Genomic DNA, 49,873 nt, shown 5'->3' on the forward strand with positions numbered 1-49,873 from the left:
CCCCAAGGCCGGACAAGGCATGGCCAAGAGCGGCATCCGGCCCTCGTACGAGCGCTGGACCGGCCGCGACGCCCCCGCCACGGCGGCGAGGCCGAATGGGAGCTGGGCTTCGCCTTGCGGCTCAAGCGCGGCGATGCGGGCAGATCCATCTCGTGACCTGGCCGGGCGTGAAGGCCGCCCGTCGGCTGCGGCTGGGAGATCCCCGACGACCGCGCAGTTGCCCCGGAGACCAGCCGCGCCGTTATCATGATCTCAGGGGCGCCTACATCACCGACATCGATCGCGTCGCCGACACGGCGACCACCCCCGTGCTGGCGCGCCGCGCCACGCCAGCATGTCGACGCAGAAGTACATCGAGTTCGACACCCCAGGACCTGGCCGGCGCGGCCAACCGGCCGGCGAAGCGCCGGGCCCGCCTGAAGATCGTCAAATAGCTTTGGAGGCTTCGTTGGGACTCGCCGGGAAATTCGGGCATTCCGGGGAATCTTCCGAAAACTATTCCAGTGAATTCAATGACTTGGACAAAGACCAGTGCATTAGAAGGCAATTGTTCTATTCACCGAGCTACAGGCACTTGCCATTTATCTCAATCACCTAACGGCCGCTCACTCCTGCTCCCTGGCGCAATTCGCGCCTTGGCGCGATCCCTGGCCGTCGCCGGCCGCCGTTGGACACTCGCCGACATGATCGTCCCGCCCAGCAAACGCAGATCGGGAGATGCACCCCACTACCGGTACGCAACTAGTGCGGGTAACATCGTGAATATATCACCGAAAGTGCCCTGCGGCCCCAGGTAGGCTTCTGATAGGTTTTAGCCCTCTCGGCAGAGGCTCGACCATTCAAGCAAATGTAAAGAGCGCAGTTACCGAAATATCTTTTTGACATCTCCATTATAGGTTAGACGCATAGGTAATGAGATACGCTCGAGCGCTGATCGCGCAACTCCGCACCCGCCTCTCACAGGACAGAATGGCGGAAGCCGAATTCACCATGGCCCTGGCCGAGATCCTAGCTGCGACCACGGAACGGCTCAGCGGCGCGGACTGCCTGTTGTTATCTCAGGAGATCCGCGAACTTGAACAAGCTTGGCGGGAAAGCAGCCGGCGGCCCGTTAACTGAGCGAGTTCATGAACGACAGGCTCCCTTACGGCGTGCACGTTATTGCGCGGCAAAGCCGATCTTGAATCCGCTGATGTCAAACAAACCTAACAATTAGTCAGCATTCGAGATGTAGTATTCAACACTCGCGACGTATGTTTAGGGAAGATGCAACTGCGCCGTGCCTCGGGATCCAGGCGGCGATGTAAGCTCGCAGACGGCGATCCTTCGTCTCCGGCTGCAGCACGACCGCGCCATCCCGGCATCGCGTTGTCACGAATCGTGCCGCCGGTTTCCCCGGTCCTCGCCAGCGATCCGGTCGCCGGCGGCTCGTTGCTCGGATAGGCCTTCTGCCGCCCGTTGCGGCTGCACACCGCGTCGAAGTGGGTGGTACCGACCAGCGGAAGACGGGACCTTCAACTGCATCACCTCTCGCGACTTGTCGCATTCGTATATTTATGCGCAGCGACGGCCCACTGGCGATTTTGCGGCGCTCATAGCGGAGAGCCCCCGAGATTTCAGCCCTTGTGATTCCGGCAGCGTGCCAAGCTAAGGTGGCCCAATTGGGCAGCCGCGGCGGCGGCAATCACTGGCATTCTGTCGGTATGCCATCGGGGCAATCAGGCTTGACGGGCACCCGCTCGTCCACGGCATGTAGGCCTTGTGTGACTGAAGGGGCTGGCCAAAGCGCTTGCAGAGTTCAAAGCGGATGTCGAATACCAAAACACTCTTCGGCAATCGCTCTCGGCCCTTCGGACTGCTTGGGGTTAGCCTTCGTGCAGCCGAGAATCTGTTGGCCGCAGGCTTCGTCGGTCAGGCCCTGTCGCCCACTCCCCAGTGGCGACGGGGCCGCTCCCTTACTTAGCCTTCGACTTGCTGAAGAGATCGCGCCCTTGGTGTGCGCGGCACGATGGTTCACCGCTACCACGCATATCAAAACATCTCAGTTGATCACTTCGTCATGACCGAACAAAAAAAGCTCGGGACACTCCGAAGGCGGCGACTGTTTCGGGTTGGCGAGGCCGTTGTGCGTGACCAGAACCACCCCGTACTGGGCTGGGTTCTCCGGAGTCAGGGTCGCCATGCACCCCATCCTGCGGATCCCGGCGACCGGCATTTCAAAATAGTAGGCCTTGGCGCGCATGACCGGCAACGGCAGGCCCGCGGCTGCCAGCTCGGCATAGAGAGCGTCGGCTCCCCTGCCCCCGCGCAGCACCTGCTGCAGGCGAGCAGCGATACCGGCGCGCACCCTGGCCTGGCTGGCATGGTACGCGATTTCACCCAGCAAGAGGCGCTTGGCCTCCAGCGGTGTGTATTCGTTCAAGAGGTCGGGCCAGACCGGCAGGCGTCCCTGGCTTGCGTTGCTGCAGATGTTCGCGGCGCGTTCGGCCAGAGTCACCCGCGGAAGTTTCAGTGCGACCGGGCAGATCCCCAGTTCCACGAATTCGCCAGCAGTCTCGATGTAGGTCATTTCCTCAGGCGGGCGTACGAGGGCGCGAAGGATGGGCTCGGGATCGACCCCCATTTCGAGCACGTAGGTGACGACGACGGCGGAGGTCGCCCGCCCTTCCGTCACACCTCGAGCGCGACTCGTCGCAGCATCGCGCGCCTCCCCGTCTCGCGGCGCATAGAAGGCGTGGAAACCGAGGCGGCCTCCGACTTCCAAGTGCCGGTCGGCCTCGGGGCCGGCCGGGCCCGGAGCCGTGCCGCCGAGGAAGGCGATCGCGCAGGACGACAGACACCGCTTGCCGCTTCTCACGATCGTGGAAACACCGAACTGCCTGAGGAGTCGGCCTATGCGCATCCCCTCCTCGAGGGCGCCGCCCTTACTGTCGAGGGCAACGACTGCCAGGGACTCCCCGGGCTGGGTCCCTCCACGCGCCTTGAGGTCCTCCAGAACGACTTTGAGTTGATCCGAGTCTCCAGGCTCGAATGGGCCGGTAAGGCGGATTTCGTGGCTGAGAAAGGCGCTCGGCCCTGCCGTGACGCGCTCCGTCACGACAGCCAGTGTCATCGCATGGCCTACCGACGCGACGAGCAAGATCGCAAGGACCGTCAACAGGAAGGCAACGTTGCGGATCCAGGGGCCCGATGCCGCTGTCTTTCCTTCAGCGGCCACGAAGGTTCGCACGATTTGCTCCGGCAAGAGACGTCACCCGACCGTCTCATTTTACTAGACTGATCCGAATAATAGAAACCCAAGCCGCCTTCCCTGGGGGAGCTTCAATAAAAGTATCGTGAGCCGGGGCCTCGCTTTAATGAATCCCGCGCTCGCGACCAGGCCGCAGCCGTAGTCCGATGGCCACGCCCCCGGCGGCGAACGCTGTCACCAGGAGCATGATATCCATGCCGGCGACGGGCCAAAGACGTGGCTGCGTAAGACTGCGCCACAGGGCGTCGCCGGATGTGAAGCCGCTGAGGACTACTGCTCCAGCCGACAGGACTGCGATTGCGATGCATTGCTCCCGCCACGCCGTGCGTGGTCGCAACCAAGCGTGCACGAACGATCCCAGCCAGGTCAGATAGAAGGCCCAGATTTCCAGATCGGCACGCTCGAACCCCAACGCCGACGCTGACATCGGCAACAGCCGGTTGGCGACGAAAAACGCCAGCGTCGCGCCCACGATGCCGCTGATCGAACCGACAACGAGACCCTCGACCAGACGCACCCCGGCAAGGCCGAGCTGCTCGTGGCGTTTGCGCCTCGACTCCAGCCAGAACAGGAAGCCGGTTGCGATCAGCATGCACCCGGTGAGACCCAGGGCGAAGTAGAGCCAGCGCAGTGGCCAGTGATCGAACTGGACAAAGTGGAAACCGGTGATGAAGCGGTGTGCCGCCATGACCGGCTGCGCCGTGTGTCTAGACAGCACGGCGCCGGTCCCTGCGTCAAAATAGAGAGCATCGACCGGCATGGTCACGCGATCGCCGACGAAGGAGCGTCGCACCTCGACATAGGCGTTCGCATCCCCCCGGTGAAATACCCGAAGCAGCTGAGGTGTGCCCCCGTTCCACTCGCGGGAGGCCTGTTCAACCATGGCATCCAGCGACGCCATGGGAGGCCCCGGCCGATTGAGTCTCGGTCGCGCGTAGATTCCGTACGACTCCTGTACGAAGGCCTGCCGATCGCCGCGATAGGACATCTCCCAGGCGCCCGAAACGTACACCGTGAAGAAGATCAGCACGCCCGACAGGGTGATGAAGAAATGGAAGGGCAGCCCGAGCACCCCCGTGACATTGTGCAGATCGAGAACCAGCCGCCGCGCTTTCCGATCGGATCGGAAGGTGAAGAAATCGGCAAATATCTTGCGATGTATCACGACCCCGGAGACGCAAAGCGCCAGCATCGCCATTCCCGCAAGACCGACGATCCAGAGGCCCAGCGACCAAGCCTTGATGTGCAGATTGACGTGAAACGGGTAGATGAATCCCGTGCCGCCCCACGTCCCGGCGTCCGGAAGGAGCATCGAGGTCGACGGATCGGCCTGGCGATATCGGATCTTGCCTCCCGCCAGATACCCCATTCGCACGACGGGCTCACGGTCGCTGGGAAAGAGAACCAACCAGAGCGGCGACGCGCCGATCAAGTGCTGCATCTGGCCGGCGATCGCGTCCACTGACGTCAACTCTGCCGGCGCCAACCGGGTCGCGGGCATCATCCAACGATCGATCTCGCGGTCGAACACCGACAAGGTGCCCATCCAGAAGACGGCGAACAGGACGGTGCCGAGGCACAGCCCTGCCCACGTGTGCAGCCATTGCATGGAGTCGCGGAAGCTCTTCCCCATCTCAGTCGGCCCCGCGGATCGCCAGCATTCGACGGACTAGAAATCGGCGGTCAGGGAGAGACGGAAGGTACGCGGTGCACCCAGGAACATGAACGTCGAGGTCTGGTTGCTGCCCGCCCAGTAGTTGGCATCGAACAGGTTGTCGACGTCGAAGCGGGCCACCAGCATCTTTCCCTTCGCGCCCGGATTTTCGAAAGCATAGCGTGCGCCGAGATCGAAGCGGGTCCATTGCGGCATCATGCGCCGCGGATAGGTCGTGTCGATGTATTGCGCACCGGTATAGATCGCCCGCCCCGTCAGGGTGAGGCCCGGTACGAACGGCAGATCGACCTCACCCGACAGGTTCAGCGTGAACTGCGGCGTAAAGGGTGCGATCCAGCCATCGGTCGTTCCCCCCGCCGTCTTTGCGAGCACCGGGTTCAGGAACATCGCTCCACCGAGGAGGCGAAAGCCCTTCATCGGCTCGCCGAACACGTTCAGTTCCAGGCCCTGATTGACCTGCTGGCCATTTACGCCCTGGGTATTCGTCGTCGTATTGGTGATGACGCTCGGCTGGGTGATCTGGAACAGCGCCGCGGTGGTGGTGAACTTGCCCCAGTCGACCTTCACGCCGACCTCGATCTGATTGGACACGTAGGGCGGCAGGATCGTGCCGGCATTGGCGAACGGCACCTGCACCACGGTGCCCTGCTGCAGACCCTGGATGTAGTTGCCGTAGAGCGAGACGTTCTCGAGCGGCTTCACGATCAGCGCCACGGCGGGGCTGACGACCGTCTGGTCGTAGCTGCCGGTCAGCGCACCGGTCACCGCATTGTAGTTGGCGGACTGCACGTTCTGCGCCCGCAGACCGGCGGTGAGCTGCACCCTGTTGTTGAGCGAGGAGATCGTGTCGGCGATGCCGATGCTGTTGAAGCCGGAACTCGACGTCTTGTTGGCCGCCGGCGTCGGAATGTTCGGCCGCGCGATCAACGTCGGACTGTAGATGTTGGTCGCGAAAGCGCCGCCCTGCGAGAGGTTCACCTGACCGTTGTCCTGCTGCAGCGTCGAGGCCGTGATCGCGAGCTCATGGTTGACGTCGGCTGTGGTGAACAGGGCGCGCAGGCCGCCCTGGGCCGTCAGGCTCGTCGTGTACTGGCTGAAATTGAGCGGCGCGAGCGCCGTACCCGCGCCGTTGAAATTCGTGATGGTCGTTGCCGCGGAATAGAGACCACCCATGCGGTAGTCGTGCGCGCCGGCCGAGGCGTAGAGCGTCACATTGTCGGTAATGTCCATCTCCAGCCGGAGGACGCCGAACGCATCCTTGCGGCCCTGGAAGCCCCAGGGCTGCGCGGTGGGATTGGAGCGGGCGCTCGGCGCATAGGGAAGCTGCACGCCCGGCGCCAGGGTCAGGTAGGGGCTGATACCGGAAATGTACTGGTTCTGGTATCCGAGATCGGCCGAGAGCCGCACGCGGTCCCCGCGAACATCGAACCCGAGGACGGCCAGCGCCCTCTGGTCCGCATTGTACTGGATGTTCGTCTGGCCGCCCCGGAACACGCCGTTGAAGCGCACGCCGAATTCCTTGTCCTCGCCGAAGCGGCGTCCGAAATCGATGTGCCCCCCGAACTGGCTGCCGGAAATGTAGCTCGCGGTCGCCTGGGTCAGGTCTTCGTTGGGCGCACGCTTGGGCACGACGTTGATGTTGCCACCGATCGAACCGAAGGGCGGGATGCCGTTCAGCAGTGCACTCGGCCCCTTCAGCACTTCGACCCGCTCGGCCATCTCCGCCATGATCGAGGAGTTGGGCAGCATTCCATAAAGGCCGCCATACGAGGTGTCGGAATTGTCGACGGGAAAGCCGCGGATCTTGACCTGATCGGTGCCGGGACTGTTGTCGCCACGAGTGATTCGAACCGACGGGTCGTCGATCAGCACGTCGCGGACGGTCTTGGCCTGCTGGTCCTGCGCCTTCTTCGCCGTGTAATTGCTCTGGTTGAACGGCGTGTCCATGACGGCACGATTGCCCAGTAGTCCGAGCTGGCCGCCGGTCGCGACCTGCCCGCCTGCATAGGCCGGCGGCGCGTTGTCGATCATGCCCTGTGGAGGGACCATGAAGGCGCCCTGCACCTGAACCGGATCGAGCACCAGCGCGCCACTTGAATCCGGCGCCGCCGTGATCGTCACCGAGGTCGGCGACGTGAAGCGATAGCTGATGCCCGTGCCTGAGAGCATGAGCCGCAGCGCCTGCTCGGCCGTCATCGCGCCGGCGACGGGCGTACTGGTCTTGCCGGCGACGACGGAGGCGCTCACGGCAAACTGCAGGCCGCCCTGTTGTCCGAGCGTCGTCAGCGCCTGGGCGAGTGACTGTGCGGGAATGTCGAAGGTTCTGGCCGGCGCGGCCTGCGCCTGCTCCGTGATACGCGGGGATTGGGCCAGGGCCGGCACCTGGAAAGCCGCGAGCGAGCCCGCGGCAACGACGGCCGCCGCGAGGCCATTGGCGGCCTGCGCCGTCGAGCGCTTGAATGACACGAGAATACTCTCCCCAGAGTCCGTTGCCGGCGGGTCACGGATTGTTGCGCGTGCGGACCGCGATCGGTCGCGCTCTCAACTCCATGACTGAGCGGGCCGGGCGAATTTGTAGGGGCGTGGCGAAAAAAAGACGGGACTCGGTCAGCGTCGTGAGACGATGAGCAGGTATGGCGTGACTTCGGTGACCACGGCCTTCTGGGATTCGGCCAGCGTTCGCAGCGCGTCGACCGGCTGCGTGAGATCGAAGACTCCGGCGATCGTTTGCCGATTCAGCGAGCGATCGGCCACTAACAGAACCCCCGGCAGGTGGCGGCCCAGAGTTTCGACGATATTGCCGAACGAGTCGTCGACGACGACGAGGCGGCGCGAGCGCCAGGAGGCGACGGAGTCCGGCGCCGTCCGCTCACGGCGGACGGAATGATCGAGGCGGTCGACCACAAGCCGATCGCCCACGGTGAGTGCCTCGCTCAGCGGCTTTCCGCTGCGCTGCACCTCCACGCTTCCGGATTGGACGGCCACATCGACCGTGGTCGCCGTCTTGCTCACTCCGAAGGACGTACCGGTGACGACGACGGAAACATCTCCTGCGAGCACCGAGAACGGCCGTTGGGTATCGCGCGTGACCCGGAAGAACGCCTGCCCCGAAAGCAGCGCGATCCGGCGGTCGCCGTCCCGGTAGTCCACGGCAATCGCGCTCCCGGCATCGAGGTCGACGACGCTGCCGTCCGGCAGCACCACTTCGCGCAGTTCGGCGACACCGGTCGTGTAGTCGGCCATGAGGTGCCTCTGCAGCATCGGGAATGCCACGAACAGGATGCAGGCCGCCGCGACCGCCGCGGCCATGGTGAACCAACGCCCCCTGCGAGGCGTCCGCACCGGCAGATGAACGACATTGCTCGCTGTCTCGACCGCCGCCGGCGTCCGTCCCGGGAGTCTTCCGAGATCGCCCCACGTCGATTGAACCGAGGCGTAGGCTTGGCGATGGGTCTCCGATTGCTCCAGCCATGTCTGGAAATCGCGTTCGAGAGTCGCGTTGCCGGGCTCGGTCTCGCGGCGGAGCAGCCACTCCATCGCCCGCTCGATCTCGTCGCCCAGCTCTCTTGTGGAAGCGCCCACGAAAGTTTCCATCCCCGCTGCGGTCCCCCTGCAACGAGGTCCCACCCTATAGAACGAATCCGATGCACCATTTTGAATGGCGCCATCCAGTTTATTTTTGCCCCCTGGCCTCTTTCTGCTGATCGAGTAGGCGTCGCGTCGCATGGGCACCGGCATCGCGAACGATCTGGAACGTGCGGGCGACGGAAATGTCGAGGTGATCGGCGATCTGCTGGAGCGTCTTGCCTTCCAGCCGATACATCCGGAAGGCGATCTGGGTCCGCTCCGGCAATTCGGAGATCGCATCGGCGAGAAGGCGCAGCCTGTCGCGATGGATCACGACGTCCTCGGCGGAGGGAGCCTCGTGAGGAATAGTGTCGTACGGCGCCGCCGCCGTATCGGCTACCGTCTCGCGTGTGGACCGAGTCAGGATGTCGAACGCAAGATTGCGCACGATCGAGTACATGTAGTGAAGCGGATTGACGATCTCGGCGCCCTGCCCGTGCCGGGCCGAAAGCCGGATCCAGGCTTCCTGAACGACATCCTCGGCCTTCGAGCGGTCCTGATTCAGGAGCCTGCTCGCATACTCCACGAGATCGTCCCGATGCGCGACGTAGAGGCCGAGAGAAGGATCTGAGGGTGACACGAAGAATGCCTGCGAATGGTTCGCATTCTTATATCCCCATGCCAGCCGAAATCAATCCGGCTGGCTGCCGCGGCTGACCCTGTTCCGTTGCGGCGCTCAGTGCGTCCAGCGGCCGACGCGGTTGTAGGCGAAATTGTCGGCGTAGGCCTTGGCCCGGACCGGCCGGCTGTGCGGTTGTTCCACTGTGTATTGCCAGCCGTTCTTCTCGGCATGGGCCTTGGCTTCCTCGAGCGTCGGGAAGAACAGACGGACCTGCTGCATCGTGTTGCGCGAGCTGGTCCAGCCCATCAGCGGGTCGATCTCCTTGCGCGACGGTTCGGGCTCGAGCACCCACTCGTGGGTATTGCCCGTTCCAGACTGCATGGCCGTCTTGGCCGGCTTGAAGATGCGAACCTGCATGGCTTCCGCTTACTCCGTTTCGGGCGTGGTCGGGGCGGCCGGATTCGAACCGACGACCTTCTGCGCCCAAGGCAGACGCGCTACCAGACTGCGCTACGCCCCGCCCATACCGCTTTGACGCGAGGGTTTCTACCAGCGGCCCCGCCGCCTCGAAAGCTCAATTTCCAGATGCTACTGTGGCGGCATGTTCGATCAGACGCCCGAGCAGGGCCGCCCCGACCGTCGCGCCCCGTCCATCAACGTACTGGGCGGCGTGCTGGAGCCCTGTTCCACCCAGCCCGTCACCGGATTTTATCGCGATGGCTGCTGCAATACCGGCGCCGAGGATATGGGGCTGCACACGGTTTGCGTCGTCCTGACCGCCGAATTCCTCGTGTTTTCCCGGTCGCGCGGCAACGATCTCAGCACGCCGATGCCACAATATGGCTTCCCCGGCCTCAAGCCCGGCGATCGCTGGTGCCTGTGCGCCAGCCGTTGGAAAGAGGCTTTCGACGCCAGGGTAACTCCCCAGGTGGTGCTCGAGGCGACCCATGCCGTCACCCTGCACGTCGTGACGCTGGCCGACCTGAAGCAGCACGCTTTCCGACCGCACTGACCTAGAGCTGGGCCTCGCCGCGCAGCACCGGCACGCACTGGCCGGCAATCGTGGCCCGAATCCCGTCGGCGCCCCGCCGCGCCACCACACGGAGCAGGCTAGACCGTCCCACCGCGACGCCCTGGTGGATGTCGAGACGGAGCTCAGGCGCGTCTGACAGCGACAGAAGCAGCGCGCCCAGTGGCCCCGCGGCGCTGCCGGTCGCGGGGTCTTCGATCGTGCCGCCCAGGGGCGCGAACATGCGGGCCTGAACGCTCCCCTGCCCGGCATGGGCATAGAGATACAATCCGAGGCGGCCGTTCAGGGCGGGCGTCTGTTCCACGGTCTGGCGAAATGACGGGAAATCCGGTGTCGCGCGCGACAGGGCCGACGGCTCGACTTCGGCGATGACGAACGGATTGCCCAGCGACGCGCCAACCGGCTTGTGGGCGCCCGTGCGAATGTCCGAAGGCGTCAGAGACGCGCAGGCGGCAATGCTCTCGACCGCCAACTCCGGCCCCAACGACAGCGGCTGCGGGGCCGCGATAGTCGCCCCGATCGGCGCCCCCGATTCATCACGCTCGACATCGATTGCGACGAGGCCGGCGAGTTCCTCGAACAGGAGCTTCCCATCCTTGTCCCTGCCCTGCTGGGCCAGCACATAGGCGGTGCCGACATTGGGATGGCCGGCGAACGGCATCTCGCGCGTGCGCGTGAAGATGCGGACCCGTGCCGTGTGCGCCGGATCTTCCGGCGGCAGCACGAAGGTCGTCTCGCTCAGGTTGAACTCGGCGGCGAGCGATTGCATCTCCGCGTCGCTCATCCCACGCGCATCGGGAAAGACCGCGAGCGGATTGCCGCCGAACCGCGTGGTCGTGAAGACGTCGACCGTGACAAAGGAATAGGTGCGCATGGTTCAGAAGATCCCGTCCACCTGGCCGTCCACCGTAAGCCGGATATTCTGCGCGGCCGGCACGCGCGGCAGCCCCGGCATGCTCATGATCTCGCCGGCCATCGCCACGACGAAGCCTGCCCCTGCGGACAGGCGTACCTCGCGGATCGGCAGCGTATGGCCCGTCGGCGCGCCGCGCAGTTCGGGATCGGCGGCGAAGCTGTACTGGGTCTTGGCGATACAGACCGGCAACTTGCCGTAGCCCGCCGCCTCCAGCGCCTTGAGGCGCCGCTGCGCCGGGCCGGCGATCGCCACGCCCGAGGCCCGGTAGATTTCGCGCGCGATGGTCTCGATCTTCTGGGCGAGCGGCAGGTCGTCGGCATAGAGAGGCCTGAACGCCGCCTTGCCCTCATCGATGGTCGCGACAGCCGCCCGCGCCAGCGCTTCCGCGCCGGCGCCGCCCTTTGCCCAGTGCTCGCAGAGATAGGCCTTGGCGCCGGCTGCCGCACACTTGGCTTCGATCAGTTCCAGTTCGGCCGGCGTATCGGTCAGGAAGCGGTTGATGCCGACCAGGACCGGCAGATCGAACTTCCGCAGATTCTCGACATGGCGCAGCAGGTTCGGCAATCCCCGCTCGACCGCGCTGACATCCTCCTTCTCCAGTGCCTTCTCATCGCCGCCGCCATGGAGCTTGAGCGCCCGCACGGTCGCGACGACGACGGCAAGCTCGGGCTTCAGCCCAGCCTGCCGGCACTTGATGTCGAGGAATTTCTCCGCGCCCAGATCGGCACCGAAACCCGCTTCCGTGACGACGTAGTCGCCGAGCGCAAGGGCGGCGCGGGTGGCGATCACCGAGTTGCAGCCGTGCGCGATGTTCGCGAACGGGCCGCCGTGGATCAGCACGGGATTGTTCTCGAGCGTCTGCACGAGGTTTGGCTTCGCCGCATCCTTCAGCACCGCGGCCATCGCGCCGGCCGCCTTGAGGTCACCCGCCGTCACCGGTTTGCCCTCTCGCGTCTCTGCCACGACGATCCGCGCGAGCCGCTGCTCGAGATCCTCGAGATCGGCGGCCAGGCAGAGGATCGCCATGACCTCGGAGGCCGTCGTGATGTCGAAGCGCGTCTGCCGCGGAAAGCCGTTGGCCACGCCGCCCAGGCTCGCGACCATGTCGCGCAGCGCCCGGTCGTTCATGTCGAGGACGCGCGGCCAGAACACGCGTCGGGCATCGATGCCCAGCGCATTGCCCCAGTAGATGTGATTGTCGAGCATGGCGGCCAGCAGGTTGTGCGCCGTCGTGATCGCGTGGAAGTCGCCGGTGAAATGCAGGTTGATGTCGGCCATCGGCACGATCTGGGCCTGGCCGCCGCCGGTGGCTCCGCCCTTCTGACCGAAGCACGGGCCGAGGCTGGGCTCGCGCAGTGCGATGGCGGTCTTCTTGCCGAGCCGGCTGAGCGCGTCGCCGAGCCCGATCGTCGTGGTGGTCTTTCCCTCGCCGGCCTTGGTGGGATTGATCGCCGTCACCAGGATCAGGTGCCCCTGCTTGTGGTCCGAAAGCGACTTCACATAGTCGCCGTCGAGCTTCGCCTTGTCGCGACCATAGGGTTCCAGCGCGTCTTCCGGGATGCCGAGCCGTGCGGCGACATCGTTCATGGGCTTCTTGATTGCGCGCCGTGCGATCTCGATATCCGACATACAAACTCCCAAAGGTCCGCATTCCGTGGCGCGCGACCCTAGCGAGGCGGGCGGACCGAGCCAACAGGAGAGAACATGAAGAGCTGGCCGAAAATCGACGGTGCGATCGTCGACTATGTCGACGCCAACTGGCTGCGCGAACCGCCGCTGCGCCGCAAGCTTCGTGAGGAGACCGCGTCCCTGCCGCGCGCGGGCATGCAGATCTCCGCCCATCAGGGCCAGCAGATCGAACTGCTGGCGCGGGCGATCGGCGCCCGCCGTGCCGTGGAGGTCGGTACGTTCACCGGCTATTCCTCCCTGTGCATCGCTGCGGCACTGCCCGAGGACGGCAAGCTGTGGTGCTGCGATGTCAGCGCCGACTACACCAGGGTCGCCCGCCGCTACTGGAGGGATGCCCGCCTCGAAGGCCGCATCGAGCTGACGATCGGCCCCGCTCTCGGCACGCTCGACTGGCTGCTGGCGCAGGGACTGACGGGCCAGCTCGACCTTGCCTTCATCGACGCCAACAAGGACGACTACGATTCCTACTACGAGCGCTGCCTCAAGCTGGTCCGGCGCGGCGGCCTCGTGCTGATCGACAATGTCTTGTGGGGTGGTGCGGTCGCCGATCCAGCCGAGGTCGATCGCGACACCCAGGCGCTTCGCGCCCTCAATGCCAAGCTCAAGGGCGACCGGCGAATCGACCTCGCTCTCTTCGCCGTCGGCGACGGCATGACCTGCGCGCTGAAGCGATAGGCGCGCTGCTAGGCGTTGCCGAAGATCGGATGGATGACCTTATCGCCGGGCTTGATGCCGAGCAGCTTGGCGCTGCCGCCGTTGATCTCGAGGACCGCCCGCACCGGAAACTGGCTGGGAATCGTCTCGGTCGAATGAGGCACGGCATTGGCGTGGATCGACTTGATCGTGCCGTCGCCGGCGATGAAGACCATGTCGAGCGGGATCAGTGTGTTCTTCATCCAGAAGCTGACCGGCGCGTCCTTGTAGAAATCGAACAGCATGCCTTCGTACGGGCCGAGCTTCTCTCGGAACATCAGGCCGCGCGCCCGCTGGGTATCGTTCAACGCCAGCTCGACGTCGAACTTGATCTCGCGACCGCCGGATACCACCACCAGCGACGAGCGCGTGAAGTGAAAATCGTTGGCGCCCTGCTGTGCCCACGCGGCACCGCCGGCCAGGACGAGGGGCGCTGCGAGGAAGAGGCGCCGGCCGAGCGGCGGCTTCGTGAGTGCTTGAACCATGGCCATGGCATAGAGCGTGGACGGCGATTTCGTCAAACCGATGACGCTTGCATGACGAGTGACACCTACCCATAGTGACGGTCGCTCATCGGGGGGAGCCGCCTGGCGGCTGAGAGGTCCGGAAGGACGACCCCGAACCTGATCCGGTTAATGCCGGCGTAGGGACTGGTGGCTCGTTGACGTCTTCGCCTGCTCTTTCCGTGCGTTCGGCACATATCGTCCTCGACGGCCATGTCGTGGCCGAGGACCTGTCCCTCGATTTTCCCGGCGGGCGGACGACCTGCCTGCTGGGCCGCAGCGGTGTCGGCAAGACGTCCCTGTTGCGCCATCTGGCGGGCCTGCTGCCGGGCAGCCGGGCAGCAGGCCCTGTCGCCTACATGGCACAGCGAGACCTGCTGCTGCCCTGGCTCAGCGTGCTCGAGAACGTCCTGCTGGGATACCGGCTGCGCCGCGACGGGGCAGCGCGCCGTGCGGCCGAGCCGCGGGCTCGCGCCCTGCTGACCGAGGTCGGCTTGACCGACTGTCTCCACGATCTGCCCCAGGCGCTGTCGGGTGGCATGCGACAGCGGGCGGCACTGGCTCGCACGCTCTGCGAGGACCGGCAGATCGTCCTGATGGACGAGCCGTTCGGCCATCTCGACGCTGTGACGCGCCTCGACCTTCAGGACCTGGCCGCGCGCCTGCTGCAGGACCGGACGGTCGTGCTGGTCACCCACGACCCGCTGGAGGCGCTGCGTCTCGCCCACGAAATCCGCATCCTGTCGGGCCGACCTTTCACCGTGGGCCCCGTCATCGCGCCGCCCGGCGGCCTACCGCGCGACCCGGGCGACGCGGCACTGCTCGCGCTGCAGGGCCGCCTCATTGCCGAACTGCGGGGCCAAACGTGAGGCCGCTCGTCACCGCGCTCGGCCTGATCGCCGCCTGGGAAGCGCTCGTATGGCTGACTGGCCTGCCACCCTACATCCTGCCGCCGCCGTCGCGCGTCGCAGTGGTGCTGATCCAACGATTAGACCTCCTCGTCGAACAAGCCGCATGGACGGGTGGCGAAATGGTCCTGGGACTTGCGCTGGGACTCGCGCTCGGCGCGGCGCTTGCCGTTGTCTTCGCGGCCTCCGCCGCCTGGCGCCGTTGGGCCTTGCCGCTGGTGATCGTCTCGCAGGCCATCCCGGTGATTGCGATCGCGCCGTTGCTCGTTCTCTGGCTCGGCTATGGCATGGCTTCAAAGGTCGCCATGGCGGCGCTCATCATCTTCTTCCCCGTGGTCAGCAGCCTCTATGACGGTCTGCGCCGCACAGATCCGGGCTGGCTGGAACTCGCCCGCACGATGGACGCGCCGCCACGCGCCATACTGCTGCAGATCAGACTGCCGGCGGCCCTGCCCGCCTTTGCCTCGGGCATGCGCATCGCCGCCGCCGTCGCGCCGATCGGGGCAGTGATCGGGGAATGGGTCGGCGCCAGCGCCGGGCTCGGCTTCCTGATGACCCAGTCGCTCGCCCGCGGTCAGACACCCCTCGCCTTCGCGGCCCTCACCATCCTCTGCCTGCTCGGCCTCGCGCTCTATACCGCGGCGGACCGGCTCGCGCGGCGCCTCGTGCCCTGGCAACCCCCTCAAGGAGACTGACGATGCAAATGACCACCCGGTTGATCGCCGTGCTGGCGCTCTGTTGCCTGGCCCTTCCTGCGGCCGCGCAGGACAAAGTACGCATCCTGCTCGACTGGTTCGTCAATCCGGACCATGCCGCGCTGGTCATCGCCAAGCAGCGCGGCTTGTTCGAAAAGCAGGGTCTGGATGTCGAGCTGATCGCGCCCGCCGATCCCAACGCTCCGCCCAAGCTGGTCGCGGCCGGTCAGGCCGACTACGCGTTGTCCTATCAGCCGACGCTTCAGATGTTGGCCGCCGAAGGCCTGCCGCTGGTGCGGGTCGGCGTGCTCGTGGCGCAGCCGCTCAACTCCCTGGTGGCGCTGGAAGACTCACCCGTGAAGACCATCGCCGACTTCAAGGGCCGCAAGATCGGCTTCTCGGTCTCGGGCTTCGAGGAGGCGGTGCTGGGCGCGATGCTGGAAAGCGCCGGCCTCACCCTGAAGGACGTCACCCTGGTGAACATCAACTTCGCGCTCACCACCGCGCTCATGAGCAGACAGGTCGATGGAGTGATCGGCGCCTTCCGGAACTTCGAGCTGAACGACCTCGAATTGAACAAGGCGAAGGGCCGTATCTGGCTGGTCGAGAAACATGGCGTGCCGGCCTACGATGAACTGATCATCCTGGCCAAGCGCGAGACCGTCGATGCCGCCCGCACGAAGAAGTTGCTGGCTGCCCTCGCCGAGGCTACCGCCTGGCTGACGGCAAACCCGGCCGAGGCCTGGGCGAGCTTCTCGAAGTACGGCAAGGACCTCGACAACGATCTCAACCGGCTGGCGTGGAAGGATACGGTCCCGCTGCTCGCAGCCGATCCGTCCGCACTCGACCGGGCGCGCTATGCCACCTTCGCGGATTTCCTCGTGAAGCGCGGCCTGATCAAGCAGGCACCGCCACTCGACAGCTATCTGCGGGAAATCAGGTAGGAAAGCTCAGGCACCGCGGATTTCGACGACCTGCAGGCCTTTCTGGCCTTCGGCGATCCGGATCATCACTTTCTGGCCCGGCGCCAGCGAATCCAGTCCGTGCCGCCGCAACACGGCGGCGTGCACGAAGATGTCGCCTTCTTCCGCCTCGCGGGTGACGAACCCGTAGCCGCGCTCGTTATTGTACCATTTGACCAGCGCACCGATGTAATCGCTCATCGCGATTCCATCAGGAACGGGTGATGGCCTGGTGACCTGGGGAATCGCCGTCGACAGGTCGACGTCGATGACCTTCATCACCTGCCACCCTTTCGGGCCGCGAACACCTGCGCAAGTAACGGTTGCACCGGGCTTGAGGTCTTCATGCCCGGACTGCCGCAGTGTCGTTACATGCAGGAACGCGTCGCTGTTATCGATGTCCAGGGCAAGGAATCCGTACCCTTTGACAGCGTTGAACCACTTTACCTTACCACGCAGCTCAACCGTACCAACGTCCCCGCTCGTCTCTCCCTGATGGGTCGTCATTCAACGATCCCGTGTTGTTATGCAGAAATGGTAACCATCCTGCGCGGTATAAGCAACAGTCCTTGTCGGGGATTGCACGCTCACGCTAGACGAATCGCCTGAAGCATTCACGGGAGGACCGACACATGTTCAAGGCCGATCTGTTCAAGGGCAAGCGCTTCCTCGTCACCGGAGGCGGAACCGGCCTCGGCCGCATGATGATGGAGAAATTCGTCGAGCTGGGTGCAGACTGTGTGATCTGCGGCCGCCGCGGGAGCGTTCTCGAAGAGACGGCCAAACAGGTGATGGACAAGTATCCCGGCCGACGGGTCGACTTCCACTCCGTCGACATCCGAGTCGCGAGCGCCGTCGAAGAGATGATCGAGCAGATCTGGGCAACGGGCCCGCTCGACGGGCTGGTGAACAATGCCGCCGGCAACTTCATCTCGCAGACCAAGGACCTGAGCCCGCGCGCCTTCGACGCGATCGCCAACATCGTGCTGCACGGCACGTTCTACATGACCAATGCCTGCGGCAAGCGCTGGATTGCCGAGCAGCGCAAGGCGAGCGTCCTCAGCATCCTCACGACCTGGGTATGGACCGGCAGTCCCTTCGTCGTGCCGTCGGCCATGTCCAAGGCCGGGGTCGCCGTCATGACCCAGAGTCTCGCCGTCGAGTGGGCACGCCATGGCATCCGCTTGAATGCGATCGCGCCCGGCCCCTTCCCGACCGAGGGCGCATGGGCCCGTCTCAACCCGATGCAGGAAGGCAACGACTCGCGCTACAACACGCGCAATCCGATGGGCCGCGTCGGGCGTCCCAGCGAGCTCGCCAACATGGCCGCCTTCCTGATGAGCGAGGAGGTCGAGTACATCAACGGCGAGGTCATCGCGATCGACGGCGCCATGGGCATCATGGGCAACGGCACCTTCTCCCACATGATGTCCTATAGCGATCAGGACTGGGTTCGCATTCGCGAGCAGATCCAGTCGACCAATGCCGCCGACAAGGCGAAGCGAACCTGACGGCAAGTAAATGCGCGCCCCCTGCCGACCTGTGGCTTTCCTGCAACATGCTCCCACGATTGAGACGAGGCACCCCGCAGAGACGCCAATGTGGCCGTGTCTGCTGGGTCTCCGGCCTCAATTGAGCCAAAGTGTCATGATGTTTTGAGGCTCCCAAGAACAAGCATTTTCCGGGTCCCCGAGAGACCAATCGTGCAGTCCAGTAACAAGCCGGTCGCCTCCTCCAATCAGCCTTTGCCCCGCCGGCAAATGCTGTTCATGGGCGCTGCCCTGACCGGCTTGTTGATGGTTCCTCCCGTGTTGGCGCAGAGCGTAGAAGCCCGCCACTGGCAGGGTGCGGCAGCCATCACGAGACAACCGGAGCATGTGGTCGCCACGACAGTCGCCGAGTGGCGAAGCCTGTGGAGCCGGGTCGGCACGCCTGCTCCCGACATGTTCGAGGCCGGCCGGATGAACGCCGTGGGAATTTTCCTGGGACGTCGTGGCGGCGAAGGATACGCCGTGAACATCCTGTCGACGGCGCGTCGCCGCGATCGCATCGTCGTCGTCTTCGAGGAGCGGATGCCTGCCGAGATGATGATGGCACAGCGCGGCGCCGGGCCCCGTCCCGTAGCCGGAGGTCCGGTCATGAGCGCCCCCTCCGCCCTCCCACCGGGTGCGGCCGGCTTCGCGGCGCCCAGCGCCTCTCTGGCACCGCCGCCACCGGTCGCGCGGCCTGTCGGCCAGCCGACCTCGCCTTGGGCGATCATCCTCATCAACCGGGCGGATCTCCCGGTCTCGGTCGAGCAGCGCCTCTTCCGCTGATCCGGCGAGGCTTTGCGAGAATTCCAATAAGCCATACCCGTCGTCTCGACCGGAGCGCGTAAGCGCTGAATGGAGAGACCTGCTCTCCACTATTTGACGGCTTTGGGTGGATCGAAGGTCTCCCCACTCCGGACCTTCGGTGCTCCGGGGCGGGCGGGGTAACCCCCGCCCCGAGACGACGGGGCCTTTGTCCCGCTCAATGCGAGTGTCGCGGCACACCCTTGGTCTTGGCGATCTTCTGAAAATTCACCGCGAAATCGAGACAGGCGCCGCTGGCCAGCTGGCCGACGAATTTGCGCTGCAGTTCCTGCCAGGGCGTCTGGCTCGGGACCACTTCCGGCTTCCAGGCCTTCTTGCGCTTCGCGAGCTCCTTGGCCGTGATCAGGATGTTGGCGGTGCGCTTGCCGATGTCGACCCGCACCCTGTCGCCCGTCTGCAGCAGAGCGAGACCGCCACCCACCGCCGCCTCGGGCGAGGCATTCAGGATCGAGGGGCTTGCTGAGGTCCCGCTCTGGCGGCCGTCGCCGATGCACGGCAGCAGCAACACCCCGCCCTTCACCAGCCGGTCCGGCGGCAGCATGTTCACCACCTCGGCAGCACCTGGATATCCGACCGGGCCAGCATTACGGATGACCAGGATGCTGTTCTCGTCGATCGGCAGCTTGGGATCGTTGATCCGGTGGTGATAGTCCTCCGGTCCCTCGAAGACGATGGCCGTGCCTTCGAAGGCATCAGGATCGCCCTCGCGTTCCAGATATTTCTCGCGGAACTCCGGCGAGATCACCGAGGTCTTCATGATGGCCGAATCGAACAGGTTTCCGCCCAGAACGACGAAGCCCGCCTGGTTCAGCATCGGCTTGTCGTAGGTCTTGATCACCTCGCCGTCGGCCTTGAGCGCGGAGCGCAGGTTCTGGGCCATGGTCCTGCCCGACACCGTCATCACGTCGCCATGGATCTTCCGGCGGCCCAGGAGTTCCCTCATCACGGTCGGGACGCCGCCCGCGCGGTGGAAGGCCTCGCCGAGATACTTGCCGGCGGGCATGCAATTCACCAGCAGCGGAATGTCGTAGCCGACGCGGTCCCAATCCTCGTTGTCCAGCGTCACGCCGATGTGACGCGCGATGGCGTTCACGTGCGGCGGGCAGTTGGTCGAGGCTCCGAGTGCACTCGCCGCCACGATCGCGTTCTCGAACGCCTTGCGCGTCAGGATATCCGAGGGTTTCAGGTCCTCCCACACCATGTCGACGATGCGTTTGCCGGTTTCGTAGGCCATCTGGCCGCGCTCCTTGTACGGGCCGGGAATGGCCGCACAACCGGGCAGCGACATGCCGAGCGCCTCGGCCATGCTGTTCATGGAAAGCGCCGTTCCCATCGTGTTGCAGTGCCCCACGCTGGGCGCGCTCGACGCCACCATCTCGATGAACTTCTCCATGTCGATGCGGCCCGCCGCCAGCTCCTGGCGCGCGTACCAGACGATGGTGCCCGAGCCCGCGAGCCCGCCGGCAAAATGCCCGTCGAGCATCGGCCCGCCCGACAGCACGATCGCGGGAATGTCGACGGTGGCTGCGCCCATGATCATGGCCGGCGTGGTCTTGTCGCATCCGGTCGTCAGCACGACGCCATCGAAGAAGTAGCCGTAGAGGCATTCCACGAGGCTGAGATAGGCGAGGTTTCGATCCAGCGCCGCCGTCGGACGCTTGCCGGTCTCCTGGATGGGATGGACCGGAAACTCGATGGGAATGCCGCCGGCGTCGCGGATGCCGTCGCGCACGCGCGTGGCCAGGTCGAGATGATGCCGGTTGCAGGGCGAGAGGTCGCTGCCTGTCTGGGCAATGCCGATGATCGGCCGGCCACTGCGAAGCTCGGCCAGGGTGAGGCCGAAGTTCATGTAGCGCTCGAGGTAGAGGGCAGCCATCGTCGGGTCGCCCTTGGCGTCGAACCATTCGCGGCTGCGCAGTTGGCGCTTGGCGCCATTCCCGCTCTTCTTGCTGGCCATCCATTTCCTCCAGATTTGTTGCCTCAACCCTGAGAGAAGGCCTGCCGGAAGTCCAGCGCCTCGCTTGAGGTCCGGCCGATGCCGTGGGACTTTCTGTCATGACCAGCTCTCCGGACATCGTTTGCCTCGGCGAACCCCTGATCGAATTCAACCGCCCGAAAGAAGGCGACGGGCGCACTTGGCTGCAGGGCTTCGGCGGTGACTCCCAGAACGTGGCCATCGCGGCCGCCCGCCAGGGCGCGTCGACCGGCTACCTGACGGGCGTCGGCCAGGACTGGATGGGCGATGCCTTCCTCGACCTTTGGAAGAGCGAGGGCGTCGATGCGTCGAAGGTCACGCGGCATCCTACGGCGCCGACCGGCGTGAGCTTCGTCACCCACTCCGCAGCGGGCCACAAGTTCGACTATCTGCGCAAGAACTCCGCCGCCTCGCTGATGACGCCGGACATGCTCCCCCCAGACTACATCGCGGGCGCCCGGGTCCTGCATCTCTCGGCGATCGGCCAGGCGATCAGCGACAGCGCCCGCGAGACCTGCGACGCGGCGATCGGCATCGCTCGCAAGGCCGGCGTGAAGGTCTCCTATGACACCAATCTGCGCCTCCGGCTGTGGGAGCTCGACGTGGCACGCGAGGTCATCGACGCCACGATCGCGCGCTGCGACATCGCCCTGCCCAGCCTCGACGACTCCCAGCAGCTCACCGGGCTGAAGGAACCCGAAGCGATCGTCGCTCACTATCTCGCGCTCGGCGCACCGCTGGTCGCCCTCAAGATGGGAGCGGAAGGATCGTTGATCGCCACGCGCGACAGCCAGACCCGCATCGTCCCGCACAAGGTCGAGGCGGTCGACGCGACCGGCGCCGGTGACACGTTCGACGGGGCTTTCCTCACCCGCCTGCTGGCGGGCGACGATCCGGAAACCGCGGCTCGCTATGCCAACGTGGCAGCGGCACTGTCGACCACGGGCTACGGCGCCGTAACCCCGATGCCGCGCGCGACCGATGTCATCACGGCACTGAAGCGCGCCGCCTGAACCTCGGCAGCAGGGCCCGCAGGAACCGGCCGAACACGGTCGCCTGCTGGACGAGCCAGCCACGGCCATTGTCGGCATCGACGGCGGCATCGTCGACGCCCGTCGGCCGGGTCTTTTCGTCATAGATTGCCGTGCCGAACAGGATGTCCCAGATCGGGAAGACCGGCGCGAAGTTGTGGTCCTGGATGTGACGTTCGGCGGGTGTCGAGAGCGCGTGATGGAGGCGGTGGAAGCGTGGGCCGACCAGCAGCCGCTCCCCCAGCCAGCCAAAGGACATGTCGACGTTGGCATGCGACCAGCTCTCGATCAGGCGGCCGACCATGAGGATGGTCACATACTCACCAGGCTGTACGCCAACGAACTGGGAGAACAGGACCAGCGCCAAGGTGATGAGCAGGTCGTCGATCACGTGGTTGCGGTCGTCCGTCCACACCGTCACGCGGCGCTGGCTGTGATGCAGGCTGTGCAGCGCCCACCACCATCCAAAGGCATGCTGGCCCCGATGCAGCCAGTAAGCAGCGAAGTCGTAGAGCACGAAGTAGACGAGGAACGATAGAAGGGCGTTGTCACCGATCCAGGGTAGCAGGCGCTCCAGCCGCGGCGGCATGTAACCCCAACTCCGCACCGCCAGCTCGATCTCCTGAACCAGGGGATAGGTCAGGATGAAGACGGCGAGCGGAATCAAGCCGAGCTTGTTCAGCACCGTATAGACGCGGTCGACCATGACGAGGCTGTCGTCAGGCCCTGCCTTTTCGAGCGGCCAGCGGCGCTCGAAGTAGCGCATGCCGATCGCGATCACCGCGATCTGGACGACACCCAGCATGACGAACTCGACAGCGCCGTAACCCGGCTCGTACCAGGCCATCAGACCGAAATGAAACAGGACAGGACTGACGAGCGTCTCGAAAAGCCAGGCCTGGACGCCGACCCAAAGGTCGATCAGGTCGCGCATCGCGCGTCTACTTGCGGTCGCTCACCGTCGACGCCGCGCGGACTGGCAGGCCAGCGCCGGCGGTGACGGTCGCCGTGGACTTCAGCATGAAGACACCATGTGGGGACTTGCCCACGGGAACGCTGCCGACGACCTTCATCGTATCCATGTCGACGATGGCAACTCGGCGCAGGAAGCGCTGTGTCACCCAGAGTTCCCGTCCATCGGGTGTGATGTCCATGCAGTCGGGACCGCCGGGGATGCGGACGCTGGCGACCACCTTCGGCTCGTCCTTGGTGTCGATCAGGGTAACCACCCCCTCGACGCGATTGCTCAGGAAGTAGTGGCGGCCGTCGCCCTTCGGAAAGAAATTGTGGGCGCCCTTGCCGGTCTGGAGGCTGCCCTTGACCGCACCGTCCCGGGGATCGACGGTCACGATCCGGTCCTCGCCGGTCAGCGCCACCAGCAGGCGCTTGTCGTCCGGAAGCATCACGATACCCGCCGGGGCATTGCCGACCGGCATGTTCCACTTCAGCGTCTGCGTCGCCAGGTCGAAGGCCGCGACCCGTCCGCTCTGCTGCAGGGTGACGAAGACCGTCTTGGACTCGGTATCGAAGGCAATATGGCTAGGCAGCCCATCGATGAAGATGCGGCCGGCGAGCCGAAACCCGTCGGCATGGTAGATGTCGACATGGTCGAGGCGATAGGCCGCCGTAACGAACCACTTGCCGTCGGGGCTGAAGCCCAGATGGTAGGGATCGAGGATATCCTTTACGACCCGCTTGCGTTCGCCGGTCTTGATGTCCAGCGCGAGCAGCTCGTTGGTCGCCGTCGACCCGATCAGCACTTCCTTGCCGTCCGGAGACAGGATCAGATGGTGGGGCTCCCGGCCGACCGGCAGGCGCACAACCTCGGTTCGGGCGCTACGGCTCAGGATGCTGTAGGACGCCTCGTCGGAATTCAGGATGATGACGGAATCGGCTCGCGCTGCCCCGCTCACCACAAGCGAAAACGCCAGCGCCGCGATCGACAACCTATTCATTTGGGTAGCCGTTGCTCCTTGGAGCTTTGCTTGAAGCACCTTTCCCCAGGTTCCGCTAGCGGCGTTTCAGCGTCGAGGCCGCGGCGGCCAGCCTTTCGACGCTTTGCCAGTCACCTGTTGCCACGGCGACACGCGGGGCGACCCATGAGCCGCCCACGCAGACCACATTCGGCAGTGCCAGATAGGCCGGCGCCGTCTCCGCCGTGATGCCGCCGGTCGGGCAGAAGCGCAGACCCGACAGCGGCGCCCCCACCGCCTTGATCCACGTCAAACCGCCGGCCGCATCGGCCGGAAAAAGTTTGAGAATCCCGAAGCCCTGTTCGGCGAGCGCCATTGCTTCGGAAACGGTCTGCACTCCCGGCAGGAATGGTAAGCCGCATGACCGTGCGGCTCGCGCCAACATGTCCGTGCAGCCCGGACTCACGGCAAAGCGCGCGCCGGCTTGCTGCACCTGATCGAGTTGCGTCGGATTGAGCACGGTCCCTGCGCCGACGATCGCCTCCGGAACCTCGTCGACGATCGTCCGCAGGGCCTCGAGCGCTGCTCTGGTCCGAAGCGTGATCTCGAGGACCGGCAAGCCGCCCCGCACCAGCGCCCGGGCCAGCGGCACCGCCGTGTCCGGCGTCTCTATGGTCAGGACCGGGATGACCGGCGCCCGCGCGGCAATGGCTGCGATGTCGCCGGCCCCGTCCACCGTCAAACGCTCCAGCCGCCGTCGATCACGTTGACGGTGCCGGTCGTGAAGGCCGATTCGTCGCTCGCGAGATAGGTCGCCAGCGCTGCGATCTCCGCGGCCGCCCCGAACCGGCCGGTCGGCTGGCGCTGCAGGAAGAACTGCCGGGCATCGGCGCCGCCGCCCAGGGCCGAGATACGCTCGTCGAGCGAGGGCGTCTGTACCGTGCCCGGGCAAATGGCGTTGCAGCGGATTCCCTTGGAGACGTAGTCGACGGCCACCGACTTGGTGAGACCGATGACGGCCGCCTTGGTGGTCCCATAGATGAAGCGCAACGCTGCGCCCTTCACCGAAGAGGCCGCCGATGACATGTTGACGATCGAGCCGGAGCTTTTTTCCAGCATGCCCGGCAGGAAGGCCTGGATCGTCCAGAACATGCTGCGGACGTTGAGGTCGAAGGCGAACTGCCACTGCTCGTCGGTCGCCTCCAGTACCGTTCCGTGGTGAACGAAGCCGGCACAGTTGAAGAGCACGTCGACCGTACCGGTTTCCGCTGCGAGCCCGCCAATGGCGGCCTTGTCGAGCACGTCCAATTTTCGCGTCGTCACGCCCTCGACACCGTCGAGCGCCGCCAGCTTCGCGGCATCGACGTCGGTTGCCCAGACCCGGGCGCCTTCGCGGGCGAAGGCCCGGGCCGTGGCCGCGCCGATACCCTGCCCCGCCGCCGTGACGACGCAAGTCTTGTCCTTCAGCCGCATCTCATCCTCCCCAGTCCGCCCCGTTCGGTGAGCCCTTATTTGATCAGGCCCTTTTCCTTGTAGAATTTCTCGGACCCCGGATGCAGCGGGATGGCAATGCCGTGCAACGCCGTGTCGAGCTTGATTGCCTTACCCTTGGCGTGGCCCGAATCCAGCAGCCTGCGGGTGTTGGCGTTCCAGAGCGCCGCCGTGACGGCATAGATCAGCGCCTCGGGCTGCTTGATCGAGGTTGCCCAGATCGCGGTTACGCTGACCGTCTTGACGCCAGCGACGTTCTTGTAGGCGTCGTCCGGAATCTCGTCGCTCGCGAAGAAGCTGAACTTCTTCAGCAGCCCCTCGGCCTCCGGCCCGGCGATCGGGACCAGGTCGATGCCCGTCGTCGACGCCAGTTCGGAGATCGCCCCATTGGGCCAGCCGCTCACGCTGAAGAAGGCGTCGAGCGCCCCGTCCTTCAGCTTGTCGGCGGCCTGCTGCGTCTTGAGATACTCGGCCTTCAGGTCCTTCTCGGTGAGACCGTAGGCCGACAGGATCAGCCGCGCATCGACCAGAGTCCCCGAGCCGGGCTCGTCCAGCGACAGGCGCTTGCCCTTCAGATCGGCCACGGTCTTGATGCCGGAGCCCTTGCGCGCAACCAGCTGGAAGCTCTCCGGGTAGAGGCTGGCGATGGCGCGCAGCCCCTCCGCCTTCGGGCGTCCCTCGTAGATGCCGGTGCCGTTATAGGCCCAGTAGGCCACGTCGGACTGAACGAAGCCGGACTGCAGGTTGCCCGCGGCAATGGCCGTGGCGTTGGCTACCGAACCGTTGGAGGCGACGGCGGTGGCGACCAGTCCCGGCACGCCACACGAGCCGCCATCGGCACAGGCGCGCGAACCCGGCGGGTTCGAAATGGCATTGGCGATCAGTCCGCCGATCGGGAAATAAGTGCCGGCGGTGGCGCCGGTGCCGATGCGGAAGAAGGTGATATCCTGAGCCGCGGCAGGCATCGCGCCCCATGCGGCGGCGCCGAGGCCGCCCAGCAGCGCTGTCCTGCGATTGATCCGCATTGGAGTCTCCTTGATCTTCGGCGATTAAATCGCGTCCGACGCTGTGCTGCAACGATCGCCGTTCAGTTCACGCCGATCGCGCGGCTCAATGTCGAACCGATCTCCTTGTGAATGACCAGATCGGCATCGGCGTCCTGATCGGTCGGTTCGCGATTTACGATGACGAAGCTGGCGCCATTGCGGCGGGCAAGTTGCGGAAATCCGGCCGCCGGATAGACGACCAGGGAGCTGCCCAGGACAATGAAAAGGTCGCAGGCCAGCGTCTCCTCCTGGGCCCGCAACATCGGCACTTCGGGCATCGCCTGACCGAAGGAGATGGTCGCCGTCTTCACGATCCCTTGGCATTTCTCGCAGATCGGCAACGTCCCCTTCTCCAGAAAGGCCCTTCGGATCGGCTCGAGTTCGTGGCGGTGCCCGCAGTCCAGGCAGGTGGCGTAGGTCGTGTTGCCGTGCAGCTCTATGACCTTCGAGTCCGGCACGCCGGAGCGCTGGTGAAGTCCGTCGATGTTCTGGGTGATGATGGCGCTCATCCGCCCCTGCTCCACCAGCTTGGCGAGCGCGCGGTGGCCCGCATTGGGCTCGGCCTTCAGCAGGGTCTCGTCGGTGGCGAACTTGCGGCGCCAGGACTCCCGGCGCATCTCGTCGGAGGCCATGAAGTCGTCGAAGTAGATCGGCTTGTATCGGGTCCAGATCCCTCCGGGTGACCGGAAATCCGGGATGCCGGACTCCGTCGAAATTCCTGCCCCCGTGAAGGCCACGATCCGCTCGGCCGCATCGACCATCTCGCGCAGGCGTTCGGCTTCGTCCATTGCTCACCTCCGTCAGGCATCAGGATATCATCCGGCGATGGGCGCGCACGACAAACCGGCCTAAGCTTCGCCAAACCGATCCCGGAGCCATCGCCATGACGCGTCACATCGTTTGCCTAACCTTCGACCACGACCACCTGTCCGGCCTCATCGCCCGCGGCATGACCTCGCCGACCGCGATGTCGCGTGGAGAGTACGATGTCGTGGTCATCCCGCGGCTGGTCGCCCTGATGGAGCGCTACGGCATCAAGGGCACCTTCTTCACGCCCGGCCACACGATCGACAGCACGCCGCAGGCCGTCGCGCCCTATGTCGAGGCGGGCCACGAGCTCGCCCATCACGGCTGGACCCATCGCCTGCCCGTCACCCTCTCGCGCGAGGAGGAAGAGGAGGAAATCGTCCGCGGCAACGAATCGATCAAGCGCATCAGCGGCCGCACCGCGCGCGGCTACCGTTCGCCCGCCTGGGACCTCTCGCCCCATTCGATCGAGCTGCTGCTGAAGCACGGCATCCAGTACGACAGCTCGATGATGGGCCATGACTACGAATGTTACTTCGCCCGCCAGGGCGATGTTGCCGAGTTGATGACGCCGTTCGTGCGCGGTCGCGAGACGCCCCTGCTCGAAATGCCGATCAGCTGGTCGCTCGACGACTTCCCGCACTTCGAATACATGCGCCTGCCCAACGGGTCGGTGCAGCAGGGCCTGATGAACGCCACGAACGTCCTCGACAATTTCGTCGACGACTTCACCTACATGACCCGCGTCCAGCCCGACTTCGGCATCCTCACCTACACGTTCCACCCGCACGTGATCGGCCGCGGCCATCGCATGATGATGCTGGAGCGCCTGATCCAGCGCCTGATCGAGGGCGGCGCGGTTTTCATGACGATGGAACAAGCGATGGGAGAGTGGCTGGCCCGTAATCAGAACGCCCGCAAGGCAGCGGAGTAACCGCTCCCTCAAATCCGTCGTCTCGACCGGAGTGCCGAAGGCGCGAGGCTCCGGTCGAGACGATGGGAATCTGATCCTGCTTCTTACAGAGGCCCGCCCCGCGCCGCACGGATTGCGCGACAGATGGTGACCATCTTGCCGATGGCGTGATCGACGAACAGGCCGACGGCCTTCTCGATCTCCGTGGCCTGCGCCGGCCGGCCGGCTGAGATCGCTCCGGCGATGTCGCCCGAAAGAACGGCGGCCGTCCGGCGGTTGTCGAGAACGGCCTTGCGCAGGGATCCATCGGCGACGACCGGGCCCAGCACCGCCTCGAGGCGCTGAAGAAACGACGGCGCGTGCGCCAGGTGGCGATACATGCTGGCCAGGATCAGCGGCTGCGGCTCGTCGCCGAACTTGTTGAGGCGCAGCACCAGCGCCCAGGTCTCGGGGGCAACGTCGTCCTCGGAAGCGAGCTTGGGCAGCGCCAGGTCGGGCGCCGCCTTGCGCGGGCCTGGCGCGATCTTGCCATCGCGGGCCACCTCGCCGTTCAGCCAGTTGCGCAGGGCGCCCAGGGCAAAGAGGTTGATCGTGTTCGAATGGTCATAGCTCGCGAGCACGGCGTCGACACTGGCGGGCTCATCCCCGGCCAGCGAGGCCAGCTTGGGGACGTCCATCGTCCGGTGGAAGGCGGCCATCGCGGCGTCCGGCAATCCGTCGAGATAGAGCGGCTTCACCGCCGCCCAAGCCCAAGGCAGCGCGCCGTCCATGGTAGCGAGATGGCGCCACACGAGATTGACCACGCGCACACCGACGGTCGTCCGGATGTCCGAAAAAAGATCGGCGATCTCGCCGGTGGCCGCGGCCTCGGTGATCGCCGGAAGAGGATCGCTCACTCGGCAGCCTGCTTTGAATCTTGTCCGATGACGGTGAAGAACGAGGCCGTCTTGGGTTGCTTGGGCAATTCGACCATCCCTTCCTTGAGGCGGGCGAAGCGGGCTTCCTTGCCCCGCACGATGCGGCCCTCGTTCAGGCTCGGCATCGGATTGCGCGCAATCGGCACCGCGTCAGCGGCGGTATAGACGCAGATGTAGAGACCGCGCGACGTGTCGGCGCCGTTGGCGGCCGAGCCGTGCAGCAGCCGCGTGTGCATCAGGCATACGCTGCCCGCCTTGCCGAGGCAGGGCATCGACTGGGCAAGCGCCCTCTTCTCCTCGTCGGGCGCGACCGCACCGGTGAAGCGTTCGCCCTCGAACAGGGACAGGACCGGTCCCTTGTGCGAACCCGGTACCACTGTGAGGCAGCCATTGCTCTCATCGACATCGTCGAGGAAGAGCAGCGCCGTCACGATGTCGTCGTTGGTGTGCGGCGTGTAGGCGAAATCCTGGTGGTAGTTGACCTCGGTCCGCGCACCCGGAAGCTTGAGGTTGATCTTGCAATGGTGAAACTTCACGTCCGGCCCGATCAGCTCCGCCACCATGTCGACCATGCGGGCGTCGAGCATGACTTCGCGATAGGCGTCGGAGATGTCGGAGGGGTTGTTGATCCGCCGCAGCGCGGGCTTCTCCGCACTATGCTCGGCCCCCATGTCGAAGCGCGGACGGCCGTCGACGGTCGGCGGCCCGAAGGGCGCGGCGTGGGCCCTGCTCTGCTCGACCCACCCCGCGATCTCGCCCTTCAAGGCGGCGAGCTGCGCCGGCGTGACGGCGTCCTCCACCATGAGATACCCGTCGCGCCAGAACGCGTCGCGTTGCTCCTGTGTCAGCGTCGTCATCGCCGTCTCCCGTTCAACGTCCCTTGAACACCGGTTTACGCTTCTCCATGAAGGCCGTGCGGCCCTCGACATAGTCTTCCGAATCGAAGCACTGCTTCACCAGCCCGTTGAGGCGGGCGAAGTCGGGCTCGCCGTCGAGGCGCGTCAGTTCCTCGATGGTGCGCTTGGCGGCGTGCATGGTGAGCGGCGCATTCTCACCGATCATCCGGCAGTAGTTCTCGACATAGGAATCGAGCTCGGCGTCAGGCACGACGCGCGTGACCAGCCCCATGCCGAAGGCTTCCTGGGCATTGAAGTGCCGCGCGGTGAAGAAGATCTCCTTGGCGTGGGACGGGCCCACGAGGTCGGTCAGGATCTTCAGCCCGCTGGCGCGGTAGCCCAGCCCGAGGCGAGCCGCCGGGACTCCGAACCGGCTGTTCTCCGAGGCAATGCGGATATCGCAGAGCAGCGACACGGCCAGCCCGCCGCCGATGCAGTAGCCCCGGATTCGGGCGATCGTCGGCTTGGAGCACCGGTGAAGGCGCCGGTTGGCCTCCTCGCCGATCTTGTCGTAGTAGGCGACCTGCTCGGGCGTGTTGCGCGCCTTCTCGAACTCCGAGATGTCGGCGCCCGAGACGAAGGCCTTGTCGCCCGCGCCAGTGACGACCACGACGCGGATCGCCGGGTCCTTCTCGAACTCGTCGAGAATGACCGGGATCGCCTCCCACATGTCGGTCGATGTGGCGTTGTGTTTCTGCGGCTTGTTGAAGACGAGCCGGCCGACCGGTCCCACCTTCTCCGCGATCATGTTCGGCGTCGGGCTGATCATGCTCAGATCACGCCCCGCTTGCGGAAGTCGGCGATCGCCGCTGCGTCGAAGCCGGCTTCCTTGAGCACATCGTCGGTATGCTCGCCCTGCTCCGGCGTCGCCGTCTTCATCTCGAACGGCGTGCGGCTCATGTTGATGGCCTGGCCGATCAGCTCGATGTCGCCCAGCTTGGGCGAATGCACGGGATGGGCCATCTTCAGGTGCTTGACCTGCGGATCGGCGAACATCTCGTCCATCTTGTAGATCGGGCCGGCGGGCACGCCCGCCTTGTTCAGCTTCTCGACGAGGTCGGCGCTGCCGTATTGCGCAACCCGCTTGTTGATTTCGTCGTTCAGCGCGTCACGGTTCTGGGCACGTCCCTTGTCGGTGCTGAACCGCTCGTCGGTGTAGAGTTCCGGCGAGCCGACGGCCTCGCAGAACCGCTTGTAGATATGCCCACCAGACGCTGCGATGTTGATGTAGCCGTCCTTGGTCTTGAAGACGCCGGTCGGGATCGAGGTCGGGTGGTTGTTGCCCGCCTGGCCGGGCACGTCCTTCGACATCGTCCAGCGCGCCGCCTGGAAGTCGCACATCGAAATCATCGCCTGCAAAAGCGAGCTCGAGACCCACTGGCCCTGACCCGAGGTCTCGCGCTCCAGCAGCGCGATCAGGATGCCGATGGCGCAGTGCAGGCCTGCGCCCACGTCGGCCACGGCGATGCCGGCACGCATCGGGCCCTCGCCCGGATTGCCGGTCACCATCATCAGGCCGCCCATACCCTGGGCGATCTGGTCGAAGCCGGCACGCTCGGCATAGGGTCCGTCCTGGCCGAAGCCCGAAATCGATCCGAGGATGATCTTCGGATTCACCTTCTTCAGGCTCTCATAGTCGATGCCGAGGCGGAATTTGACGTCGGCGCGGTAGTTCTCGACCACCACGTCGGCCTGCTCGACCAGCTTCATGAAGACGGCCTTGCCGTCCGCCTCCTTGAGATTGAGCGTGATCGACCGCTTGTTGCGATGCAGGTTCTGGAAATCGGGCCCATGGCGCGGACCGCCCATGTCCATCTCGCCGGCCGACGGCGGCATCTCGACCTTGATGCAGTCGGCGCCCCAGTCGGCGAGGTAGCGGACAGCCGTGGGACCGGCGCGCACGCGCGTCAGGTCGAGGACTTTGAAACGGGCTAGCGGTCCTGCGGTCATGCTCTCACTCTACGTTTGGAACTACTCTACCCGTACCATGGCGGACAGCGCGATCTCCAGCCAGACGCGGCTGCCGACCTCGAAAACGACGGTCGGGGCGGTCGAAACGCGTAGCGGCTTCGTGCCGCCCAGCGGTCGGACCTGATAGTCCCAGTATTCGCCGAGATAGGACCGGTCGACGATTTCGGCTTCGACTGACAATCCGGCGCCGCCGGACGGCTGAGTCGACAAGCCGATCGCCTGCGGGCGTAGTGAATAGGACAGCTTGCCTCCGCCGCTCGCGCCCTCGAGCGCCGCGGCCGGCGCGCCGAAGCCGTCGAAACGCACGTCGCTGCCCTGCGCCGTCCCTTCCACGAAGTTCGTGCGGCCGATGAAGCCGGCCACGAAACGGCTTTTGGGACGCCCGTAGAGCACATGCGGGGCGTCGATCTGCTCGACCTTGCCCTTGTTCATGACGACGATCCGGTCAGACGTCACCATCGCCTCGGACTGGTCGTGGGTGACGTAGACGGTCGTGATCTTGAACTCGTCGTGCAGGCGGCGGATCTCGAACCGCATCTCCTCGCGCAGGTTGGCGTCGAGGTTGGACAGCGGCTCGTCGAGCAGCAGCACTTCGGGCTCGACGACGATGGCGCGGGCCAGGGCGACGCGCTGCTGCTGGCCGCCCGACAGTTCGGCCGGGTAGCGGCCCTTGAGGTTGCGCATCTGGACGACGTCCAGGATCTTGTCGACCCGCCGGTCGATCTCGGCGCGCGACAGCTTCCGGATCTGCAGGCCGAAGCCGACATTCTCACCCACCGTCATGTTGGGCCAGATGGCGTAGCTCTGGAAGATCATGGACATGCGGCGATGCTCGGGCGGCACGACGCCCGAGGCGGAAGAAATCTGCTTGCCATCCATCTCGATGCTGCCGCCACTGGGCGGCATGAAGCCCGCGATCATGCGCAGGGTCGTTGTCTTGCCGCAGCCCGACGGACCGAGCAGGGAAACGAACTCGCCCTTCGCCAGTTCGAGGGAGAAATCGGCCACCGCCTCGAACGCGCCGTAGCGCTTGGCGACATTCTTCAAAACCAGCTTGCTCATGTCGCGTTACGCCTCAGCATGAAGTCGCGGCCCAAGGCCTTCTGGCCGATCCAGAGGAGCGGCAGGGTCAGCACCTGCAGGACCAGCGCGAGCGCGGCGAGGCGTTCGAAGTTCCCCTCCTCGCTCATGTCGAAGATCATGACGGACGCCACCTTCGTGTTGGGACCATAAAGGAAGATCGCCGCCGACAGTTCGCGCGTCGCCGGGATGAAGATCAGAAGCCATGCGCCCATCATATTCCGCTTGAGCAGCGGCGCCACGACGCGACGTAATGCCGTCAGACGGCTGCCGCCGAGCACACGGACCGCCTCCTCCATCTCGGGGTTGAGGCTGTTGATGGCGGCACTGGCATTGACGTAGCCCACCGGCAGGAAGCGTGTCGTGAAGGCCAGGATCATGATCAGCGCCGTGCCATAAAGCGCCAGCGGCGGCGGCGCATAGGCGGCATAAAAGCCTATCGCCAGAACCACGCCCGGGATCACGAAGGGCGCGACGCACAGGAAGCCCAGCACGCCGCCGAACGGGATCAGCCGCCGCGCGACGATGTAGGCCACGCCCAGGGTCAGGAACACCGCGACGGTGGCGCTGATTGCGCCATAGACGAAGCTGTTGATGACCGACTGGGCCGCCGTCGCATGCTCGAACAGGATGAAGCGAAAGTTCGCCCAGGTGATGTTGTCGAGGGTGAATCCGCGGCCCCAGGCCTTGGCGAAGGCCGACTGGATCAGAAAGATATAGGGCAGGAACACCGACAGTGCGGCGACGAACATGGCATAGCCGAACACGACCCAGCGCCAGCGGCCGAGCAGGATCGGACGCCGCTCGCCGCCCTTGCCGGTCAGCGCCACGAAGCCCTTGCGCCGCACGATCAGCCGCTGGACCAGCACCAGCAGGATCGTGACGCCCAGCAGCGGCATGGCATAGGCCGCCGCCACCTCGACCCGGACGGGATTTCCGAAGAACTGGAAGAGCTGTGTCGTCACCACGTTGAAGCGCGCCGGAATGGCGATCATGGCGGGCGAGCCGAACAAAGCGATCGCTTCCAGGAAGCAGATGATCATGCCCCCCAGGATGGCCGGCAGCGCGAGCGGCAGAGTGACCTTGCGCATGGTGCGCCACGGCCCTGCCCCCAGGATGTTTGCGGCATCCTCCATCTCCGACGACACCAGCTCCAGCGCCGCCGTGGTGAAGATGAAGATGTAGGGGAACGAGTAGAGCGCGATGACGACCGCGAGGCCGGTGAAGCTGTAGATGTTGAAGGGCCCCGCTTCTGCGCCGGTCACCATCATGTAGAAGCGGTTGAGCCAGCCGGCATTGGGCCCGGCCAGCAGAATCCAGGCGACGGCGCCGGTGTAGGGCGGCGTGATGAAGGTCGCCAGCACCAGCATGCGGGTGAGACCGCGGCCCGGCATGTTGGTCCGCGCCACGGCCCACGCCAGCGGCACCGCGAAGACGCCCGCCAGCAAGGCGGACACGGCGCCAAGCTTCAGCGAATTGACCAAGGCCTCGACGTACCGCGCCCGACCATAAGCCGTCGCGTAATTGGCGAAGGTGAATTCGCCGGTACGCTCCGTCTGGAAGCTGGTGATGACCAGGTAGACGAACGGGCTCACCACCAGGAAAAGAAGGACCGCGATGATCGCGATCCACAGGAGCCAGGACGAATCGAAGCGACTGGCACGCATGGGGCGCACCGGCATCGTATCGATCGTCGGAACCGTCACCGACATGGTCAGGCGTCGATCAGTTGCCGAACGTATCGCGCCACTGCTCGATCACATCGGGAATGCCCTTGTCCACCTCCTCGACGGTCGGGCGGATCACCTTGATCTCGCTGATCGGCTTGGCGCCCGGAGGCGACGGGACCTCGGGACGCAGCGGGATCAGGAAGTGCTTGGCACTGATCTTCGCCGCCTCGATTGTGTAGAGGTACTCCATGAAGAGCTTGGCGGCGTTCGGATGCTTCGTCCCCTTCATGATAGCCGACGGCGAGATGATGAGCACGGCCCCGTCGGAGGGATAGACGACGGCCAGCGGATTTCCACGCGACGCGCTGAACAGAGTCGAGCCGTCAGAGCCCGCGGCGACCTGCCGCTCGCCGGCGTTCAGTGCGGTCACCGTGTCGTTGATCGAGCGGCCGATCTGCGGCTTGTTCTTCTCGAGCTTGTCGAAATACTGCCAGCCGTAGAGCTTCTTCATCGAGAGCACCCACGTACCGACATAGCCGGAGAAACCCGGATGGCCGGTCGAGACCTTGCCCTTCCACTTGATGTCGAGCAGGTCCTCCCACTTCTTGGGCGCGTCCTCGGCTTTCACCTTGGTCGTGTTGTAGGTGATCACGACCATGCCGGCCGCCGTGGTCTGATAGAAGCCTGCGGGATCGAAATTCTGGAAGACCGGAGAGATCTTCGACATGTTCTCCGGCACGTACTTGTCGAGGCGGCCTTCGGCTTTGAGGCGGGCATAGTGGCCGAGGTCGGTCGACGAGAAGACGTCGCAGATCGTCTGGTTGTTCTTGAGATCCTGCAACAGGCGCTGATAGGCGACCTGCGCCGTCGTGCGCACGACGTTGACCTTGATGCCGTACATCTCGGTGAAACCGCGGCCCAGATCTTCCGCGCCCTCGGACGTGTAGTGGGCAACGTACCAGGTGAGCTCGCCTTCCTTCTTGGCGGCCTCGGTGAGCGCATTCAGATCGGCGCGCGCCGCGAGCGGCGTGAACACGAGCGCCATGGCCAGAGCCAGCCGCCTTCCGAACCTCGTCATGTTTCCTCCCGGGTCGTTACTTTGTTGGTTCATTGCTCGTGAAGGCGATACGATCATACGATGACCCCTACGACAAGCGCCGCAGCCTGAGAGAATGCGCATGACGGAAAGCGATCGGTCGGCCAGTTGGGCCGCGTATTACCAGCAACTTCGTGACCGCCCTCCTCGCAAGACTCTGCTCGCCGCGCTCGATGCGTTCGGCGAGGCACCGCATGACGCCCTCGTCATGGATCTCGGATGCGGCGACGGCCGGGATGTGATCGAGATGCTGCGCCGCGGCTGGAAGGTCGTTGCCGTCGATGCAGAACCCGAAGCGCTGCGACAGTTGCAGGCGCGGCCCCTGCCCGAGGGCAGCGACGTCACGCCCGTCAACGCGCGCCTCGAAGAGGTGCCGATCCCGCTCGGCGTGCACCTCGTGAATTCGAGCTTCGCCATGCCCCTTTGCCAGCCCGAGGCCTTCCGCCGAACCTGGGACCGCATTCGCGAAGCGCTTCCTCCGGGTGGACGATTCTCCGGTCAATGGTACGGGCCGCGCGACAGCTGGATCGGGCGGCCGGGCATGACGTTCCTCTCGCGCGACGAGGCGCTCGGCCTTCTGCAGGGATTCGAAGTCGAGATGTTCGAGGAGGAGGAAGCCGACGGCGTCACGCCGCGCGGCAACGCCAAGCACTGGCACATCTTCCACGTCGTCGCGAAAAAGCGTTAGGCGTGTTTACGGCCCGCCCGCGCTGTGCGAGGCTCCTAATCCCATCAACATCGAAAGGAGGTGATCCTGTGAACTACACCATCACGACGCCGGCGATCTCTGCAGTTGCCGCCACCAGGATCGTTCCTGCCTTGGCTCGCTGCTGCGACTGACGGATCGACGATAGTCGGCACAAAGCCGCCTCCGGGCGGCTTTGTTGTGTCTGGGCCGTATCGATGCGCGAAAGCCCCGATGGTGGACAAGGCGGCGTGTGCTGGCCGACACTTGCGCCATAAAACTCAGGAGGAAAACATGGCAGCCGTCGTTCCGGTCACGGCCGAAATCGCCAAGCGCGCCGCCGCCCTCGCCTGGCAGGACCTGCCGGAGGATCTGGTCGAACGCACCAAGCAGTGCCTGCTCGACTGGTTTGCCGTCACCATCGCCGGTGCACAGGAAGATCTGACGAACATCCTGATCGCCGAGGCGCTCGAGGATGGCGCCAAAGGTCCCGCGACCCTGGTCGGCCGCTCCGAGACCGTGCTGCCCTCGACGGCGGCCCTGATCAACGGCGCAGCCAGCCACGCCCTCGACTATGACGACGTGAACTTCTCGATGGGCGGCCATCCCACCGTCACCGTCGTGCCGGCCCTGCTGGCGCTGGGCGAGCAGATGAAGGCGTCGGGGCGTCTGTTCATCGAAAGCTTCGTCGCGGGTTACGAGACCTCTGGCCGCGTCGGCCGGCTCGTGGCACCCAGTCACTATCAGAAGGGCTTCCACGTCACCGGAACGGTCGGCTCCTTCTCCGCCGCCGCCGCCGCGGGCCGCATGCTGGGCCTCGACGACCGCCAGCTCGCCGTCGCGTTCGGCATTGCCGCCACGCAGGCCGCCGGCCTCAAGTCCAACTTCGGCACCATGTGCAAGCCCCTGCATGCCGGCACCGCTTCGGAACACGGATTGCGCGCTGCTCGGCTGGCCGCCAGAGGCTTCACCGCGCGCGGCGACTCGCTGGAGTGCGACCAGGGATTCGCCTCTTCACAGAGCGACCATCTGAACGCCGAGACGGCGTTGGGCGAGCCGCCCTCGGGCTGGCACCTGCGCAACAACCTCTTCAAGTACCACGCGGCCTGCTACCTGACGCACGCCCCCATCGAGTGCGCCAAGGAAATCCGGCTGAAGAACAATTTCCCGCCCGAGCGGGTGCAGAAGATCCTGCTGCGGATCGATTCAGGCGCCGACAAGGTCTGTAACATCCCCAACCCGACGACCGGCCTCGAAGCCAAGTTTTCGCTGCGTCAGACCGTGGCGATGGCGCTGACCGGCGTCGATACCGCCAATCTCGACTCCTATAACGAGGCCGTGACCCAGGAGCCGCGCATCAAGGAGCTGCGCGACAAGATGGCGATCGAGTTCCAGCCGCACTGGGCGCACTCGCTGGCCGAGATGACGATCCAGCTCGACGACGGCACGACCATCGAAGTCACCCACGATTCGGGAATCCCCTGGGCCGATATCGGCAAGCAACGGCAAGCGATCGAAACCAAGTTCGACAGCCTGGTAACGCCGCTGCTCGGCACCGCTGGCGCCCGCCGTCTGCAGGACGCGATTGAACGTATCGACGGCCTCGACGATGTCGGCGAACTCGTACGTGCGTCGGCGAAGAAATAATCATATTGCTCTCCCCCGTCAGGGCGAGAGGCGTAAACAGGAGTACGAATGAAAGAGGATTTCAGGGCCCGCGCCCGGCTGGTGCCCAAGGGCAACCGCTATGAGGATTTCGAAGTCGGCCGCGTGTTCAGGCACCATTGGGGTCGCACGATCACCGAGTCGGAGAGCACGCTCTTCACGACGCTGACCTTGCACTTCAATCCGCATTACTACAACGCCGCTTACGCCCAGGCCCACGGCCATCCCGGCATCGTGGCCAATCCCCTGCTCGTCTTCACGACGGTGTTCGGTCTCACGGTCGAGGATCTGAGCGAGGGTGGCGGGCCGTTCCTAGGCGTCAACGAACTCACCTATCACCAGCCTGTCTATCCCAGCGATTCGCTGCGCGCGGAATCGGTCGTCCTCGACCGCCGTGTCTCGGATTCCCACAAGGGGTTCGGGATCGTTACGTGGCACAGCAAGGGCTTCAACCAGCGCGAAGAGCTCGTCATCGACTTCAAGCGCACCAACCTCGTCCGTCTCAGGAATTCCAACTAATGCCTTTCCTCACCGAAGAGCGCCGCATGATCCAGGAGCAGGCGCGCGAGTTCACGCTGAACGAAGTGCTGCCCGTCGCCAACAAGCTCGATCCCGAGAAGGGCGACATCCCGATGGATCTGCGCGACAAGATGGCCGAGCTCGGCTATTTCGGCATCCTGATCCCGGAAGAATATGGCGGCCTTGGACTCGGCTGCTCGGAATACTGCCTGGTGACGGAAGAGCTGTCGCGCGGCTGGATGAGCGTCGCCTCCATCATCGCCCGTGGCAACCTGCTGATCGGCTCGCACAAGATGAGCGAGGAACAGCGCAGGCGTTACCTGCCGCGCATGGCCAAGGGCGAATTCCTCGGCGCCTTCTCGATGTCGGAGCCCAATGCCGGCTCGGACATCTCCAACATTTCCTGCCGGGCCAAGAAGGATGGCGACAGCTATCTGATCAGCGGCAACAAGTACTGGTGCACCTTCGCCGACGGCGCCGACTTCATGATCATCATTGCGCGCACGTCCGAAGCGCCTCCGGGCAAGCGTCACCTCGGCCTGTCGATGTTCTTCGTCGAGAAGAAGCGTGGCGAGCTGATGCCGGGTTGCAGCGGGTCGCCGATTCCCAAGATCGGCTATTTCGGCTGGAAGACCTGGGAACTCGCGTTCGACAATTGCCGGGTCAAGGCCGAGGACATGATCGGCGATGAAGGCCAAGCGTTTTACTACGCGACAGCCGGTCTCGAGACCGCCCGCGCCCACACCGCCGCCCGCGCGATCGGTCTGGCCCAGGGCGCCCTCGACGATTCGATCCGCTACGCTGGCGAGCGCCGCCAGTTCGGCCAGTCGATCTCGGAGTTCCAGGCGATCCGCTTCAAGATCGCCGACATGGCGACGCAGATCGAAGCCGCCCGCCAGCTCAACTACTTCGTCTGCGAGCAGATCGACACCGGTCAGCGCTGCGACAAGGAAGCGTCGATGGCCAAGCTGTTTGCCTCCGAGATGGCGGAGCGGGTCTGCAGCGAAGGCCTGCAGATCCATGGCGGCGCCGGCTATACGACCCTGCATGCCGTCGAGCGTCACTGGCGCGACGCGCGTCTCACCAAGATTTTCGAAGGCACCTCGGAAATCCAGAAGCGCATCATCTCCGATCGCCTGCTCGGCCGCGGGAGGAACTGATGCCAGCTTCAAGTCTCAAAGTCTCCGCACTTACCGGCAGGCACAACTACTTCGAGGACTTCACGGTCGGCGACGTGATGAAGCACGCGCGCGGCAAGACCGTGGAGCCGATGGAGCAGGTCTGGATCACCAACGTGACCATGAACACGGCCGAGGCCCACTTCAACGAGCACTTGACCCAGTCGACGCCCTACGGCCAGCGCCTGGGCTTCGGCGGCGTCACCATCTCCATGTGCATCGGCCTCGCCGCCGAGGACACCGCGGAGAATGCGCTGATGGAACTCGGGATGGACAAGATCCGCCTCAAGGGTCCGCTCCATCACGGCGACACGCTCTACTGCTACACCGAGGTGCTGGAGAAGAAGGACGCCCAGCAGGACGACGCCGGCGTCGTCCGCTTCAAGCACTACGGCGTGAACCAGGACGACAAGCACATCTTCGAAGGCGAGCGCACCGTCCTGATCAAGCGCCGCAGTCACTGGGGAGACAAGTGAGCGGCACTGAAGTTCTGGGTGCGCTTGATGGCGTGAGGATCGTCGACCTCACGCAGATGCTGGCCGGCCCCTACTGCACGATGCTGCTGGCCGACCAGGGCGCGGAGGTCATCAAGGTCGAGCCGCTCGACGGCGACCACACCCGCATCATCGGGCCGTATCACGTAGACGACAGGCTGAAGGCGTTCGGCGGTTACTTCGCCTCGGTCAACCGCAACAAGAAGTCGATCGCCATCGACCTCAAGACGGAGGCCGGCCGCGACCTCGTCCTGAAGCTCTGCGACAATGCCGATGCGGTGGTCGAGAACTATCGCGGCGGCGTCATGGATCGCCTGGGCCTCAGCTACGAGACCCTGCACGCCCGCAACCCGAAGCTGGTCTATGCGACCATCCGCGGCTTCGGCGACGTGCGCACCGGCAAGAGCCCTTACTCGGACTTTCCGGCCTACGACGTCATCAGCCAGGCGATGGGCGGCATCATGGCCATCACCGGCCCCGACAAGGACACGCCGATGAAGGTCGGGCCGGGCGTCGGCGACATCGTGCCCGCGATCACCTGCGCCTTCGGCATCGTCTCGGCGATCCTGCGCGCCTACAAGACCGGCCAGGGCCAGTTCGTCGATGTCGGTATGGTCGACGCGATCCTCGCGGTCTGCGAACGCATCATGCACCAGCACTCCTATGCCCAGACGCTGCCCCACCCCGAGGGCAATCATCATCCCCTGCTCTGCCCGTTCGGCATGTTCCCGGCCGGGGACGGGTTCGTGACGATCGCGGCCCATGCCGACGCCCACTTCCCGATCCTGTGCCGGCTGATCGACAAGCCCGAGTTCGCAACCGATCCGCGGTTCATCACCGTGCAGGATCGGCGTGCCAACCAGGACGTGCTCATCGCCGCAGTGTCCGACTTCACGCGCCAGCGCACGAAACAGGAGCTGCTGGCGCATTTCGGCGGCAAGGTACCTTTCTCGCCCGTCTACAACGTGCGGGACATCGTGGCCGATCCCCACTTCAAGGCGCGGGACATGCTGCCCTGGGTGCCCCATCCCGGCCTCGACCACGAGGTCCAGATCGCAGGCGTCGCCGTGAAGATGACCGAGACTCCCGGCAAGGTGCGCCATCGCGCGCCGTTGCTGGGCGAACATACCGACGAGTATCTGAAGACCATCGGCTTCGGCGCGGGCGACATTGCCCGGCTGCGTGCCGACAAGATCGTAGCTTAAGGAGAAGATAGATGACCGACCGTCCCAAGCGCGCCCGCCGCGTCCAGCTCTCGACCCCGGGGTCGAGCGAGAAGATGATCCAGAAGGCCTCGGAGTCGAAGGCCGATCACGTCTTCCTCGACCTCGAAGACGCCGTCGCCCCCAGCCAGAAGCGCGACGCCCGCAAGAAGATCATCCAGGGCCTCAAGGAACTGAACTGGACAGGCAAGACGCGTTGCGTGCGCATCAACGACCTGACCACCGAATATGCCTACGAGGACATCATCGAGATCGTCGAGGGTGCCGGCGAGCATCTCGACACGATCATGATGACCAAGGTGCAGACGGTGTCCGACGTGCTGTTCGCCGACAAGCTGCTTCATCAGATCGAGAAGAAGCTGAAGATGAAGCGCAGGATCGGCCTCGAAGCGCTGATCGAGGAAGTCGAGGGCATGCAGAACGTCGACGCGATCGCCGCCTGCACGCCGCGCCTCGAATGCCTCGTTTTCGGCATGGGCGACTTCTCGGCCTCGATGGGCGTCACCAACAAGAATGTCGGCGAGACCGACGGCTACCCCGGTGACATCTGGCACTACGCCCGCTTCCGGCTCATCATGGCCTGCCGCGCCGCCGGCATCGATCCGGTCGACGGCCCATTCGCCGACTTCAAGAATCCCGACGCCTACCGCGAGGAGTGCAAGCGCTCCATGATTCTGGGCTGCGTCGGCAAGTGGGCGATCCATCCCTCACAGATCGACATCGCGCTCGATGTCTATTCGCCCAAGCCCGAGGACATCGCCCGCGCCCGCAAGCTCGAGAAGGCCTATGCCGAAGCCGAGGCGGCGGGCCTCGGTGCGATCAACGTCGACGGCATCATGGTCGACGTCGCCTCGATCCGCATCCTGCGCAACACGATCCTGAACAAGGCCGACCTCTACGGCCTGTAGGCCTCGGCCATGAAACGCGTGATCATCCCGGTGGCCAGCATGCTGGCCATCCAGGTGATGATCTCGCTTTCGGTGATATCGCTCAGCGTGATGATGCCCGAGGTCGCCCGCGACCTCGCCATCGATCCCAAGCTGGTCGGCATCTTCACGGCGATCATCTACGCCGTCGCGGCGAGCATGGCCCTCGCCGCGGCCGGACCGATCGTGCGGCTGGGCGCCGTGCGGGTCTGCCAGGCCGCGCTGCTCATGGCGGCGATCGGCCTCGCCTTCAACGCCGTGTCGGCCGTCGCCGCGACCGTGGTGGCGGTGATCTTCATCGGCGCGGCTCAAGGCCCGATCAATCCCGCCTCGGCGCACGTCCTTTCGCAACGCGTCCCGCGCGAATATTTCGGCATGGTCTTTTCACTGAAGCAGACCGGCGTGCCGATCGGCTTCGGCCTGGCCGGAATCATCTTTCCGTTCCTGCTGTCGGAGATCGGCTGGCGCGGCGCCAGCCTCGTCGCCGCCGGGACGGCCATCCTTGCGGCCCTCATCGTCGAGCCGTTGCGCCCCAGCCTCGACGTCGTCGCGACCACGCGCGGGCCGGCCAAGAGCATTTGGAAGTCCATCCGCTTCGTGCTGGGCCACCCCCAGCTGCGCGTGCTCGGGTGGTCGGCCTTCATCTACGTGGTCGCCCAACACACGTTCACCTTCTATCTCGTCACCTATCTCTACGAGCATTGCCGCCTGTCGATCGCCGAGGCCGGTGCACTGTTGACCCTGTCGCAGCTCGTCGGCACGGGGGTACGTCTGGTGAGTGGCGGTGCCGGCGACCGGTTTCCCCGCATGGCGCTCCTGGGATGGACCGGCATCGGCATGACCGTCGGCTGCATCGCCACCGGTCTCCTGGAGGCCGACACGCCCTTCTGGCTGATCTCTCTGGTCGTGATGGGCTACGGCTCGGTCGTCATCAGCTGGAATGGCACGTCGCAGGCTGAGTTTGCGCATCTCTCGCCCCCGGGCGAGGCCGCTCCCATTGCGGCAGTACAGACCGCCCTCGCCTTTTCGGGCGCCGTGTTCGGTCCCCCGATCTTCGCGCTGATCGCCTCGATGGTCAGCTACCGTATGGCCTTCTTTGCCGTAGCGGCCTGTGTCTTCGGGGCGGCGATCTGGCAGATCATCGCCGCCCGCCGACCGGTGGCAGGAGCTTAGGGCTCCTTCATCCCGGCGGTCGACACGATCTCGGCCCACTTCTTGGTTTCCGCCGCCTGGAAGGCCGCAAGCTCCTCGGGCGATCCGACGAACGAGATACCGTAACTGGTCTTCAGCAGGTTGAGATAGGCCGGCGACTTCGCCGCCTGGCGAACGAGAGCGTTGAGCTTGTCGATGATCGGTTTCGGCGTGCCCGCGGGCGCATAGAGCGCCGTCCAGGCCCACATCTCGAAGCCGGGAACGCCGCTCTCGTCCACGGTCGGGAACTGGTCGAGGCCCGGAATGCGCTGCTTGCTGGTCACCACGAGACCGCGCGCGCGTCCATCGAGGACGGGCGGCAGGCCAACTGTGAAGTCGGAGAAGATGATGTCGATACGCCCGCCCAACAGGTCGGCGATCGCCTGCGGCTGGGACTTGTAGGGCACGCCCAGCAGGTCGGTCCCGGTCATGATGCGGAACAGCTCTGCGCCGCCGCGGCTCGACCCGTTGCCGCTGCCGAAGCTCAGCTTGCCGGGCTGCGCCTTCGCAAGCGCAACAAATTCCTGGATCGTCTTCGCCGGGAGGTCGTTGCGCACCATCACGATCTGAGCACCAAGCGTGATGCCGGCGACCGGCGCGAAACTCTTCACCGGATCGTAGGCCAGCGACTTGTAGACGTGCGGATTGATCGCCTGGGTCGTCTGCGTGGTGAAGAACAGCGTGTAGCCGTCGGGTGCCGCCGCCGCCGCGGATTGGGCGGCTATCTGCCCTTCCGCGCCGGGCTTGTTCTCGATGACGACGGTCTGCCCGGTCTGCACGGCGATGTCCTGCCCGATCGCGCGCGCGGCGATGTCGGTCGCGGTCCCCGGCCCGAAGGCCGTAACGATCTTGATCGGCTTGGAAGGATAGTCCTGGGCGACGGCCGGCACCGCGAGCAGCATTCCGACCAGCAAACTGATGATCTTCATGACCCAACTCTAGGCACAGCGAAGTGCTAGCGTCATCACAAACAAAAGGAGGAAACGAAAATGAAGATCCCAGTATTGGCGCTCGCCGCGACCGTCGCGGCCCTGGCCGTTGCTCCCGCCGCCTGGGCGCAGAAATCCGGCGGCACGCTCAAGATCGCCCACATGGACAATCCGCCGAGCGCCTCGATCCACGAGGAGGCGACGATCTCGACCGTCATGCCGTTCATGTCGGTCTACAACAACCTCGTGATGTTCGATCCCAAGACCAAGCAGAACAGGCCTGAAAACATCATCCCGGAACTCGCCACCGAGTGGAAATGGAGCGACGACGGCAAGCAGCTCACCTTCAAGCTGCGAGACGGCGTGAAGTGGCATGATGGCAAACCCTTCACCAGCGCCGACGTCAAGTGCACCTGGGACATGGTAATCTCCGACGAATCGAAGCTGCGCAAGAACCCGCGCAAGACCTGGTACTTCAATCTCGAGAAGGTCACGGTCAATGGCGACCGCGAAGCGACCTTCCATCTCAAGCGCCCGCAGCCGTCGCTGCTCACCATGCTCGCCGCGGCCTTCTCGCCGGTCTATCCCTGCCACGTCTCGACGGCGCAGATGCGGCAGAAGCCGATCGGCACCGGTCCGTTCAAGTTCGTCGAGATGAAGCAGAACGAGTCGGTCAAGCTCGCGCGCAACCCGGACTACTGGAAGCCGGGCCGGCCCTACCTCGACGCGATCGAGTTCTCGATCATCCCCAACCGGGCAACCTCGCTGCTGACCTTCGTTGCCGGCAAGCTCGACATGACCTTCACCTCCGTCGTCACGCCGTCCATGGTCAACGACCTCAAGGTCCAGGCGCCGACGGCGATCTGCGAGGCGCAGCCGACGAATACCCAGGCCAACCTGCTGGTCAATCGTGAGAAGCCGCCCTTCGACGATGCGAAGGTGCGCCGCGCTATGGCACTCTCCATCGACCGCAGCGCCTTCAACGAGATCCTGGGCCAGGGCAACTACCGCATCGGCGGTGCGATGCTGCCGCCGCCGGAAGGGCTCTGGGGCATGCCCACGGAGTTCCTGACGAGCGTGGCGGGCTATGATCCAGACGTGGCCAAGTCGCGGGAGGAAGGCCGCAAGATCATGGCCGAACTTGGTTACACCTCCGACAAGCCGCTGAAGATCAAGGTCTCGACCCGGAACATCCCGAGCTATCGCGATCCGGCCGTCATCCTGATCGACCATCTGAAACACGTGAACATCCAGGCCGAACTCGAGCCGCTCGAAACCGCGGTCTGGTACAACCGGATGATGCGCCGCGACTTCTCCATTGGGATGAACGTCCAGGGCGTCGGCGTCGACGATCCGGATGTCGTCTTCTACGAGACCTTCCGCTGCGGTTCGGAGCGCAACTACACCAACTACTGCAATCCCGAGGTCGAGAAGCTGTTCGACCAGCAGTCGATGATGACCGACCTAGAGGCCCGTCGGAAGCTCGTGTGGGAAATCGACAAGAAGCTGCAGGAGGACGGCGCACGCCCGGTGATCCAGCATGGCTGGGGCGGCACCTGCTGGCGCCCGGAGGTCAAGGCCGTGAACCTTGCGGTCAACACCATCTACAATCACTGGCGTTTCGAGGATGTCTGGCTCGACCGCTAGGACGGCGTTAGACTCGGGCAGATGAATGATCGGAGGTTTCGATGATCAAGGGTCTGCACCACAATGCCTATCGCTGCCACGATTCGGAAGAGACGAGGAAGTTCTACGAGGACTTCCTCGGCCTCCCCCTCGTCCATACGCTGAAGATCGAGGAAACCAAGACCGGACGCGGGACCGGGGCCGGGGTTCTACACACCTTCTTCCAACTCGACGACGGCTCCTGCCTCGCTTTCTTCGAGGCACCGGACATGCCGTTCGCTTTCAAGGACCAGCACGATTTCGACCTCCACATCGCCCTGGAGGTCGAACCCGAGCATCTCGAGCGGATGTTCGCCAAGGGAAAGTCGGAGGGCCGCGAGGTCCGCGGCGTCTCCGATCATCATTTCATCCGGTCGATCTATTTTCGTGATCCGAACGGCTACGTGATCGAGCTTGCCGCCAAGGTGCCGGGTCAGGAATCAGCGATGGACCCGACGAAGAACGGCGCCCGCGCCAAACTCGAAGACTGGCAGGCGTGCAAGCCCGCCTCACGCGAAGCGCCCTGATCCTCGTCTCCGCGGTCAGCCGAGGTTTCGGCGGTAGAGGGCGATCAAGCGCTCCCAGTGCCGTTCGGCAGCAGGCTTGTCGTAGCACCAGCGTTGCGGGAAGGCGAAGCCGTGATGCACGGTGGGCTGGATCTCGAGCTCGCCCCTGGCGCCTGACTTGTCGAACAGCGCCTTCAGTTCCTTGACCATCTCGGGCGGCGCCAGTTCATCGTGCTCGGCGCAGGAAATGTAGAGTTCGCCTTTCGCCTTCCCGAGCGTCAGGTGCGGACTCTCGACCGCTTCGCTCACCAGCCAGGTGCCGTAGAAGGACGCCGCCGCCGCGATCCGGTCCGGATACCGCGCGGCCGCCGCCAGCGAATAGGGGCCGCTCATGCAATAGCCGTGGGTGCCCACTGGGCCCTTCTTCGATTCCTTCTGCGCGTCCGCGAAGGCGATCATCGCTGCCACGTCGTCCATGACCGGCGGGATCGTCATCTTGGTGCGGACGGACCGCATGCGCGCGTGCTCGTCGCTGCCATGCTTCAGCACGTCTGGCCCGTACTTCGTGTCGGTGCCGGCGCGGTAGTAGAGGTTGGGCTGCATCACGTAATAGCCGACCGTCGCCAGGCGCCGGGCCATGTCATAGAGCTCCTCCCGGATACCCGGCGCATCCATCAGGAAAAGGACCGGCGGGTACGGTCCGCCCCGCTCCGGGTAGCAGATGAAGGTTTCCATCGCCCCGTCCCGGGTCGGGATGTCCAGAATTTTCTCGATCATGGGATGTCTCCTCCGCCTTGCAGAATGCCGGGGCCTTGATAGGCTTCGCCCAATAACAAAGCCTAGGGAGAGAAACGATGAGACGGAACCTGTTCAGTACGGCCGCATTCTGCCTTGCGGCCTGGGCCCTGCCAGCGGCGGCCCAGCTTTCCGACAATACACTGAAGATCGGGGTCGCCACCGACCTGTCGAGCCTCTACGCCGACATCAACGGACCGGGCGCGGTGCTCGCCACCCAGATGGCGATCGAGGATTTCGGCGGCTCCGTGCTCGGCCAGAAGATCGAGTTCATTTCCGGCGACATCCAGAACAAGGCGGACGTCGCGGCCACGACGGTGGGTCGCTGGTTCGACAACGAGAAAGTCGACATGGTGATGGGGGCCGGCGCCTCCTCTTCGTCGATCGCGGCCGGCCGCGTCGCCGGCGACAAGAAGCGCATCTTCATCGCCCCGGATCCCGCCTCGTCGGACCTCACCGGCAAGCTCTGCAATCCCTACATGATCCATTGGGTCTACGACACGGCCGCGCTCGCCAATGGCACCGGCTCGGCAGTCGTCAAGGCCGGCGGCAAGACCTGGTTCTTCCTCACCGCCGACTATGCGTTCGGCTATGCGCTCGAGCGCGATGTCTCCGCCGTCGTCAAGAAGGCCGGTGGAACCGTGGTCGGCGGCGTCAAGCATCCGATCAACACCAACGACTTCTCGTCGTTTCTGCTGCAGGCGCAGGGCTCCAAGGCGCAGATCATCGGTCTCGCCAATGCTGGCGGTGATACGATCAACTCGATCAAGCAGGCTGCGGAGTTCGGCATCGTCAAGGGCGGCCAGAAGCTCGCGGGCCTGCTGGTCTTCATCTCCGACATCCATTCGCTGGGGCTCGAGCGTGCGCAGGGCCTGAACCTGACCGAGGCTTTCTACTGGGACCTCAACGACAAGACGCGCGCCTTCTCGAAGCGCTTCGCCGCCCGCTTCAACGGCAAGATGCCGACCTCCGCGCAGGCCGGCTTCTATTCGGCGACGCTCGCCTACCTGAACGCGGTGAAGTCGACGGGAACGGACAACGCCGAAAAGGTGATGGCCGCGATGAAGGCCGCCAAGTGGGACGACCCGCTGTTCGGCGCCAGCTATGTCCGCCAGGACGGGCGCAAGATGCACAACATGTATCTCTTCGAGGTGAAGAAGCCTTCCGAGTCGAAGGGCCCGTGGGACTACTACAAGCTGCTGGCTACTATCTCCGGCGAGGAAGCCTTCCGGCCACTGGCCGATAGCGAGTGCCCGCTGGTCAAGAAGAACTGAACCGGGAGTCCGAAATGGCTGAGCAGTCGAACCTCTATGTCGGCGTCGCCGGCTATTTCGGGAAGCCCGACCACAAGGGCCGCGTCGGCATCTTCCGTCGCGGCACCTCGGGCGGCGACTGGCAGCACGTGCTGGGCGCCGTCCAGGCCTTCACCGTCTTCGTCCATCCGCAAAATCCGGAGATCGTCTTCGCCGGAACGAACGACGGCGTGTGGCGCAGCACGGATCGCGGCGCCACCTTCCGCCGGACCGCCTTCCCTGACGCCGGCAAGCAAGTCTGGTCGTTCCTCGTCGACTCGCGCGATCCGGACAGGGTGTTTGCCGGTGCCTCGCCGATCGGCGTCTATCGCAGCGACGATGGCGGTGCGTCGTGGCAGGCCCTCCCCGCACCGGCCATCGACACGCACTGCACAGGCCCCTTTGCATCCCGCGTGATGCGGCTGGTCCAGCATCCCCGGCGCCACGACGAACTCTACGCCGCGCTCGAAATAAACGGCGTCATGCGCAGCATCGATCTCGGCCAGACGTGGACCGATTGCAGTGCCGGCCTGCTGAAGCTCGCCGAACAGGAACATCTCAAGAGCCGGATCGTGAGTGACACGACCGCTGAAGGCATGCTCGACGGTCATGCCGTCACCATCAACCCGGCCGATCCCGATGGGCTGTGGCTCGCCGTGCGCATGGGCCTGTTCCGCAGCAGCGACCAAGGCCGTACCTGGAAGGACATGGAGGTCGGCCGTTTCTCGCCCACCACCTATGGTCGTGACATCCGCGTCTCGCCCGTCGAGTCCAACACCCTCTATTCCGCCCTCTCCGTCGCCGCGGCGAGCCAGGACGGCGGCCTCTATCGCAGCGAGGATGGCGGCGAGAGCTGGACGCGCTTCGACAAGGTCAAAGTGCACGGCACCATCATGTCGATCGGCCTGCATCCGACCGATGCCGGACAGGTCTATATCGGCGCCCGCTACGACGGCGAGGTCTTCGGCACCCGCGATGCCGGCAGGACCTGGCAGGCGATGCCGCTGCCGGGAGAGGTCCAGCACATCTATTCGCTGGCGTGCGGGTGATCATTGGAGCGCGCCCCAGCCCGGGGGGCATGATGATGATTAGGGGCCCGGGGGTGGGGCGGGCCAATGAGTCGATTTAGTGAGCG

49 protein-coding genes, 1 tRNA gene and 1 riboswitch are annotated in these 49,873 nt (G+C 64.9%); of the genes, 23 read left to right on the forward strand and 27 right to left on the reverse strand.

Features of this window, described 5'->3' with window-relative positions; translation table 11 throughout:
• The first annotated feature begins 95 nt into the window (after nucleotides 1-95).
• Both ACT6UX_RS12480 and ACT6UX_RS12485 read left to right on the forward strand, forming a co-directional pair.
• Nucleotides 96-434: a hypothetical protein gene (locus ACT6UX_RS12480; protein ID WP_444775485.1), complete on the forward strand. Its 339-nt coding sequence runs from the start codon at nucleotides 96-98 to the stop codon at nucleotides 432-434.
• 535 nt (nucleotides 435-969) lie between these two features.
• On the forward strand, nucleotides 970-1,119 hold the full coding sequence (locus ACT6UX_RS12485; RefSeq protein ID WP_444775486.1) for a hypothetical protein: 150 nt from the start codon (nucleotides 970-972) through the stop codon (nucleotides 1,117-1,119).
• 922 nt (nucleotides 1,120-2,041) lie between these two features.
• Here the strand turns inward: ACT6UX_RS12485 and ACT6UX_RS12490 are convergent.
• The 7 genes from ACT6UX_RS12490 to ACT6UX_RS12520 all read right to left on the reverse strand — a co-directional run bounded on the left by ACT6UX_RS12490 (nucleotide 2,042) and on the right by ACT6UX_RS12520 (nucleotide 9,634).
• Nucleotides 2,042-3,229: a hypothetical protein gene (locus tag ACT6UX_RS12490; RefSeq protein WP_444775487.1), complete on the reverse strand. Its 1,188-nt coding sequence runs from the start codon at nucleotides 3,227-3,229 to the stop codon at nucleotides 2,042-2,044.
• A gap of 124 nt (nucleotides 3,230-3,353) precedes the next feature.
• Nucleotides 3,354-4,883: a PepSY-associated TM helix domain-containing protein gene (locus tag ACT6UX_RS12495; RefSeq protein WP_444775488.1), complete on the reverse strand. Its 1,530-nt coding sequence runs from the start codon at nucleotides 4,881-4,883 to the stop codon at nucleotides 3,354-3,356.
• Between the two features lie 36 nt (nucleotides 4,884-4,919).
• Entirely contained in the window at nucleotides 4,920-7,391 is a 2,472-nt protein-coding gene (locus ACT6UX_RS12500; RefSeq protein WP_444775489.1) for a TonB-dependent siderophore receptor, read from the reverse strand.
• 141 nt (nucleotides 7,392-7,532) lie between these two features.
• A complete protein-coding gene (locus ACT6UX_RS12505) occupies nucleotides 7,533-8,519 on the reverse strand; it encodes a FecR family protein (protein WP_444775490.1) in 987 nt (328 codons plus the stop codon).
• A 79-nt stretch (nucleotides 8,520-8,598) separates the two neighbouring features.
• Nucleotides 8,599-9,132, reverse strand: coding sequence for a sigma-70 family RNA polymerase sigma factor (locus ACT6UX_RS12510; protein WP_444775491.1), 534 nt, complete (start codon nucleotides 9,130-9,132; stop codon nucleotides 8,599-8,601).
• A 96-nt stretch (nucleotides 9,133-9,228) separates the two neighbouring features.
• Nucleotides 9,229-9,531: an ETC complex I subunit gene (locus tag ACT6UX_RS12515; protein WP_230548892.1), complete on the reverse strand. Its 303-nt coding sequence runs from the start codon at nucleotides 9,529-9,531 to the stop codon at nucleotides 9,229-9,231.
• A 26-nt stretch (nucleotides 9,532-9,557) separates the two neighbouring features.
• Nucleotides 9,558-9,634: transfer RNA gene (locus tag ACT6UX_RS12520), tRNA-Pro, on the reverse strand.
• A gap of 81 nt (nucleotides 9,635-9,715) precedes the next feature.
• On the opposite strand from ACT6UX_RS12520, the gene ACT6UX_RS12525 reads away from it, so the two are divergent.
• Nucleotides 9,716-10,126: a DUF2237 family protein gene (locus ACT6UX_RS12525; protein ID WP_444775492.1), complete on the forward strand. Its 411-nt coding sequence runs from the start codon at nucleotides 9,716-9,718 to the stop codon at nucleotides 10,124-10,126.
• Between the two features lies 1 nt (nucleotide 10,127).
• On the opposite strand, the gene ACT6UX_RS12530 is transcribed toward ACT6UX_RS12525, so the two are convergent.
• Complete coding sequence (locus ACT6UX_RS12530) at nucleotides 10,128-11,018, reverse strand: PhzF family phenazine biosynthesis protein (protein ID WP_444775493.1); 891 nt, start codon at nucleotides 11,016-11,018, stop codon at nucleotides 10,128-10,130.
• A gap of 3 nt (nucleotides 11,019-11,021) precedes the next feature.
• Entirely contained in the window at nucleotides 11,022-12,689 is a 1,668-nt protein-coding gene (locus ACT6UX_RS12535) for a formate--tetrahydrofolate ligase (RefSeq protein ID WP_444775494.1), read from the reverse strand.
• A gap of 75 nt (nucleotides 12,690-12,764) precedes the next feature.
• Here ACT6UX_RS12535 and ACT6UX_RS12540 point away from each other — a divergent pair, with 75 nt between their 5' ends.
• Nucleotides 12,765-13,424: an O-methyltransferase gene (locus ACT6UX_RS12540; protein ID WP_444775495.1), complete on the forward strand. Its 660-nt coding sequence runs from the start codon at nucleotides 12,765-12,767 to the stop codon at nucleotides 13,422-13,424.
• 8 nt (nucleotides 13,425-13,432) lie between these two features.
• Here ACT6UX_RS12540 and ACT6UX_RS12545 read toward each other — a convergent pair whose 3' ends face one another.
• Nucleotides 13,433-13,927, reverse strand: coding sequence for a DUF192 domain-containing protein (locus ACT6UX_RS12545; protein ID WP_444775496.1), 495 nt, complete (start codon nucleotides 13,925-13,927; stop codon nucleotides 13,433-13,435).
• A gap of 81 nt (nucleotides 13,928-14,008) precedes the next feature.
• Nucleotides 14,009-14,110, forward strand: a riboswitch (TPP riboswitch).
• Between the two features lie 17 nt (nucleotides 14,111-14,127).
• Between ACT6UX_RS12545 and ACT6UX_RS12550 the strand changes: the two genes are divergently transcribed.
• Genes ACT6UX_RS12550 through ACT6UX_RS12560 form a run of 3 tightly spaced genes read left to right on the forward strand, consistent with a single transcriptional unit; the run spans nucleotide 14,128 to nucleotide 16,492 of the window.
• Nucleotides 14,128-14,814 (forward strand): ABC transporter ATP-binding protein, encoded by a 687-nt coding sequence (locus ACT6UX_RS12550; RefSeq protein ID WP_444775497.1) that lies wholly within the window; start codon nucleotides 14,128-14,130, stop codon nucleotides 14,812-14,814.
• Nucleotides 14,811-15,548 (forward strand): ABC transporter permease, encoded by a 738-nt coding sequence (locus ACT6UX_RS12555; RefSeq protein ID WP_444775498.1) that lies wholly within the window; start codon nucleotides 14,811-14,813, stop codon nucleotides 15,546-15,548. The genes ACT6UX_RS12550 and ACT6UX_RS12555 overlap by 4 nt, the downstream gene beginning before the upstream one ends.
• Before the next feature lie 2 nt (nucleotides 15,549-15,550).
• Complete coding sequence (locus ACT6UX_RS12560; RefSeq protein WP_444775499.1) at nucleotides 15,551-16,492, forward strand: ABC transporter substrate-binding protein; 942 nt, start codon at nucleotides 15,551-15,553, stop codon at nucleotides 16,490-16,492.
• Between the two features lie 6 nt (nucleotides 16,493-16,498).
• On the opposite strand, the gene ACT6UX_RS12565 is transcribed toward ACT6UX_RS12560, so the two are convergent.
• Nucleotides 16,499-17,017 (reverse strand): cold-shock protein, encoded by a 519-nt coding sequence (locus ACT6UX_RS12565; protein ID WP_444775500.1) that lies wholly within the window; start codon nucleotides 17,015-17,017, stop codon nucleotides 16,499-16,501.
• A gap of 125 nt (nucleotides 17,018-17,142) precedes the next feature.
• On the opposite strand from ACT6UX_RS12565, the gene ACT6UX_RS12570 reads away from it, so the two are divergent.
• Together ACT6UX_RS12570 and ACT6UX_RS12575 are read left to right on the forward strand one after the other, a co-directional pair.
• Nucleotides 17,143-18,021: an SDR family oxidoreductase gene (locus ACT6UX_RS12570; RefSeq protein WP_444775501.1), complete on the forward strand. Its 879-nt coding sequence runs from the start codon at nucleotides 17,143-17,145 to the stop codon at nucleotides 18,019-18,021.
• Between the two features lie 192 nt (nucleotides 18,022-18,213).
• On the forward strand, nucleotides 18,214-18,825 hold the full coding sequence (locus ACT6UX_RS12575) for a hypothetical protein (RefSeq protein ID WP_444775502.1): 612 nt from the start codon (nucleotides 18,214-18,216) through the stop codon (nucleotides 18,823-18,825).
• 196 nt (nucleotides 18,826-19,021) lie between these two features.
• Here the strand turns inward: ACT6UX_RS12575 and ACT6UX_RS12580 are convergent, their stop codons facing one another.
• The gene (locus tag ACT6UX_RS12580) at nucleotides 19,022-20,821 is read right to left on the reverse strand and encodes an IlvD/Edd family dehydratase (protein WP_444775503.1); all 1,800 of its coding nucleotides are present in this window, start codon (nucleotides 20,819-20,821) and stop codon (nucleotides 19,022-19,024) included.
• Between the two features lie 98 nt (nucleotides 20,822-20,919).
• Here ACT6UX_RS12580 and ACT6UX_RS12585 point away from each other — a divergent pair, with 98 nt between their 5' ends.
• Nucleotides 20,920-21,852: a sugar kinase gene (locus tag ACT6UX_RS12585; protein WP_444775504.1), complete on the forward strand. Its 933-nt coding sequence runs from the start codon at nucleotides 20,920-20,922 to the stop codon at nucleotides 21,850-21,852.
• Here ACT6UX_RS12585 and ACT6UX_RS12590 read toward each other — a convergent pair.
• From ACT6UX_RS12590 to ACT6UX_RS12615, 6 genes are all read right to left on the reverse strand, one after another.
• Nucleotides 21,827-22,804, reverse strand: a complete 978-nt coding sequence (locus tag ACT6UX_RS12590) for a sterol desaturase family protein (RefSeq protein ID WP_444775505.1) — start codon at nucleotides 22,802-22,804, stop codon at nucleotides 21,827-21,829. The two genes, ACT6UX_RS12585 and ACT6UX_RS12590, sit on opposite strands and share 26 nt — an antisense overlap.
• 7 nt (nucleotides 22,805-22,811) lie before the next feature.
• Nucleotides 22,812-23,864, reverse strand: coding sequence for a YncE family protein (locus tag ACT6UX_RS12595; RefSeq protein WP_444775506.1), 1,053 nt, complete (start codon nucleotides 23,862-23,864; stop codon nucleotides 22,812-22,814).
• A gap of 16 nt (nucleotides 23,865-23,880) precedes the next feature.
• Entirely contained in the window at nucleotides 23,881-24,519 is a 639-nt protein-coding gene (gene eda / locus ACT6UX_RS12600; RefSeq protein WP_444775507.1) for a bifunctional 4-hydroxy-2-oxoglutarate aldolase/2-dehydro-3-deoxy-phosphogluconate aldolase, read from the reverse strand.
• 2 nt (nucleotides 24,520-24,521) lie between these two features.
• Nucleotides 24,522-25,256, reverse strand: coding sequence for an SDR family oxidoreductase (locus ACT6UX_RS12605; protein WP_444775508.1), 735 nt, complete (start codon nucleotides 25,254-25,256; stop codon nucleotides 24,522-24,524).
• A gap of 35 nt (nucleotides 25,257-25,291) precedes the next feature.
• A complete protein-coding gene (locus ACT6UX_RS12610) occupies nucleotides 25,292-26,299 on the reverse strand; it encodes a TAXI family TRAP transporter solute-binding subunit (RefSeq protein ID WP_444775509.1) in 1,008 nt (335 codons plus the stop codon).
• A 62-nt stretch (nucleotides 26,300-26,361) separates the two neighbouring features.
• Entirely contained in the window at nucleotides 26,362-27,108 is a 747-nt protein-coding gene (locus ACT6UX_RS12615; RefSeq protein ID WP_444775510.1) for an SIR2 family NAD-dependent protein deacylase, read from the reverse strand.
• 95 nt (nucleotides 27,109-27,203) lie between these two features.
• Between ACT6UX_RS12615 and ACT6UX_RS12620 the strand changes: the two genes are divergently transcribed.
• Nucleotides 27,204-28,061, forward strand: a complete 858-nt coding sequence (locus ACT6UX_RS12620; RefSeq protein WP_444775511.1) for a polysaccharide deacetylase family protein — start codon at nucleotides 27,204-27,206, stop codon at nucleotides 28,059-28,061.
• 83 nt (nucleotides 28,062-28,144) lie between these two features.
• Here ACT6UX_RS12620 and ACT6UX_RS12625 read toward each other — a convergent pair whose 3' ends face one another.
• From ACT6UX_RS12625 to ACT6UX_RS12655, 7 genes are read right to left on the reverse strand one after another with little or no spacing between them, the layout of a single operon-like run.
• A complete protein-coding gene (locus ACT6UX_RS12625; RefSeq protein ID WP_444775512.1) occupies nucleotides 28,145-28,936 on the reverse strand; it encodes a hypothetical protein in 792 nt (263 codons plus the stop codon).
• Nucleotides 28,933-29,814 carry a phytanoyl-CoA dioxygenase family protein gene (locus ACT6UX_RS12630; protein WP_444775513.1) on the reverse strand — a complete coding sequence of 294 codons (882 nt, stop codon included), beginning with the start codon at nucleotides 29,812-29,814 and terminating at the stop codon, nucleotides 28,933-28,935. Before ACT6UX_RS12630 ends, ACT6UX_RS12625 begins: the two co-directional genes overlap by 4 nt.
• 13 nt (nucleotides 29,815-29,827) lie before the next feature.
• Nucleotides 29,828-30,622 carry an enoyl-CoA hydratase gene (locus ACT6UX_RS12635; protein ID WP_444775514.1) on the reverse strand — a complete coding sequence of 265 codons (795 nt, stop codon included), beginning with the start codon at nucleotides 30,620-30,622 and terminating at the stop codon, nucleotides 29,828-29,830.
• Between the two features lie 2 nt (nucleotides 30,623-30,624).
• The gene (locus ACT6UX_RS12640; protein ID WP_444775515.1) at nucleotides 30,625-31,803 is read right to left on the reverse strand and encodes a CaiB/BaiF CoA transferase family protein; all 1,179 of its coding nucleotides are present in this window, start codon (nucleotides 31,801-31,803) and stop codon (nucleotides 30,625-30,627) included.
• 21 nt (nucleotides 31,804-31,824) lie between these two features.
• Entirely contained in the window at nucleotides 31,825-32,886 is a 1,062-nt protein-coding gene (locus ACT6UX_RS12645) for an ABC transporter ATP-binding protein (protein WP_444775516.1), read from the reverse strand.
• Complete coding sequence (locus ACT6UX_RS12650) at nucleotides 32,883-34,616, reverse strand: ABC transporter permease (protein WP_444775517.1); 1,734 nt, start codon at nucleotides 34,614-34,616, stop codon at nucleotides 32,883-32,885. Before ACT6UX_RS12650 ends, ACT6UX_RS12645 begins: the two co-directional genes overlap by 4 nt.
• 13 nt (nucleotides 34,617-34,629) lie before the next feature.
• Nucleotides 34,630-35,652 carry an ABC transporter substrate-binding protein gene (locus ACT6UX_RS12655; protein WP_444775518.1) on the reverse strand — a complete coding sequence of 341 codons (1,023 nt, stop codon included), beginning with the start codon at nucleotides 35,650-35,652 and terminating at the stop codon, nucleotides 34,630-34,632.
• Between the two features lie 100 nt (nucleotides 35,653-35,752).
• Between ACT6UX_RS12655 and ACT6UX_RS12660 the strand changes: the two genes are divergently transcribed.
• From ACT6UX_RS12660 to ACT6UX_RS12695, 8 genes are all read left to right on the forward strand, one after another.
• Nucleotides 35,753-36,358 (forward strand): class I SAM-dependent methyltransferase, encoded by a 606-nt coding sequence (locus tag ACT6UX_RS12660; RefSeq protein WP_444775519.1) that lies wholly within the window; start codon nucleotides 35,753-35,755, stop codon nucleotides 36,356-36,358.
• A gap of 291 nt (nucleotides 36,359-36,649) precedes the next feature.
• Nucleotides 36,650-38,002, forward strand: a complete 1,353-nt coding sequence (locus ACT6UX_RS12665) for an MmgE/PrpD family protein (protein WP_444775520.1) — start codon at nucleotides 36,650-36,652, stop codon at nucleotides 38,000-38,002.
• 48 nt (nucleotides 38,003-38,050) lie between these two features.
• The gene (locus ACT6UX_RS12670) at nucleotides 38,051-38,539 is read left to right on the forward strand and encodes a MaoC family dehydratase (protein ID WP_444775521.1); all 489 of its coding nucleotides are present in this window, start codon (nucleotides 38,051-38,053) and stop codon (nucleotides 38,537-38,539) included.
• The gene (locus ACT6UX_RS12675; RefSeq protein WP_444775522.1) at nucleotides 38,539-39,699 is read left to right on the forward strand and encodes an acyl-CoA dehydrogenase family protein; all 1,161 of its coding nucleotides are present in this window, start codon (nucleotides 38,539-38,541) and stop codon (nucleotides 39,697-39,699) included. The genes ACT6UX_RS12670 and ACT6UX_RS12675 overlap by 1 nt, the downstream gene beginning before the upstream one ends.
• Nucleotides 39,699-40,193, forward strand: coding sequence for a MaoC family dehydratase (locus ACT6UX_RS12680; protein ID WP_444775523.1), 495 nt, complete (start codon nucleotides 39,699-39,701; stop codon nucleotides 40,191-40,193). The genes ACT6UX_RS12675 and ACT6UX_RS12680 overlap by 1 nt, the downstream gene beginning before the upstream one ends.
• Nucleotides 40,190-41,416, forward strand: a complete 1,227-nt coding sequence (locus tag ACT6UX_RS12685) for a CaiB/BaiF CoA transferase family protein (protein ID WP_444775524.1) — start codon at nucleotides 40,190-40,192, stop codon at nucleotides 41,414-41,416. The genes ACT6UX_RS12680 and ACT6UX_RS12685 overlap by 4 nt, the downstream gene beginning before the upstream one ends.
• A gap of 11 nt (nucleotides 41,417-41,427) precedes the next feature.
• Entirely contained in the window at nucleotides 41,428-42,342 is a 915-nt protein-coding gene (locus tag ACT6UX_RS12690; protein WP_444775525.1) for an HpcH/HpaI aldolase/citrate lyase family protein, read from the forward strand.
• 9 nt (nucleotides 42,343-42,351) lie between these two features.
• On the forward strand, nucleotides 42,352-43,533 hold the full coding sequence (locus ACT6UX_RS12695; RefSeq protein WP_444775526.1) for an MFS transporter: 1,182 nt from the start codon (nucleotides 42,352-42,354) through the stop codon (nucleotides 43,531-43,533).
• Here ACT6UX_RS12695 and ACT6UX_RS12700 read toward each other — a convergent pair.
• Complete coding sequence (locus ACT6UX_RS12700; RefSeq protein ID WP_444775527.1) at nucleotides 43,530-44,480, reverse strand: Bug family tripartite tricarboxylate transporter substrate binding protein; 951 nt, start codon at nucleotides 44,478-44,480, stop codon at nucleotides 43,530-43,532. The two genes, ACT6UX_RS12695 and ACT6UX_RS12700, sit on opposite strands and share 4 nt — an antisense overlap.
• A gap of 60 nt (nucleotides 44,481-44,540) precedes the next feature.
• On the opposite strand from ACT6UX_RS12700, the gene ACT6UX_RS12705 reads away from it, so the two are divergent.
• Nucleotides 44,541-46,127: an ABC transporter substrate-binding protein gene (locus ACT6UX_RS12705; RefSeq protein ID WP_444775528.1), complete on the forward strand. Its 1,587-nt coding sequence runs from the start codon at nucleotides 44,541-44,543 to the stop codon at nucleotides 46,125-46,127.
• Between the two features lie 41 nt (nucleotides 46,128-46,168).
• A complete protein-coding gene (locus ACT6UX_RS12710) occupies nucleotides 46,169-46,672 on the forward strand; it encodes a VOC family protein (protein WP_444775529.1) in 504 nt (167 codons plus the stop codon).
• 15 nt (nucleotides 46,673-46,687) lie between these two features.
• Here ACT6UX_RS12710 and ACT6UX_RS12715 read toward each other — a convergent pair whose 3' ends face one another.
• Entirely contained in the window at nucleotides 46,688-47,428 is a 741-nt protein-coding gene (locus ACT6UX_RS12715; protein ID WP_444775530.1) for a dienelactone hydrolase family protein, read from the reverse strand.
• A 77-nt stretch (nucleotides 47,429-47,505) separates the two neighbouring features.
• Here ACT6UX_RS12715 and ACT6UX_RS12720 point away from each other — a divergent pair, with 77 nt between their 5' ends.
• Nucleotides 47,506-48,720, forward strand: a complete 1,215-nt coding sequence (locus ACT6UX_RS12720) for an ABC transporter substrate-binding protein (RefSeq protein WP_444775531.1) — start codon at nucleotides 47,506-47,508, stop codon at nucleotides 48,718-48,720.
• Between the two features lie 14 nt (nucleotides 48,721-48,734).
• On the forward strand, nucleotides 48,735-49,787 hold the full coding sequence (locus ACT6UX_RS12725) for a WD40/YVTN/BNR-like repeat-containing protein (RefSeq protein ID WP_444775532.1): 1,053 nt from the start codon (nucleotides 48,735-48,737) through the stop codon (nucleotides 49,785-49,787).
• Nucleotides 49,788-49,873 lie beyond the last annotated feature (86 nt).

This window comes from Reyranella sp. (genome assembly GCF_052439685.1).
In the GTDB taxonomy this organism is placed as follows: domain Bacteria; phylum Pseudomonadota; class Alphaproteobacteria; order Reyranellales; family Reyranellaceae; genus Reyranella.

Coding starts and splice junctions, on each gene's coding strand:
- ACT6UX_RS12540 (WP_444775495.1), top strand. CDS start 12,765: ATGAAGAGCTGGCCGAAAATCGACGGTGCGATCGTCGACTATGTCGAC.
- ACT6UX_RS12630 (WP_444775513.1), bottom strand. CDS start 29,814: ATGACGACGCTGACACAGGAGCAACGCGACGCGTTCTGGCGCGACGGG.
- ACT6UX_RS12660 (WP_444775519.1), top strand. CDS start 35,753: ATGACGGAAAGCGATCGGTCGGCCAGTTGGGCCGCGTATTACCAGCAA.
- ACT6UX_RS12720 (WP_444775531.1), top strand. CDS start 47,506: ATGAGACGGAACCTGTTCAGTACGGCCGCATTCTGCCTTGCGGCCTGG.
- ACT6UX_RS12700 (WP_444775527.1), bottom strand. CDS start 44,480: ATGAAGATCATCAGTTTGCTGGTCGGAATGCTGCTCGCGGTGCCGGCC.
- ACT6UX_RS12710 (WP_444775529.1), top strand. CDS start 46,169: ATGATCAAGGGTCTGCACCACAATGCCTATCGCTGCCACGATTCGGAA.
- ACT6UX_RS12665 (WP_444775520.1), top strand. CDS start 36,650: ATGGCAGCCGTCGTTCCGGTCACGGCCGAAATCGCCAAGCGCGCCGCC.
- ACT6UX_RS12545 (WP_444775496.1), bottom strand. CDS start 13,927: ATGGTTCAAGCACTCACGAAGCCGCCGCTCGGCCGGCGCCTCTTCCTC.
- ACT6UX_RS12525 (WP_444775492.1), top strand. CDS start 9,716: ATGTTCGATCAGACGCCCGAGCAGGGCCGCCCCGACCGTCGCGCCCCG.
- ACT6UX_RS12705 (WP_444775528.1), top strand. CDS start 44,541: ATGAAGATCCCAGTATTGGCGCTCGCCGCGACCGTCGCGGCCCTGGCC.
- ACT6UX_RS12695 (WP_444775526.1), top strand. CDS start 42,352: ATGAAACGCGTGATCATCCCGGTGGCCAGCATGCTGGCCATCCAGGTG.
- ACT6UX_RS12605 (WP_444775508.1), bottom strand. CDS start 25,256: ATGCGGCTGAAGGACAAGACTTGCGTCGTCACGGCGGCGGGGCAGGGT.
- ACT6UX_RS12515 (WP_230548892.1), bottom strand. CDS start 9,531: ATGCAGGTTCGCATCTTCAAGCCGGCCAAGACGGCCATGCAGTCTGGA.
- ACT6UX_RS12565 (WP_444775500.1), bottom strand. CDS start 17,017: ATGACGACCCATCAGGGAGAGACGAGCGGGGACGTTGGTACGGTTGAG.
- ACT6UX_RS12580 (WP_444775503.1), bottom strand. CDS start 20,821: ATGGCCAGCAAGAAGAGCGGGAATGGCGCCAAGCGCCAACTGCGCAGC.
- ACT6UX_RS12680 (WP_444775523.1), top strand. CDS start 39,699: ATGCCAGCTTCAAGTCTCAAAGTCTCCGCACTTACCGGCAGGCACAAC.
- ACT6UX_RS12485 (WP_444775486.1), top strand. CDS start 970: ATGGCGGAAGCCGAATTCACCATGGCCCTGGCCGAGATCCTAGCTGCG.
- ACT6UX_RS12655 (WP_444775518.1), bottom strand. CDS start 35,652: ATGACGAGGTTCGGAAGGCGGCTGGCTCTGGCCATGGCGCTCGTGTTC.
- ACT6UX_RS12560 (WP_444775499.1), top strand. CDS start 15,551: ATGCAAATGACCACCCGGTTGATCGCCGTGCTGGCGCTCTGTTGCCTG.
- ACT6UX_RS12530 (WP_444775493.1), bottom strand. CDS start 11,018: ATGCGCACCTATTCCTTTGTCACGGTCGACGTCTTCACGACCACGCGG.
- ACT6UX_RS12640 (WP_444775515.1), bottom strand. CDS start 31,803: ATGACCGCAGGACCGCTAGCCCGTTTCAAAGTCCTCGACCTGACGCGC.
- ACT6UX_RS12650 (WP_444775517.1), bottom strand. CDS start 34,616: ATGTCGGTGACGGTTCCGACGATCGATACGATGCCGGTGCGCCCCATG.
- ACT6UX_RS12615 (WP_444775510.1), bottom strand. CDS start 27,108: ATGGACGAAGCCGAACGCCTGCGCGAGATGGTCGATGCGGCCGAGCGG.
- ACT6UX_RS12610 (WP_444775509.1), bottom strand. CDS start 26,299: ATGCGGATCAATCGCAGGACAGCGCTGCTGGGCGGCCTCGGCGCCGCC.
- ACT6UX_RS12635 (WP_444775514.1), bottom strand. CDS start 30,622: ATGATCAGCCCGACGCCGAACATGATCGCGGAGAAGGTGGGACCGGTC.
- ACT6UX_RS12505 (WP_444775490.1), bottom strand. CDS start 8,519: ATGGAAACTTTCGTGGGCGCTTCCACAAGAGAGCTGGGCGACGAGATC.
- ACT6UX_RS12480 (WP_444775485.1), top strand. CDS start 96: ATGGGAGCTGGGCTTCGCCTTGCGGCTCAAGCGCGGCGATGCGGGCAG.
- ACT6UX_RS12715 (WP_444775530.1), bottom strand. CDS start 47,428: ATGATCGAGAAAATTCTGGACATCCCGACCCGGGACGGGGCGATGGAA.
- ACT6UX_RS12535 (WP_444775494.1), bottom strand. CDS start 12,689: ATGTCGGATATCGAGATCGCACGGCGCGCAATCAAGAAGCCCATGAAC.
- ACT6UX_RS12495 (WP_444775488.1), bottom strand. CDS start 4,883: ATGGGGAAGAGCTTCCGCGACTCCATGCAATGGCTGCACACGTGGGCA.
- ACT6UX_RS12670 (WP_444775521.1), top strand. CDS start 38,051: ATGAAAGAGGATTTCAGGGCCCGCGCCCGGCTGGTGCCCAAGGGCAAC.
- ACT6UX_RS12725 (WP_444775532.1), top strand. CDS start 48,735: ATGGCTGAGCAGTCGAACCTCTATGTCGGCGTCGCCGGCTATTTCGGG.
- ACT6UX_RS12585 (WP_444775504.1), top strand. CDS start 20,920: ATGACCAGCTCTCCGGACATCGTTTGCCTCGGCGAACCCCTGATCGAA.
- ACT6UX_RS12620 (WP_444775511.1), top strand. CDS start 27,204: ATGACGCGTCACATCGTTTGCCTAACCTTCGACCACGACCACCTGTCC.
- ACT6UX_RS12590 (WP_444775505.1), bottom strand. CDS start 22,804: ATGCGCGACCTGATCGACCTTTGGGTCGGCGTCCAGGCCTGGCTTTTC.
- ACT6UX_RS12690 (WP_444775525.1), top strand. CDS start 41,428: ATGACCGACCGTCCCAAGCGCGCCCGCCGCGTCCAGCTCTCGACCCCG.
- ACT6UX_RS12675 (WP_444775522.1), top strand. CDS start 38,539: ATGCCTTTCCTCACCGAAGAGCGCCGCATGATCCAGGAGCAGGCGCGC.
- ACT6UX_RS12645 (WP_444775516.1), bottom strand. CDS start 32,886: ATGAGCAAGCTGGTTTTGAAGAATGTCGCCAAGCGCTACGGCGCGTTC.
- ACT6UX_RS12570 (WP_444775501.1), top strand. CDS start 17,143: ATGTTCAAGGCCGATCTGTTCAAGGGCAAGCGCTTCCTCGTCACCGGA.